General features: G+C 63.4%; 49 protein-coding genes and 1 pseudogene (2 of these 50 only partly in view). 31 read left to right on the top strand and 19 right to left on the bottom strand.

Going from position 1 to position 57,671, the window contains the following annotated elements; translation table 11 throughout:
• Positions 1 to 1,412 carry the 5' portion of a chloride channel protein gene (locus NKG99_RS01095; RefSeq protein ID WP_352863349.1) on the bottom strand. Its footprint begins 370 nt before the window's first position, so the window shows 1,412 of its 1,782 coding nt (coding positions 1–1,412); its start codon is at positions 1,410 to 1,412; the stop codon falls past the left edge of the window.
• 112 nt (positions 1,413 to 1,524) lie between these two features.
• Positions 1,525 to 1,824: a putative quinol monooxygenase gene (locus tag NKG99_RS01090; protein WP_352863480.1), complete on the bottom strand. Its 300-nt coding sequence runs from the start codon at positions 1,822 to 1,824 to the stop codon at positions 1,525 to 1,527.
• A 148-nt stretch (positions 1,825 to 1,972) separates the two neighbouring features.
• Between NKG99_RS01090 and flhA the strand changes: the two genes are divergently transcribed.
• The 3 genes from flhA to NKG99_RS01075 are packed head-to-tail and all read left to right on the top strand — an operon-like array spanning position 1,973 to position 5,189.
• The gene (flhA, locus tag NKG99_RS01085) at positions 1,973 to 4,060 is read left to right on the top strand and encodes a flagellar biosynthesis protein FlhA (RefSeq protein ID WP_352863347.1); all 2,088 of its coding nucleotides are present in this window, start codon (positions 1,973 to 1,975) and stop codon (positions 4,058 to 4,060) included.
• Complete coding sequence (fliR, locus tag NKG99_RS01080) at positions 4,057 to 4,809, top strand: flagellar biosynthetic protein FliR (protein ID WP_352863345.1); 753 nt, start codon at positions 4,057 to 4,059, stop codon at positions 4,807 to 4,809. The genes flhA and fliR overlap by 4 nt, the downstream gene beginning before the upstream one ends.
• Before the next feature lie 2 nt (positions 4,810 to 4,811).
• Positions 4,812 to 5,189 carry a hypothetical protein gene (locus tag NKG99_RS01075; RefSeq protein WP_352863343.1) on the top strand — a complete coding sequence of 126 codons (378 nt, stop codon included), beginning with the start codon at positions 4,812 to 4,814 and terminating at the stop codon, positions 5,187 to 5,189.
• 61 nt (positions 5,190 to 5,250) lie between these two features.
• Here the strand turns inward: NKG99_RS01075 and NKG99_RS01070 are convergent, their stop codons facing one another.
• Together NKG99_RS01070 and NKG99_RS01065 are read right to left on the bottom strand one after the other, a co-directional pair.
• Positions 5,251 to 6,114 carry a DUF1194 domain-containing protein gene (locus NKG99_RS01070; RefSeq protein WP_352863341.1) on the bottom strand — a complete coding sequence of 288 codons (864 nt, stop codon included), beginning with the start codon at positions 6,112 to 6,114 and terminating at the stop codon, positions 5,251 to 5,253.
• Positions 6,098 to 7,096, bottom strand: a complete 999-nt coding sequence (locus tag NKG99_RS01065; protein WP_352863339.1) for a DMT family transporter — start codon at positions 7,094 to 7,096, stop codon at positions 6,098 to 6,100. The genes NKG99_RS01070 and NKG99_RS01065 overlap by 17 nt, the downstream gene beginning before the upstream one ends.
• Positions 7,097 to 7,249: 153 nt before the next feature.
• On the opposite strand from NKG99_RS01065, the gene NKG99_RS01060 reads away from it, so the two are divergent.
• The 5 genes from NKG99_RS01060 (at position 7,250) to NKG99_RS01040 (ending at position 11,539) form a co-directional block, all read left to right on the top strand.
• Positions 7,250 to 9,235: a BTAD domain-containing putative transcriptional regulator gene (locus tag NKG99_RS01060; protein WP_352863337.1), complete on the top strand. Its 1,986-nt coding sequence runs from the start codon at positions 7,250 to 7,252 to the stop codon at positions 9,233 to 9,235.
• Between the two features lie 122 nt (positions 9,236 to 9,357).
• On the top strand, positions 9,358 to 9,930 hold the full coding sequence (locus tag NKG99_RS01055) for a rod-binding protein (RefSeq protein ID WP_352863335.1): 573 nt from the start codon (positions 9,358 to 9,360) through the stop codon (positions 9,928 to 9,930).
• Between the two features lie 98 nt (positions 9,931 to 10,028).
• Positions 10,029 to 10,454, top strand: a complete 426-nt coding sequence (locus tag NKG99_RS01050) for a hypothetical protein (protein ID WP_352863333.1) — start codon at positions 10,029 to 10,031, stop codon at positions 10,452 to 10,454.
• Positions 10,455 to 10,539: 85 nt separating this feature from the next.
• Positions 10,540 to 11,055, top strand: a complete 516-nt coding sequence (locus tag NKG99_RS01045; RefSeq protein ID WP_352863331.1) for a hypothetical protein — start codon at positions 10,540 to 10,542, stop codon at positions 11,053 to 11,055.
• A gap of 199 nt (positions 11,056 to 11,254) precedes the next feature.
• Positions 11,255 to 11,539 carry an SCP2 sterol-binding domain-containing protein gene (locus tag NKG99_RS01040; RefSeq protein WP_056582750.1) on the top strand — a complete coding sequence of 95 codons (285 nt, stop codon included), beginning with the start codon at positions 11,255 to 11,257 and terminating at the stop codon, positions 11,537 to 11,539.
• An 82-nt stretch (positions 11,540 to 11,621) separates the two neighbouring features.
• On the opposite strand, the gene NKG99_RS01035 is transcribed toward NKG99_RS01040, so the two are convergent.
• Complete coding sequence (locus tag NKG99_RS01035; RefSeq protein WP_352863330.1) at positions 11,622 to 12,221, bottom strand: GNAT family N-acetyltransferase; 600 nt, start codon at positions 12,219 to 12,221, stop codon at positions 11,622 to 11,624.
• A 96-nt stretch (positions 12,222 to 12,317) separates the two neighbouring features.
• Entirely contained in the window at positions 12,318 to 13,451 is a 1,134-nt protein-coding gene (odc2, locus tag NKG99_RS01030) for an ornithine/lysine decarboxylase (RefSeq protein WP_352863328.1), read from the bottom strand.
• Between the two features lie 539 nt (positions 13,452 to 13,990).
• On the opposite strand from odc2, the gene NKG99_RS01025 reads away from it, so the two are divergent.
• The 4 genes from NKG99_RS01025 (at position 13,991) to NKG99_RS01010 (ending at position 18,004) form a co-directional block, all read left to right on the top strand.
• A complete protein-coding gene (locus NKG99_RS01025) occupies positions 13,991 to 15,187 on the top strand; it encodes an amidase (RefSeq protein ID WP_352863326.1) in 1,197 nt (398 codons plus the stop codon).
• A 2-nt stretch (positions 15,188 to 15,189) separates the two neighbouring features.
• Positions 15,190 to 16,086, top strand: coding sequence for a LysR family transcriptional regulator (locus NKG99_RS01020; protein WP_352863324.1), 897 nt, complete (start codon positions 15,190 to 15,192; stop codon positions 16,084 to 16,086).
• 89 nt (positions 16,087 to 16,175) lie between these two features.
• Entirely contained in the window at positions 16,176 to 16,844 is a 669-nt protein-coding gene (locus NKG99_RS01015) for a DUF1007 family protein (RefSeq protein WP_352863322.1), read from the top strand.
• Positions 16,841 to 18,004, top strand: coding sequence for a nickel/cobalt transporter (locus NKG99_RS01010; protein ID WP_352863320.1), 1,164 nt, complete (start codon positions 16,841 to 16,843; stop codon positions 18,002 to 18,004). The genes NKG99_RS01015 and NKG99_RS01010 overlap by 4 nt, the downstream gene beginning before the upstream one ends.
• Before the next feature lie 25 nt (positions 18,005 to 18,029).
• On the opposite strand, the gene denD is transcribed toward NKG99_RS01010, so the two are convergent.
• The 4 genes from denD to NKG99_RS00990 form a co-directional block, all read right to left on the bottom strand.
• Positions 18,030 to 19,007, bottom strand: a complete 978-nt coding sequence (denD, locus tag NKG99_RS01005; protein WP_352863318.1) for a D-erythronate dehydrogenase — start codon at positions 19,005 to 19,007, stop codon at positions 18,030 to 18,032.
• 16 nt (positions 19,008 to 19,023) lie between these two features.
• Positions 19,024 to 19,236 (bottom strand): hypothetical protein, encoded by a 213-nt coding sequence (locus NKG99_RS01000; protein ID WP_352632630.1) that lies wholly within the window; start codon positions 19,234 to 19,236, stop codon positions 19,024 to 19,026.
• A 78-nt stretch (positions 19,237 to 19,314) separates the two neighbouring features.
• Positions 19,315 to 20,298, bottom strand: a complete 984-nt coding sequence (locus tag NKG99_RS00995) for a cation diffusion facilitator family transporter (protein WP_352863316.1) — start codon at positions 20,296 to 20,298, stop codon at positions 19,315 to 19,317.
• 26 nt (positions 20,299 to 20,324) lie between these two features.
• The gene (locus NKG99_RS00990) at positions 20,325 to 21,011 is read right to left on the bottom strand and encodes a GNAT family N-acetyltransferase (RefSeq protein WP_352863314.1); all 687 of its coding nucleotides are present in this window, start codon (positions 21,009 to 21,011) and stop codon (positions 20,325 to 20,327) included.
• A gap of 83 nt (positions 21,012 to 21,094) precedes the next feature.
• Between NKG99_RS00990 and NKG99_RS00985 the strand changes: the two genes are divergently transcribed.
• Both NKG99_RS00985 and NKG99_RS00980 read left to right on the top strand, forming a co-directional pair.
• Positions 21,095 to 22,279, top strand: coding sequence for a pyridoxal phosphate-dependent aminotransferase (locus NKG99_RS00985; protein WP_352863312.1), 1,185 nt, complete (start codon positions 21,095 to 21,097; stop codon positions 22,277 to 22,279).
• A 58-nt stretch (positions 22,280 to 22,337) separates the two neighbouring features.
• Complete coding sequence (locus NKG99_RS00980; RefSeq protein ID WP_352863310.1) at positions 22,338 to 22,712, top strand: YciI family protein; 375 nt, start codon at positions 22,338 to 22,340, stop codon at positions 22,710 to 22,712.
• Here the strand turns inward: NKG99_RS00980 and NKG99_RS00975 are convergent, their stop codons facing one another.
• The 3 genes from NKG99_RS00975 to trhO form a co-directional block, all read right to left on the bottom strand.
• A complete protein-coding gene (locus NKG99_RS00975; RefSeq protein ID WP_352863308.1) occupies positions 22,713 to 23,468 on the bottom strand; it encodes an SDR family oxidoreductase in 756 nt (251 codons plus the stop codon).
• Positions 23,469 to 23,778: 310 nt separating this feature from the next.
• Positions 23,779 to 24,516 (bottom strand): tellurite resistance TerB family protein, encoded by a 738-nt coding sequence (locus NKG99_RS00970; protein WP_352863306.1) that lies wholly within the window; start codon positions 24,514 to 24,516, stop codon positions 23,779 to 23,781.
• A gap of 124 nt (positions 24,517 to 24,640) precedes the next feature.
• The gene (trhO, locus tag NKG99_RS00965) at positions 24,641 to 25,561 is read right to left on the bottom strand and encodes an oxygen-dependent tRNA uridine(34) hydroxylase TrhO (protein WP_352863304.1); all 921 of its coding nucleotides are present in this window, start codon (positions 25,559 to 25,561) and stop codon (positions 24,641 to 24,643) included.
• Positions 25,562 to 25,761: 200 nt separating this feature from the next.
• Here trhO and NKG99_RS00960 point away from each other — a divergent pair, with 200 nt between their 5' ends.
• Positions 25,762 to 26,400, top strand: coding sequence for a 2-dehydro-3-deoxy-phosphogluconate aldolase (locus NKG99_RS00960; RefSeq protein WP_352863303.1), 639 nt, complete (start codon positions 25,762 to 25,764; stop codon positions 26,398 to 26,400).
• Between the two features lie 181 nt (positions 26,401 to 26,581).
• Here the strand turns inward: NKG99_RS00960 and NKG99_RS00955 are convergent, their stop codons facing one another.
• Positions 26,582 to 28,411, bottom strand: a complete 1,830-nt coding sequence (locus NKG99_RS00955) for a peptidoglycan L,D-endopeptidase MepK (protein ID WP_352863301.1) — start codon at positions 28,409 to 28,411, stop codon at positions 26,582 to 26,584.
• A 360-nt stretch (positions 28,412 to 28,771) separates the two neighbouring features.
• Positions 28,772 to 30,307, bottom strand: a complete 1,536-nt coding sequence (locus tag NKG99_RS00950) for a sigma-54-dependent transcriptional regulator (RefSeq protein ID WP_352863299.1) — start codon at positions 30,305 to 30,307, stop codon at positions 28,772 to 28,774.
• 160 nt (positions 30,308 to 30,467) lie between these two features.
• On the opposite strand from NKG99_RS00950, the gene NKG99_RS00945 reads away from it, so the two are divergent.
• From NKG99_RS00945 to NKG99_RS00885, 13 genes and pseudogenes are all read left to right on the top strand, one after another.
• Positions 30,468 to 32,315, top strand: coding sequence for a M3 family oligoendopeptidase (locus NKG99_RS00945; RefSeq protein ID WP_352863298.1), 1,848 nt, complete (start codon positions 30,468 to 30,470; stop codon positions 32,313 to 32,315).
• Between the two features lie 363 nt (positions 32,316 to 32,678).
• Positions 32,679 to 33,458, top strand: coding sequence for a helix-hairpin-helix domain-containing protein (locus NKG99_RS00940; protein ID WP_352863297.1), 780 nt, complete (start codon positions 32,679 to 32,681; stop codon positions 33,456 to 33,458).
• Between the two features lie 202 nt (positions 33,459 to 33,660).
• Complete coding sequence (locus NKG99_RS00935; protein ID WP_352863295.1) at positions 33,661 to 34,806, top strand: aminodeoxychorismate synthase component I; 1,146 nt, start codon at positions 33,661 to 33,663, stop codon at positions 34,804 to 34,806.
• Positions 34,755 to 35,418: pseudogene (locus tag NKG99_RS00930) on the top strand (aminotransferase class IV family protein). The gene NKG99_RS00935 and the pseudogene NKG99_RS00930 overlap by 52 nt, the downstream one beginning before the upstream one ends.
• 14 nt (positions 35,419 to 35,432) lie before the next feature.
• Positions 35,433 to 35,720, top strand: a complete 288-nt coding sequence (locus NKG99_RS00925; protein ID WP_352863293.1) for a YciI family protein — start codon at positions 35,433 to 35,435, stop codon at positions 35,718 to 35,720.
• Entirely contained in the window at positions 35,717 to 36,649 is a 933-nt protein-coding gene (locus NKG99_RS00920; RefSeq protein WP_352863291.1) for a heme-dependent oxidative N-demethylase family protein, read from the top strand. Before NKG99_RS00925 ends, NKG99_RS00920 begins: the two co-directional genes overlap by 4 nt.
• A gap of 129 nt (positions 36,650 to 36,778) precedes the next feature.
• Complete coding sequence (locus NKG99_RS00915; RefSeq protein ID WP_352863289.1) at positions 36,779 to 38,224, top strand: homospermidine synthase; 1,446 nt, start codon at positions 36,779 to 36,781, stop codon at positions 38,222 to 38,224.
• Positions 38,225 to 38,411: 187 nt separating this feature from the next.
• Positions 38,412 to 38,789, top strand: coding sequence for an outer membrane lipoprotein Omp10 (gene omp10 / locus NKG99_RS00910; RefSeq protein ID WP_352863287.1), 378 nt, complete (start codon positions 38,412 to 38,414; stop codon positions 38,787 to 38,789).
• Between the two features lie 188 nt (positions 38,790 to 38,977).
• Positions 38,978 to 41,017, top strand: a complete 2,040-nt coding sequence (locus NKG99_RS00905) for a 5'-nucleotidase C-terminal domain-containing protein (protein WP_352863285.1) — start codon at positions 38,978 to 38,980, stop codon at positions 41,015 to 41,017.
• Positions 41,018 to 41,153: 136 nt separating this feature from the next.
• The gene (gene hemH, locus NKG99_RS00900; protein ID WP_352863283.1) at positions 41,154 to 42,218 is read left to right on the top strand and encodes a ferrochelatase; all 1,065 of its coding nucleotides are present in this window, start codon (positions 41,154 to 41,156) and stop codon (positions 42,216 to 42,218) included.
• Between the two features lie 152 nt (positions 42,219 to 42,370).
• Positions 42,371 to 43,615, top strand: a complete 1,245-nt coding sequence (locus tag NKG99_RS00895) for an NAD(P)/FAD-dependent oxidoreductase (protein ID WP_352863282.1) — start codon at positions 42,371 to 42,373, stop codon at positions 43,613 to 43,615.
• A gap of 88 nt (positions 43,616 to 43,703) precedes the next feature.
• The gene (locus NKG99_RS00890; RefSeq protein ID WP_352863281.1) at positions 43,704 to 44,654 is read left to right on the top strand and encodes an SPFH domain-containing protein; all 951 of its coding nucleotides are present in this window, start codon (positions 43,704 to 43,706) and stop codon (positions 44,652 to 44,654) included.
• An 11-nt stretch (positions 44,655 to 44,665) separates the two neighbouring features.
• Positions 44,666 to 45,130: an NfeD family protein gene (locus tag NKG99_RS00885; protein ID WP_352863280.1), complete on the top strand. Its 465-nt coding sequence runs from the start codon at positions 44,666 to 44,668 to the stop codon at positions 45,128 to 45,130.
• Positions 45,131 to 45,134: 4 nt separating this feature from the next.
• On the opposite strand, the gene NKG99_RS00880 is transcribed toward NKG99_RS00885, so the two are convergent.
• Positions 45,135 to 46,136 carry a KpsF/GutQ family sugar-phosphate isomerase gene (locus NKG99_RS00880; RefSeq protein WP_352863279.1) on the bottom strand — a complete coding sequence of 334 codons (1,002 nt, stop codon included), beginning with the start codon at positions 46,134 to 46,136 and terminating at the stop codon, positions 45,135 to 45,137.
• Positions 46,137 to 46,387: 251 nt separating this feature from the next.
• Here NKG99_RS00880 and NKG99_RS00875 point away from each other — a divergent pair, with 251 nt between their 5' ends.
• Positions 46,388 to 48,178 carry an outer membrane beta-barrel protein gene (locus NKG99_RS00875; RefSeq protein WP_352863278.1) on the top strand — a complete coding sequence of 597 codons (1,791 nt, stop codon included), beginning with the start codon at positions 46,388 to 46,390 and terminating at the stop codon, positions 48,176 to 48,178.
• Positions 48,179 to 48,231: 53 nt separating this feature from the next.
• Here the strand turns inward: NKG99_RS00875 and galU are convergent, their stop codons facing one another.
• Complete coding sequence (galU, locus tag NKG99_RS00870; RefSeq protein ID WP_352863277.1) at positions 48,232 to 49,134, bottom strand: UTP--glucose-1-phosphate uridylyltransferase GalU; 903 nt, start codon at positions 49,132 to 49,134, stop codon at positions 48,232 to 48,234.
• 209 nt (positions 49,135 to 49,343) lie between these two features.
• Here galU and NKG99_RS00865 point away from each other — a divergent pair, with 209 nt between their 5' ends.
• A complete protein-coding gene (locus NKG99_RS00865; RefSeq protein ID WP_352863276.1) occupies positions 49,344 to 50,564 on the top strand; it encodes a lytic murein transglycosylase in 1,221 nt (406 codons plus the stop codon).
• 76 nt (positions 50,565 to 50,640) lie between these two features.
• Positions 50,641 to 51,855 carry an SGNH/GDSL hydrolase family protein gene (locus NKG99_RS00860; RefSeq protein WP_352863275.1) on the top strand — a complete coding sequence of 405 codons (1,215 nt, stop codon included), beginning with the start codon at positions 50,641 to 50,643 and terminating at the stop codon, positions 51,853 to 51,855.
• Positions 51,856 to 51,911: 56 nt separating this feature from the next.
• On the opposite strand, the gene NKG99_RS00855 is transcribed toward NKG99_RS00860, so the two are convergent.
• Both NKG99_RS00855 and gltB read right to left on the bottom strand, forming a co-directional pair.
• Positions 51,912 to 53,366, bottom strand: a complete 1,455-nt coding sequence (locus tag NKG99_RS00855) for a glutamate synthase subunit beta (RefSeq protein WP_352863273.1) — start codon at positions 53,364 to 53,366, stop codon at positions 51,912 to 51,914.
• 139 nt (positions 53,367 to 53,505) lie between these two features.
• Positions 53,506 to 57,671 carry the 3' portion of a glutamate synthase large subunit gene (gene gltB, locus NKG99_RS00850; protein ID WP_352863272.1) on the bottom strand. 586 nt of this gene lie beyond the right edge of the window, so the window shows 4,166 of its 4,752 coding nt (coding positions 587–4,752); the start codon falls outside the window, past its right edge; it ends in the stop codon at positions 53,506 to 53,508.

Here is a 57,671-nt window from a genome sequence, read left to right as displayed (position 1 = left end):
GTCTTGATGTCCTTGCGCATCATCGAGCCTACGGTGAGGCTGCGCATCCAGCCGACATCGTGAGCGCTGCGGATGGTCTCGCCGCGCAGATGGAAGCGCCACGTCGAGAAGGAGTAGCCAAAGGTCTCGCGCACCAGGATCGCCGAAATGATCGAGGCCGCAAGCACGACACCGGTCAGCGTCAGGTCGCGGGTCGATTCCAGCGCCAGGAAGGTCATCGTCAGCGGTCCGCCGACGACGCCGACGGCGAGCGACGTCATACCGACGACGGCGGCGACGGCTGGGTCGATGCCGGTTGCCGGGGAGACGATGGCCATCACATCCGCAAACGCCTTGCCAAGCAGGGCGCCAAGGAACAGCGAGGCAAAGAACAATCCGCCGCGAAAGCCCGACCCCAGCGAGACCGCCGATGCCGCCAGCTTGAGCACGAAGACGCTGGCCACCGCGGCCAGCCCGTAGTTCATCGAGAATTCGCGATGCAGCGCGCCATGGCCGCTGGACAAGACCTGTGGCGTGATCAGCCCCAACAAGCCGACGACGACGCCGCCGATGACGGGGCGCAGCGACGCATCGATCGATAGCCTGGCAAAACCACGTTCGATCAGCGTCACCAGATGCATGATGGCGATCGAGGCGGCGCCGCCCAGCAAGCCAAGCAGCAGGAACGGCACGTACTGGCTGGCGGTGAGCGCCGGCAGGCCCGAAAGCTCGAGCGGAAACGGCACGCCGCCGAACATTTCGGCAGTCAGCGAGGCTGAGATCGCGGCGGTCATGACCGGCGCGACATTGGCGACCGAATAGATGCCGATGATCAGTTCGAAGCCGTAAAAGGCGCCGGTCAGCGGTGCATCGAAGGCGGCCGCTATGGCGCCGGCCGCACCACAGCCAACCAGGATGCGGACATCGTTGCGGCGCAGCCTGAAGAAGCGCGCCAGCCATGACGCCAGGCCGGACCCGACCTGCGTGTAGCCGGCTTCCAGCCCGACCGAGGCGCCAAAACCGCTGGAGATCATCGTCTGGCCGGCGATGATGAAGGTGTCGGTCAGCGACATGCGTCCGCCATAGAGCGCGTTGGCTTCGATCGGGTCGATCGGGGTGCGGAATTTCCGGATTCTGAGCCAGATCACCGTTAGCCCGAGCAGGATGCCGCCGATCGCCGGTACCAGCGCCTGCACCGGATTGGTGAGCGAGAACATGCCTGAAAGCCGACCACCGGGCTGGACGCCGAACAACAGCCGGTGCAGGTCCTGCACGATCTGGCTCATCGCCGAGACCAGTATGCCCGCCATCACGCCGACGGCGCCGGCCAGAATGACCACCGCGATGCCGCGCGCCTCGAGCAGCGGCACCGATCGGATCAGCACCGCGCGCAGCCGGCGGGCGTAGACTTCGCTGTGGTTTCTGGAAAGCACCGGGGCGGCTCGCCGACATCACAAAAGGCAGTGGAAGGCCCGCCTGATACGCCCGGCGACAGGGCATGGCAACCGCAATGGCGACGGACGAGGCGCCATTGTGGCAAACCGATCAGGTCGGCATGGGCTCGCCGGCTTCATAGAGCATGAGGTTGCGCTCGCCGATGCCAAGTGCCGGCCAACACGCACGCCAGTCCGTAAGGTGCGGCGAGGCGAAATGCGCGTCCAGTGCTGCCCGGTCGCTCCAGACTTCGGTGACCCGAATGAGCCCGGCATCGAGCACATCCTGCGCGTAGGAATATTGGACACAACCGGGCTCCGCGCGGCTGCCGGAAACCATGCGTTCCATGGCGGGCTTGGCTTCCTCCAATTTGTTTGGCGGCAAGCGAATGGTGCCGATGATCAGAAGTATGGGATTTTCCTTCTTTCGCAAAGTCGGCCGGCGCGAATGATCCTCGCATGATCGTTCGAACTAGCCAGTCTCCCACCCTCGCGCAAGCTTGGCGGGCTACCCTCACAGGGCTGTCGCGCGCTCGGCAGTCTAAGGTTTTGAGGACGACATGGCGATCAGCGAAAGCATCCAGCCCGGCGCGGTGGCCAAGAACGGCCGCGACGTTTTCTTCGCCATCGGCATCGTCATCATCCTGGCCGTGCTGTTCCTGCCGATCCCGGCCTTTCTCATCGACATCGGCCTCGCCTTCTCGATCGCGCTTTCGGTACTGATCCTGATGGTGGCGCTATGGATCCAACGGCCGCTCGATTTCTCGTCATTCCCGACCGTGCTGCTCATCGCCACCATGCTCAGGCTATCGCTCAACATCGCCACCACGCGCATGATCCTGTCGCATGGAAACGAGGGTACGCACGCCGCTGGCTATGTCATCGCCGGCTTCTCCAAGCTGGTGATGGCCAGCGACTTCGTCATCGGCCTCATCGTCTTCATGATCCTGATCGTGGTGAACTTCATCGTCATCACCAAGGGCGCCACCCGTATCGCCGAAGTCGGCGCCCGCTTCACCCTGGACGCCATCCCCGGCAAGCAGATGTCGATCGACGCCGACCTCTCCGCCGGTATGATCGACGACAAGACCGCGCAGTTGCGCCGCCGCGAGCTGGAAGAGGAATCCTCCTTCTTCGGCTCGATGGACGGCGCCTCGAAATTCGTCCGCGGCGACGCCATCGCCGGCCTCATCATCACCGCCATCAACATCGTCGGCGGCATCGCCATCGGCTACATCAGGCATGGCATGGGCATGGGCGAAGCCGCCGACGTGTTCATCAAGCTGTCGGTCGGCGACGGCCTCGTCACCCAGATTCCGGCGCTCATCGTCTCATTGGCCGCCGGCCTGCTCGTCTCCAAGGGCGGCACCCGCGGCTCGACCAACCAGGCGGTGTTCGGCCAGCTCGGCGCCCACCCGCGCGCCCTCTACGTGGCGGCATCGCTGCTCGTGCTGCTCGGCCTGATGCCCGGCCTGCCGCTGTTCCCGTTCTTTGCGCTCGCCGCTGGCATGGCCGGCCTCGGCTACGTCATCCCGATGCGCCACAACCGCGCCGTCGCCGAAGCCGAGGCGATCAAGGACCAGGAGAAGGCGACCAAGGTCGAGGAGGAGAAGAACTCGGTCAAGGCCTCGCTCGCCACCGCCGAGATCGAACTCTTGATCGGCAAGCAGCTGTCGACAAGGCTGCTGACGTCGCATCAGGAACTGGTTTTCCGCATGGGGAAGATGCGCAAGAAATTCGCCACCCAGTACGGCTTCGTCGTGCCGGAGGTGCGTGTCGCCGACGATTTCGCCATCCCGCCGAAGAGCTATCAGATCAAGGTGCACGGCACCGTGGTGGCCGAATACCAGATGCGCGTCGGCGAGATCATGGTGCTGCTCGGCAACCGCGACATACCCGAAATACCGGGCGAGGAAATCCGCGAGCCGGCCTTCGGCATGCGGGCCTATTCGGTGGTCGAAACCTTCGCCGAGGATCTGAAGCGCGAGAACTACACCTTCGCCGACAACATGTCGGTGCTGCTCACCCATCTCTCCGAGGTCATCCGCAACAACCTGCCGCAGCTTCTGTCCTACAAGGACATGAAGGCGCTGCTCGAACGGCAGGACCAGGAATATCGCAAGCTCGCCGACGAGATCTGCACCACGCACATCTCCTATCCCGGCCTGCAGGCGGTGTTGAAGCTGCTGCTCGCCGAGCGGGTCTCGATCCGCAACCTGCATCTGATCATCGAGGCGATCGCCGAGATCGCGCCGCATGTGCGCCGCACCGAGCAGATCGTCGAACATGTCCGCATCCGCATGGCCCAGCAGATCTGCGGCGACCTCTCCGAGAGCGGCGTTTTGAAGGTGCTGCGCCTCGGCAACCGCTGGGACCTCGCCTTCCACCAGAGCCTCAAGCGCGACGCCAAGGGCGAGGTGCGCGAGTTCGACATAGACCCACGCCAGCTCGAGGAGTTCGGCCAGGACGCGACCAAGGCGATCAAGAAATTTCTGGAAGCCGGCGAGCGTTTCGTGCTGGTCACCGCGCCCGACGCCCGCCCCTATGTGCGCATGATCATCGAGCGGCTGTTCACCACGCTGCCGGTGCTCAGCCACGTCGAAATCGCCAAGGGCGTCGAGATCAGGGTGCTCGGAACCATATCGTGAGCGTGCTCTCGCAAGGCGTCGTCATCGCGGCGTTCCTCGCCTTCTGCCGCATCGGCGCCTGCTTCATGCTGATGCCGGGCCTGTCCAGCGCCCGCGTTCCGGTCCAGGTCAGGCTGTTCGTGGCGGTCGCCGCCACCGGCGGCCTGCTCGCCTTCCTGTGGGACAAGATCTTTCCCTTCGTCGACCCGCGCCCGCAGATCCTGGTGCCGATGATCATCTCGGAACTGCTGGTCGGCGGCCTGATCGGCGCCATGACCAGGCTCTACATGGAAGCCCTGCGGTTCATGGGCTCGGCCATCGCCATGCTGATCGGCTATGGCGGCAGCGGCGGACCGGCGATCGAGGAGCCCGAACCCCAGGCGGCCCTTGCCGCCATCATCTCGTTTTCGGCGCTGCTGATGCTGTTTGTCTTCGATTTCGACCACGAGATAGTACGCGCGCTGGTTTCTTCCTACACGGTCGCGCCGGTCAATATCTTCTTCAACCCGCAGGCGGCACTCGTCGATGTCACCGACACGGTGTCGGACACGTTTTTCCTGGTCATCCGCCTCGGCAGCCCGTTTGTCGCCTATGCCATTCTCGTCAATCTGACGATCGGCTTCGTCAACAAGCTGACCCCGCAGATCCCGATCTATTTCATCTCCCAGCCCTTCATCATCGCCGGCGGCATGATCATCTTCTACTTCGCCATCGGCACCATGCTGTCCTTGTTCGTCGACGGCTTTGTCGACCTGACGTTGGCGAGATAGAAATGAGCACGCGCAAAGACCGCCTCAGGAAATTGGTGAAGGTGCAGGAGCAGCTGAAGGCGCTGCACGAAACCCATCACGCCACCTTCCTTGCGGCAGCCAGCGCCGCCGAGGCCGAAGCCCGTGATCTGGTCGGACATTTCGACCAGGCCGATTCGCTTTCCGGCCTGTTCCCCGATCTCTACCATCGCCGCATCGCCCAGGCCGTCGTGCGCCAGGAGGCGAACCTGGCAAACGCGAAGCAGGAAGCCAGCCTCATCGCCGCCGCGACCGCGCGCACCAACATGGTCGAGCGCGCCTACAAGGACGTGCGCAACCGCGACGAGCGCGAACGCTCCGACCGCGAGCGGCTGGATATTATCGCGCAGAAGCGGCCATGAGGAGTGCCGAGTCCTGATCGTTGGCCAAACCCATCAAGCTGATCCTCTCAAACGTACGGAATTACGGTTGCGAAGAACGCCCATCCGCCTGTTGCGGGAATTGTCGGCCGACGTCCATGCTTACTTCAGTGACCAGCTTGCGGCGAAGGGCCATGGCGTAGTCGTTTGGCCCCTTCGGCGTTATGACGAAGGCTTGCGAACCGCCAATGACCGATTTGGCAAAGTAGGATGCCAACGGTTGATCGGGATTCTCATCTTGCGTTGGAATGGCGATCGCGTTGATCGTATACCCCTTGGCAATGGCGTTCAGCCTGCTCGGCTGAACAGGAAGTCCGTCGTTGTTCTCACCATTGGAAGAGATGTCGATTACTTTCTTGGCCGCCTTTCCGGGAAACTGGTCGAGCAGAAGACTTCCAACGTCAATAGCGGAGGAAACGGATGTTCCTCTTCGCCCTCTACGGGTGAAGCCGGTATCCCCTTTCTTGCTGATCACCGACGCGGCCGCTCTGGCATCCTCCAGCCCGCAGATGTTTGTCCACGGCAGCACAATGCGTGTGTGCCCGGGACTCGACCATTCAAAGTAGGCCACGCTGATGCAGCCAACGTAGTTCCGCGTGATGGCCGCGATGATCTCTGGCGAAGTGAGCGCCGCGGCATGACCCTCACGCTGTAGATCGGCAATCTCTGGATCGATCGAGGACGAGAAGTCGACAGCGAATACAACGGCAACGTCAACGTCGGCTGCGTGTGCCTGCAGTCCCCAAAACACCGAAGCTGCAAGTATCCCCGCCACTCTCAAATACGAATTGATCCGTCTTGCCGGTTCTCTGGTCGATCGCCGAACCTGCCGGCGAAAGCCGGCCGCTGCAGACGTGCTGGGCGGCCGTCGGGTTGGGAATACGTTCGCATCAACCGCAAGGGTCATCACATTCCTCCATTGGACCTGAATTGGCGGCGGCACGATCGCCCGGCCAGGCTGCTGGAGTAGCGGCAATGGCAAAGGCCGCGTCGAAGGGTTGAACCGGGCGGGCCAACAAGGGCGCGCATGCCTGCGGCGTTCGGTTCGACATTGCGACGGACAGGATCGCACCGAGAATGATCGCTGCACCCAGTGCGCCCGCGGGTGAGTACCGTTCGCCGAGGAAGATCGCCGCGCCCAACGCCCCGAAGACGCTTTCGGCACTGACGATCACGGCGGCATGACTGGCCGGGGTGAAGCGCTGGGCGGCAATCTGTATGCCGAAGGCGATTGCGGTGGAGAACACGCCAAGGACCGCGAGTTCCGGGCCGGCCGCAAGTGCAGCGGCCAGCGACAGGTTGCCTTGCAGTGCCCCGAGCGGCAGGGCAAAGGCGGCGGCGCCGAGGAACTGTGTCGCCGCAGCAGTGAACGGCCGCGCATGGGCCTGCATGTGCCGGCCAAGCTCGACCATCCAGAGCGCATAGCAGGCAGCCGACAGCATGGCGGTGAGATCGCCGCTGCCGAGGCCGGCGATCCCGCCGGACAAGAGCATGGCACCGACCATTGTCAGCCCGGCGGCGGCGGTGAGGCTCGCTGTCGGACGTTCGCCGATGAGCAGCCAGGCGGCCAGCGGTGTCATCACCGTTGCCGTGCTCACCAGGAAGCTTGCATTCGTGACCGTGGCGCCGAGATAGCAAAGCTGCTGAAGCGTGATGGAGATGGCAAACAGAACGCCCATCCTGGCCAGGCTGGAAAGATAGCCCGGCCCGGCGGGCAGTCGCCTTTCGGTCAAGACGAAAGGCAGCACAAGCAGCCCACCGATCAGGCAGCGCAGGCCGACGGCATTCAGCGGGTCGAGATGAGCAAGCACCGTCTTTTGCGCGACATTGCCGAGGCCCCACAAAGCGGCTGCAAGAAGCAGCAGCAAATTGGCTCTAGTCTTGGACACCCGCCCCCCTCGAGCCAAAGCCAGTTGTTGGCTCGGTGACCCTAATTTAGCACAGCCTAAATGACCTGCCGTCACGACAGCGCTTGAGTGCGGGGCGCTACAGTTTGCGAAGCGTTAGTTTTGAGTTAGAATTTCGTCAGGCTGGGAGAGCAAATGCAAAATGAGGGCGGCGGCGCCACAAATAGAATCTCACTCTTCGGTGGTTTCCGGATCGAAAATGGAACGGCTGATCCGCTTCGGCTGACCGGAAAACGGGGTCCTGCGATCGTTGCTTATCTGGCCCGTAGTCCCGGCATGGTGGCGACAAGGGAGAGACTGGCTGATCTGTTTTGGGGTGACAGCGATAGCGAACACTCGCGCAACAGCCTGCGGCAAACCCTCAGCGTCCTGCGTCGGGATCTGTCACGCGCCGGTGTGGATATTATCCATTCCCGCGGGGAATTGATCGGCCTCGCGCCAGACGCGGTTCGAGTTGACGTGGAGGAATTCGAAGCAGGCCTCTCGGCCCGTTCCGTGCAGGAACTCGAAAGGGTTCTGGCGAACTACACCGGGCCATTCCTCGACGGACTTTATCTGGGGAGCAGTGGATTCGATGACTGGGTCGCATCCGAACGCGACAGGCTGCTCAGCCGCGCTCTTGAGGCCTTCGAAAAACTGGCTCGTCTCGTCGACGCGGAAACCGGGGTCATCCTGGTCGATCGTGTTCTGGCCATGGAGCCGACGCGGGAAGAATCCTATCGGCTCAAGATGGAATTGCTCCTCGCATGTGGCCAACGCGACAGGGCGCTCAGGACATACGAGGCTTGCAGAAGCATGCTGAAGAAGGAGTTCGGCGTCGACGTCGGACCGCAGACGCGAGCGCTTTGGCAATCCGTGCTCTCTGCCGCCGACACGGCGCCAAATGTGCAGTCGGCAAATACTGTTCCAGCCAGCCAGCGCTTCGGGCGCCCATCGATCAGCGTTGCCGACTTCATCAATCTGACCGGAAAGCAAGGCGACGACTTTTTCGCCAAGGGACTCGTCCAGGACATCACCACGGCCCTCTCCGAGGTAGCCGATTATGTCGTGCTCTCCGCGCTGCCACCCTCGGAGAAGAACGGCCCTGCCGAAGAAGCCAAAGCCCCGGGAACGCTCCGGGCGCAATATGTGCTCAGCGGCAGCGTCCAGAGATCCGGCAATGGGCTGAGGGTGAACATCCAGCTTGTCGATGCCGCCGGCGGCCACAACGTCTGGGCCCAGAAGTTCGACGGCCACTCCGAGAACGCGCTCGAATTCCAGGACAGGATCGCGCAGTCTGTTGTTCTGGCCGTGATCCTCGACCTTCAACTGACCAACTGGAAAGTCCGCGACAAGAGCTCGCCCGGTCCCCCGGAAGTGCGCAGGTTGGTGAACGAAGCTCTCATGAAATATTTTGAAATGACCCGGGATTCGCTGTTGGTCGGGATAGAGCTTGCCGAGAAGGCTGTCTCGATAGGTCCCGACAACGCTCGTGCGAAGCGAACGCTCTCGATCGTAATTTCCATGGGCGTGGCGTTTGGCTCGCTGCCCCGGGAGCCAGGGCAGATCGAGCGTGCGGTCGAGCTTGCGGAAGCAGCGGTACGGGCAGTGCCTGACGACGAAATTGCCCGCTGCATCCTGTCATTCGCTCTCGAAAGTTCCGGTCGCATCGACGAGGCGATCGCCGAGTGCCAACATGCGATCAGCCTCAACCCGAGCTATCCGACCGGCCACGGCGACATTTCGATGCTCTTTGCGTTGCGCGGACAGGTTAGCGAAGCAGTACGTGAGGCCAACGAGGCAATCCGGCTCGGAACGCATGACGTCATCGACTTCTGGCGTCACCATGGCCTGGTTGTCGCACTGTTCGCCGGCGGAGACGATCAGCGGGCGCTCGAAGTCGCCCGCAAGGTGGTCAGGACAAAGCCGGGATTCGTTCGCGGCGCCCTTTATTGGGCTGCGGCCGCGTCGGCAACCGGGAACAACGAAGAGGCCTCGCGGGCCATCCATCATTGCCTGTCACAACTTCCCCATCTCAACCTGGGTAATGTCTGCCCCGGCTTTGTGCCGCGCTATGTGAAGGATCATTATCACGCGAGATTCCTTGAAATGCTGTCGAGGGCCGGCCTTCCTGCTTCCTAGTGGAACCTGGCTACGCGACCGGGATCCGGAGAAACCAGATCAAGCCTGCCGCTTGGCAAGCCTGCCACAAGCTTGTTGAGGCATTGTCTGGCTAAGGAAAACCGACAAAAAGGCGGACTTTCTTGGCGATTTCTCCACCCAGCGACATCGTTATGGATGTGGCCCGAGCCGTCGATCCGACGGATATCGAGGCCGCCCGCGCCGCGCTGACGAAGCGGGCCGGTGGTGCTGCGGGTGCGTTTTCGGTCGACAGCGCCGCTTCGGTCGATGCCGGCTCGGTCCTGTCGCGCGCTACTGCCGACAAGGCCGCCGCCGCAACCGATCCCGCCAAGAAATTCAAGAAGTTCGAGGCGATGGTGCTGCAGACCTTCATCCAGAACATGCTGCCCAAGGACACCGAAGGCGTCTACGGCAAGGGCCTGGCCGGCGACATGTGGAAATCGCAGCTTGCCGAGCGTGTGGCCGACGTCATGGCCGAACGTGGTGGTATCGGCATCGCCAAGTCGATGCTCGCCGACCACTATGTCGAAGGCAAGCGCATCGTGCCGGTCGGTCCGGTTTCGGGCGGGCCGGAAAGGACCGAGATCGATCAACAGAACAGTCTGTCGACCTCGCTGGTCCACGAATTGCAGCGCAGGGCGGCGCGGTCGATCACTGGTGACGAGACCATCGTCAAGACAGACATCAAGATCTAGGACATGCCCCGGAACCGGGAACCGGTTTTGGGAGGGATCATGCTCAACCATTGAGATAGTGCGTATCCGAGTTTCAATCTAACCAGACCGGGATTTTCATGGCCGACTTTTCGGAATTCACCGCCAACCTGCCAGCACGCACGACCGCGTCGGAAGCGCCGATCCCGTTCGCGCGGCCTGGCAACCTCGCCGCCATCATCGGACGTATCGAGGAAGTGGTCGAGGAAGAGACGGCCGGCATCCGCAACGCCACCAACTATGATCTCAAGGCATCGAACGCCCGCAAGAGCCGCTATCTCTACGAGCTGACCCGCGCCATGAAGGGCGGCAGCGAAGCCGAATTCCTCGAACAGCACCGCGACGGCCTGACCCGGCTGCGCCAGAAGCTGGCGAAGAACGAGGCGGCGATCCTGGCGCACCTCAGCGCGGTCAACGAAGTCGCCAGCCTGCTGCGGCACGCCATCCAGCGCGCCGAAACCGACGGCACCTATTCGGCCGGCGAATTCGGCTGGGCAAAGGCATGATCCCGAACACAGGGAACGCATTTGCGATCCTGCTCAGGCAGGAGGGCAACGCCGCGTTGGCATCTCAAGGCCGTGACGAGGCCCGATGATCAAGGTCATCGCCATCGCCGTCTGGATCTGCGCCGCCACGCTCGGCGCGGTGTTCTATTCGTTCCAGGCCGCGGGCGAAAAGGGCGTCGGCGAAACGCCGAAGCCGATGCTGGGCGGCCTCGACTACGTCAAGACCGATATCATTTCGGTGCCGTTGATCCGCGATTCGCAGATCGGCGGCTATTTCCTGACAAAGCTCGTCTACACGGTCGAACCCGAGCAGATAAAGAAGCTGTCCATTCCGGCGGAAGCGCTGATCACCGACCAGGTCTATTCCTACCTCTATTCCAATCCGCAGATCGACTTCACCAAGAAGGCGACGATCGATCTCGATGCCTTCCGCGCCGCCATCCGCGATACCGTCAACGCGCGTGTCGGCGCCCCTTTGGTGCATGAGGTTCTGATCGATCAGGTCAATTTCCTGTCGAAGGACGAAATCCGCGACAACTGGCTGCGCCGCAAGAAAAGCGAGACGGCTGCGGAAATGACCAAGGCGTTCAAGGAACACTGAATTGCCCTGCTCATGGGTTCCGACCAAATCGGGCCCCACCTGCCGCGAGGGCAGGAACCAGCCACCGGAATCCGCGTTGACGTAAACGTCAACGCAAAGCTATATGCGGGCAGCGACCGTGATCGCGAAACCGCGGCACGGGCTTCGGCCGGATCGAAGCGCCGTTGCGAGACAGATGCAACCAGACAAGGAGAACAGCGTGAGCGTTCAGGAGATTGCCGAGAAGATCAAGTCGCGCGTGGCAAGCAGCGGGTTCGATCGTTCCGTGAAATTCGACACTGGCAGCGACGGCGTCATAGTCATCGACGGCGCGACCGTTTCGACATCAGACGCACCCGCCGACTGCACCATCAAGCTCTCGCTCGACGACCTGGATTCGCTGATCGCTGGCGATCTGAATCCGACGATGGCCTTCATGACCGGCAAGATAAAGGTCGAAGGCGACATGACCGTCGCCATGGCCCTCAGCCAGCTGATCGGCTGACCACTATCAGACAAACCAACGCTGCCCAATGGGCGGCGTATTGTTTTGAATGAAGACGCGCCGCTTCAGGCGGCCTGAAGCATCAGGCCGCCGAATTCAGTTCCTGCGTCTTCAGCTTGCGCCCCGCCGCCTTCAACGTGCCGTGCACGCCATCGAGCGCGCCGTCCACCAGTTCAAGCGCCAGCAAACGGTGCCGCTCGTAAGGTCCCGGCATGGCGAGCGAACCGGTCCTGGCGGCGGAGAAGCCGAAGCGTCCGTAATAAGGCGCATCACCGACCAGCAGGATCGCGGCGTGGCCAAGCCGCGCCGCCTCGGCGATGGCATGGCGCATCAGCGCCGAGCCGATGCCGGCACTCTTGAGCGATGGATCGACGGCGAGCGGTCCAAGCAGCAGCGCGGCCGGACCACCCTCGCCCAGCGTGACATCCCACAGCCGCACGGTGCCTGCCACGTCGCCCGAAGCATCGTGGGTGACAAAGGCCAGGCCTTCAGAGGGCCGACGACCACGCCGCAGCTTCTCCGACGATTTTTTCCGCCGCTTCGGCCCCATGGCCCGATCGAGCAACGCCTCGCGCGCCGCGACATCGGCGGCGGTTTCGGCAATGACGGCAATGGCACTCTCCCCCCTTGAGGGGGAGATTCCGCGCGCAGCGCCTTCAACAATGAAATTTGCAATGTCCATTTCCGCGATCCTTCACGAGCGGAGGTTGTTCCACAGGCGAACCCGGATGGGCGCCGGACGCCCACCTGGGATGATCTGACCGGTTCTTTCGAACCGTCAGATCACGTAGGATCGGAGAGGCTCGAAGCCGTTGAAGGCGACCGCCGAGTAGGTGGTCGTGTAGGCGCCGGTGCCTTCGATCAGCACCTCGTCACCGATGGTCAGCGACAGCGGCAGCGGGTACGGCGTCTTCTCGTACATCACGTCGGCCGAATCGCAGGTCGGGCCGGCGAGCACGCAAGGTGCGGTCTCCGTGCCGTCATGGCGGGTGACGAGTGGATAGCGGATAGCCTCATCCATCGTCTCGGCCAGGCCGCCGAACTTGCCGATGTCGAGGAATACCCAGCGCACATTGTCGTTGGCGGCCTTCTTCGAGATCAGCACGACTTCCGACTTGATGACGCCGGCGTTGCCGACCATGCCGCGCCCCGGCTCGATGATGGTTTCCGGGATGGCATTGCCGAAATGCTTGCGCAGCGCCGAGAATATCGACTGGCCATAGGCCTGGGCCGCCGGCACGTCACGCAGATAGCGCGTCGGGAAACCACCGCCCATGTTGACCATCTTCAAGACGATACCTTCCTCGGCGAGCGTCGCGAACACCACCTTGGCGTCGGCCAGCGCGCGGTCCCAAGCGGTCAGGTCGGTCTGCTGCGAGCCGACATGGAACGACACGCCATAGGCGTCGAGGCCGAGTTCCTTGGCATGGCGCAGCACGTCGACAGCCATCGCAGGCACGCAGCCGAATTTGCGTGACAGCGGCCACTCGGCACCCTCGCCATCGGTCAGCACGCGGCAGAACACGCGCGCGCCGGGAGCGACACGGGCGATCTTCTCGACCTCTTCGACGCAGTCGACCGCGAACAGGCGGATGCCGAGCTGGTAGGCGCGTGCGATGTCACGCTCCTTCTTGATGGTGTTGCCGAAGGAAATGCGGTCCGCCGGCGCACCGGCGTCCATCGCCATCTCGACTTCGGCAACGGAAGCGGTGTCGAAGGACGAGCCCATCGCGGCAAGCAGGCGCAGGATTTCCGGCGCCGGGTTTGCTTTCACCGCATAGTAGATTTTCGAATCGGGCAGCGCCTTCTCGAAGGCGCGAAAATTGTCGCGCACGACGTCGAGGTCGACGACCAGGCAAGGGCCGGTCGGACGTCGGGTGGCGAGGAAGTCAAGGATGCGCTGGGTGGCCATCGGGGTCTCTCCATCAGCGCCTTTCGGGCGCCATAAGGCTGCGGGACGCAGGCTGTCAGCCTCGCGAACACGCGGTGGACAAAGGCGGGACGGAAATCCATGGAACCAGCCGGTGGAGACCCCGGAACCATGAAGCGCCGTCTCGCGGCGGTGAACCTTGGCCTTGCCCGGCCTCGGTTCGCTTTGTCTGCCTTGGCTTGGATGGGAGACCCGTCCGCACTGCCGGCAATGAAGGTGTGCCTCTTCAGTAACCCCGGTTTTTGGACAACCGGCAGAACACCAGAAAGGCCCGCACCGTCGTTGCTTCAAGGTGTCCTCGGGCTGGCGGTTGGCCGCTAGACCGACTGGAGGGGTTGGCTCCAGTTACCTTACCGATTTCCCTCACCATTCGAGGACCGGCGGACACCCACAGGCACGTGCGACTTTGGGCAAGCGCGATATAAGGGCGATGGGTTTCACAATCAATAAAAATCGCATCCGAGGTTGTAAAATTTCTGGCATCGAACGATGTTGCGGCAACCGTATCCGGATAGCGAACGATGACAGGCACCCACGGCCCTCTCAACGCCTTTCTCGATCTTCGCCAGATGCCGGTGGCGCATGCCGAGCTCGGCCCGCTGGCCGGCCTGCGGCTGGCCGTCAAGGACATCTACGACGTCGCCGGCTATCGCACAGGTTGCGGCAACTTGCAGAAATTCACTGACAGCCACGCCGCCTCGCGCACGGCCCCGGCCGTGCAGATGATTCTCGATGCCGGCGCGCGCTTCGTCGGCAAGACCCAGACCGACGAGCTTGCCTTCGCGCTGTTCGGCCAGAATGCGCATTTTTCGTTTCCGGTGAACCCGGCAGCGCCAGACCGCGTCACCGGCGGCTCGTCATCGGGGTCGGCGGCGGCGGTGGCGGGCAGGCTGGCCGACATCGCCACCGGCTCCGACACCGGCGGCTCGATCCGCGCGCCAGCGAGCTTTTGCGGTCTGATCGGGCTGCGCACCACGCATGGGCGCATTTCGCTCGATGGCACGATGAAGCTGGCGCCGAGCTTCGACACGTTCGGTTGGTTCGCCGACGATATCGAGACCTACGAGACCGTCGGCAAGCTGCTGCTCGGCCGCGACCCCCACCAGCACGCACTGGACCGGCCGCTGACGCTGGAATGGCTGGACGCGCTGGTCGCCGGCCCGGCGGTTGCCGAATATGCTCGAATGAAGGCACTGGCGAGTACGGTCTTCGGCGCGCCGGCGACGGCAGCGACGCGCTTCACCTCGTCTCCGGATGAACTCTACTGGTGCTTTCGCCGGCTGCAGGCCAAGGAGGCCTGGGCGGTGCATGGCGAATGGATCACCAGTGGCGAGCGCCACCTCGGTCCCGGTGTCGAGGAGCGTTTCGGCTTTGGCCGTGCCGTCGACGACAAAACAGCCCAGGCCGAGAAGGTGCGCCGGCTGACCTTTCGCGGCGAACTGAGCGCCCTGCTGGGCAAGGACGGCTTCCTTGTCCTGCCGACGGTGCCGGGCCCAGCTCCCTACGTGGACAGCACGCCGGAGCAGTTCCAGGCCTATCGCGAACGAGCGCTTCAACTTCTGTGCCTGGCCGGCCTGTCCGGTTTTCCACAGGTCACCTTGCCCATCGGGTCGGTCACCGGCGCCCCGTTCGGCCTGTCGCTGCTTGGCCCTTCCGGCAGCGACATTGCCCTGATACGGCTCGGCCGGAAACTTCTCGACGCGGCACGAAAGGCCTGACCATGGACACACTGACCCGCATGCGCGCCTTCATCGACGTGGTCGAGGCCGAGGGCTTTTCGGCGGCGGCACGCAAGATCGGCCGCTCCAAGGCCCTTTTGTCGAAATATGTGCGCGAGCTGGAGGACGAACTCGGCGCCCTGCTGCTCAACCGCACCACGCGCCAGTTCTCGATGACCGAGGCCGGCCACACCTACTACCGGCGCGCCTCGGAGATCGTGCGCGAGGTCGACAGCCTGGCCGACGCCGTGCGCGAATCCTCCGGCGACGTGCGCGGCCGGATCAAGCTGTCGGCGCCGCGCACCTTCGCCGATGCACCTATCGGACAGTCACTGATCGATTTCGCCAAGCAGCATCCCGACATCGTGCTCGACATCCAGCTCGACGACCGCTTCGTCGATCTGGTCGAGGAAGGCTTCGACCTTGCGGTGCGCATCTCGCGGCTGGAGAACTCGTCGCTGATCGCCAGGCGCCTGGCGCCGTTTTCGATAAAACTCTGCGCCTCTCCCGAACTGATCGCCAGGCATGGCATGCCGACACGGCCGCAGGATCTCAGCCGCATGCCCTGCATCGTCGACACCAATGGCCGCGGACTGAACAACTGGCCGTTCAAGGGCGACAATGGCGATCCGGTGAGCGTTTCGGTGTCGGGTCCCATCGAGGTCAACAGCCCGATGACGGCGAGAGCCGCGGCCGTAGCCGGGCTCGGATTTTCCGTCCTGCCGGATTTCATCGCCGCGCCCGACCTCGCGAGCGGCCGGCTGGTGTCGGTGATGGATGACCGCATCCTGTCGGGCGGCGGCATCTTCGCCGTCTACCCGCACCGCCGCTACCTGCCGGCCAAAGTCCGCGTTTTCGTCGACTTCCTGGTGCAGTGGTTCAGAACGCGTGAAGCCTGATCTATTCAGTCGAGTCCCGGTCCCAATTTCGCCCCCTTTCTGATAACTCTCGACATCTCATCCGAGGCCCAATGGAATCGCGACCGAGAATGCACCTGAAACGGCACGCAATCATGCTGGCTTCGGCCTTGGCGGCGACATTTGCCGCCACCGGACCGGCTGAGGTGCATCCCCACGTCTTCGCCGAGGCCCGCCTCGACGTGATCCTCTCCCCGGATCACCAAAGTGTGAAAGCGCTGCGTCATCTCTGGCGCTTCGACGATCTCTTCTCCAGCACGGTGATGATGGAGTTCGACAAGAACTCCGACCTGAAGCTCGACGACAACGAGCTCAAGGAAGTCGCCGACACCGTCCACGCCTCGCTGGCCGAGTTCAATTACTTCCAGCTCGTCACCGTGGACGGCAAGGACGTGGCGATGACGCCGCCGCCGCATCTGATGGCCAATTTCGACAACGACCAGTTGATCATCCTGTTCGAGTCCGAACCGAAGGAGCCGATCAAGCTCAACGGCAAGATCGACATCGGCGTCTACGATCCGACGTTCTACACGGCGATCGACTTCACCGAGGACTCCAACATCACGGTTGAAGGCCTGCCGTCGAACTGCACCAGCAAGGTGATCCGTCCGGACCCGGACGAGGCGATCAAGGAAAACCAGAAGACCCTTACCGATGCCTTCTTCAACGATCCGACCGGCACCGACATGAGCAAGATCTTTGCCACCAAGCTCGAACTGACCTGTCAGCCAGAAGGATGAAACCGGTGACGAAACCGTCCCTGCGTTTGGCATTCGGCCTGTTAGCCCTCACTGTTGCCATGATGCATTTTGCCAACTCCGCCCATGCTCAGAGTTCGCTCGGCATCGGCGTCAATGACGGCATCGCGCCCAGCACCGGCCCCTTCGCCCACATCCTGATGTGGATCAATCTGCGGCAGCAGGAATTCTATCGCGCGCTGGCAACCGCGATGAAGGCGATGCGCCAGGACGGCAGCAAGATTTGGATACTCGTCGGCCTGTCCTTCGCCTACGGCATCTTCCATGCCGCCGGCCCCGGTCACGGCAAGGCGGTGATCTCGTCCTACATGGTCGCCAACGAAGTGGCACTACGCCGCGGCATCCTGCTGTCCTTCATCTCGGCGCTGCTGCAAGGCCTCACAGCGGTCGCGGTGATGGGAGTCGCCTATTTCGTCCTGCGCGGCACCTCCGTGTCGATGACGGACGCGGCCTGGTTCATGGAGGTCATGAGCTTTGTCTTCGTCACCCTGTTCGGCGCCTGGCTGCTGTGGCGCAAGCTCGGCCCTGCCGTCCTGCGCCTGTTCGGCAAAGGTCCAGCCTACAGCCTGTCGGCGGCGCACGCCGGCCATTCTCATGGTGGCCATTCGCATGCAGGTCATTCGCATGCGGCCCATGGCCATTCGCACGCCCTGCACGCGCATGACGATCACGACCATGCGCACAGCCATTCGCACGATCATCACGACCATGGTGCGCACGGCCACGATCATGCCCATCACGATCACGCGGCGGGCGAGGTCTGCGACACCTGCGGCCATTCGCATGCGCCCGACCCGGCGCTGCTGTCGGGCGATCGCTTCGACTGGCGCACGGCCTGGTCGGCGGTGGCGGCGGTCGGCATCCGCCCCTGCTCCGGTGCGCTGATCGTGCTCAGCTTCGCGCTTCTCAACGGGCTCTGGCTCGGCGGCCTGCTGTCGGTGCTGGCGATGTCGCTGGGGACCGCGATCACCGTCTCGGCGCTGGCCACACTTGCGGTGACCGCCAAGAACTGGGCCGTGTATTTCGCCGGCGATGGCCGCATGGGCAACCGCATCCACTCGATCGTCGAGATCGGCGGCGCCGCCTTCGTCTTCCTGTTCGGACTGTTGCTTTTGTCGGCAAGCCTGGCGTCAGGCGGGTGATTTTCCCCACCGTGGTGCTGCGGATTTAACCTGCGATCTTGCCGCCGAGCTCATCCTCGATATGCGCGCGGATGATCTCGTCAAAACTCTTTTCGGCGGCAAAGCCGAGCTCCCTTGAGCGCCGCGCCTCGAACCTTGTCGGCCAACCCTTGACGATCGCCCAGATCGTCTCGTCCGGCTCCTCACGGATCAGGCTCGCCGCCTTCGGCCCGGCGATACGCTCCAGCGCCTCGATCTGCTCGCCGACGGTAACGGCGACGCCGGGCATCGTCAGGTTGCGGCGCGGCCCGACGGCGGCGCCATCGATCTGCGCCGCATGGATCAGGAAGTTGACCGCCGAACGCGGGCTCGCGTGGGTGTGCACGACGGAGCGCGGCACCGGCAGGATCGCCTCATGTCCGCTCAAGGGCTCGCGGATGATGCCCGAGAAGAAGCCCGACGCTGCCTTGTTCGGCTTGCCGGGCCGCACGCAGATGGTCGGCAGCCGGATGCCGATGCCGTCGAAGAAACCGCGCCTGGAATAGTCGGCCAGCAGCGCTTCGCTCATCTGCTTCTGCGTGCCGTAGGAGGTCAGCGGCGTCGGATGGAAGTCATCGGGTATGACATCCGGGAACGGTGCACCGAACACCGCGATCGACGAGGTGAAGACGACACGCGGTGCAAAGCCCGCCAGGCGGATGGCATCGAACAGCGCCCGCGTGCCGTCGAGATTGACGCGGTAGCCGAGTTCGAAATTCGCCTCCGCCTCGCCGGACACGATGCCGGCGAGATGGAAGACGACATCGGGGCGCGATGCGACCAGGCGTTCGGTGGCACCCGCCTCGGCAAGATCGCTGGTGTGGAGGGTGATGCTGACCCCGTCCATGACCGGCGCCTGCGGCGGCACGATATCGTGCAGGTCGAGCGCGGTGATCTTGCCGCCGCGCAGCATGCCGTCCTTGGCCAGCCGGGCGATGAGCTTGCGGCCGACCATGCCCGCGGCGCCGGTGATCAGAATGCGCATGTCGAAAATCCCTTGCCTATTTACCCTGGTTTTTGCGTTGGTTGCGCGCGCGCAGCCAGAACACCGAGAAAAACGCTAGCACGAAGACGATGCCGAAGGCGCCGGCCAGCACGGTCGAAAGGCTGCCGAGGGCCAGCATCACGGTCGGCAGATAGTAGGCGCCGATGCCGAACAGAAGCATGATCCACACCGCTGCGATGGCCGCATTCCTGGTGTCACGATCCATCATGACGCGTCCGGGCAGTGGGCGTTCATCAAGCTGGTTTTCAAGGTTTGGAACTCCTGAGGCAGGACCAATCGATCGGTCCTAGTGATGGTGGTCGTGGTGCGCGGCCGCTTCATGCCCGTGCCCGTGGCCGTGCTCGTGGCTATCGTCGGCGCACTGTCCGAATTCCGGTTCCACGGTGGCATGGCTGATGCCGTGCTCGCTGGCAAGCCGCTTCTTGACGGCGCTGACCGCCTGGTGCGCGTCGACGCCCTCGTCGAGACAGGCATGCAGCGTCGCCATGTTGCTGGTTCCGTCGAGCGACCAGACATGCATGTGATGCACTTCGCGGACGCCCCGGACCGTCGCTTCGATGTCCCTGGCGATCAGATCGCGGTCGAGGCTGGGTGGCACACCCTCGAGCAGGACATGGGCGGCGGCGCGCATCAGCGACCACGCCGTATACAGGATCAGCAGCGAGACCAGGACCGACAGGATCGGGTCGATCGGCGTCCAGCCGGTCGTCAGAATGACCAACGCCGCCGCGATGGCGGCGGCTGAGCCGAGCAGATCGCCCAGCACATGCAGGATGGCGCCGCGCATGTTCAGGTTCTCGCGGTCGCCGCCATGCAGCACCAGGAAGGAGCCGATATTGACCAGCAGGCCGAGGATCGCCACCACCAGCATCGGCCCACCAAGCACCGGCGCCGGCGCCCGCAGGCGCCCCCAGGCTTCGTAGACGATCCACAGCGCGATGACGAAGATGGCAATGCCGTTTGTATAGGCCACCAGCGTCTTGACCCTGCCGAAGCCATAGGTGAGGCGAACGGTCGCCGGACGTCCCGCGAGATGAAACGCGTACCAGGCAAGGCCGAGCGCGATCGAATCGGCGAGCATGTGGCCTGCATCGGCCAGCAGCGCCAGCGACCCGGTGAGGATACCGCCAAGCGCTTCGGCGACCATGAAGCCGCCGGTCAGGCAGGCCGCGATAAGCACGCGTTTCTTGTCGGTCGAGCCATGCACATGACCCGGCCCATGATCGTGCCCAGTGTGATCATGCCCGCTGTGATCGTGGGTGTGGGCCAATGGCAACTCCCGTTACGCGCCTGATCTCACGCACCTAACTGCGCGCGAAAATCCTCAAGCCGTCGCTTCTGCTGGCCGTCGCTATCGAAATTGGCCGGATCGAGCCACGCTTCATAGGCTTTGCTTAAGGCTGGCCACTCCTTGTCGATGATCGAATACCATGCCGTATCGCGGTTTTCACCCTTGACGATCAGATGCTGGCGGAAAATGCCCTCGAACTTGAAGCCGAACCGTTCGGCTGCCCGCTTCGACGGCTCGTTGCGGTTGTTGCACTTCCATTCGTAGCGGCGATAGCCGAGTTCGTCGAAGATGTATTTCATGAACAGGAACTGCGCTTCGGTCGCTCCCGGCTTGCGCGAGATGAGCGGGCCCCAATAGATGTTGCCGATCTCGATGACGCCGTAGGCCGGATCGATGCGCATCAGGGTCTGGCGCCCGGCGACCTTGCCGCTGGCCTTGTCGATGACTGCAAAGAACAGCGGATCCTCGCTGGCCTCGACCTTGTCCAGCCAGGGTTGGAAGGCAACGCGGGTTTCAGGCGGATAGTCGGGCAGCCAGGCGAAGCGGCCATCGACATCGGACACGGAAGACGCCTCATAGAGCTCATCGCCGTGTTTTGCGGCGCTCAGCGGTTCAAGCCGGACATAACGGCCGTCGATCGCCTTGCGCTCGGGTCGCGGGCGCGGTTGCCAATCTTTCAGATTTTCCGTCACCGAAAGCTCCAATCCGTTTGACTTTTGCCAGCCGAAGCTCACAAAAACGCGACCCAACAGCAAGAACCACACGGACGGGAAAAATGCTCCACACGATTTCGGCTTTCGACCGTCTCGGCGAGGAAAATGCCTTCGCGGTGCTGGCACGGGCAACAGCACTGGCCCAACAGGGCCGCGACATCGTCAATCTCGGCATCGGCCAGCCCGACTTCAAGACGCCGCAGCACATCGTCGAGGCGGCGATCAAGGCGCTGCGCGACGGCCATCACGGCTACACGCCGGCCAATGGCCTGCTGGCAACGCGCGAGGCGGTGGTGCGGCGCACGCTGACCACCACCGGCGTCGAGATATCGCCTGAAACGGTGATGATCCTGCCCGGCGGCAAGCCGACCATGTTCGCCGCGATCCTGATGTTCGGCGAGCCTGGCGCCGAGATCCTTTATCCCGATCCGGGCTTCCCCATCTACCGCTCGATGATCGAGTTCACCGGTGCGGCACCTATTCCAGTACCCATGCGCGAGGAAAACGGCTTTGCCTTCTCCGCCGAGGAGACGCTGGCGCTGATCACCTCGAAGACCAGGCTGTTGATCCTCAACTCACCTGCCAACCCGACCGGCGGCGTCACGCCGCGGGCCGAGATCGAGAAGCTGGTCAAGGGGCTGGAGGCGCATCCCCAGGTCGCCATCCTCTCCGACGAAATCTACGACGTGATGACCTATGACGGCGAGACGCATTGCTCGCTGCTTGGCTTTCCCGAGATCCGCGACCGGCTGATCGTGCTCAATGGCTGGTCGAAGACCTGGGCGATGACCGGCTGGCGCATGGGCTGGTCGATCTGGCCGAATGGCGACAAGGGCGCTCACCTCTACGACAAGGTGCGCAAGCTGGCGGTCAATTGCTGGTCTTGCGTCAACGCGCCGAGCCAGTTTGCCGGCATCGCGGCCATCGACGGCCCGCAGGACGATGTCGACAAGATGATGCGCGCTTTCGACCGCCGCAGGAAGATCGTGGTCGAGGGATTGAACGCCCTGCCCAACATTACCTGCATCACGCCCAAGGGCGCGTTCTATGCCTTCCCCAACGTCTCGAAGACCGGCTGGAAAGCAAAGAAGCTCGCTTCGACGCTGCTCGACGAGGCCGGCGTGGCATTGATCGGCGGCCCCGATTTCGGCATTCTCGGCGAAGGCTATATCAGGCTCTCCTACGCCAACTCCGAGGAGAACATCTTGCGGGCACTGGAGCGGATCGGAGCGTTCCTGGGCAAGTGAGGCTGTCGGGCCTAGCGACCGGCGCTGGATGTTTGCAATCACGACAGAAGGTGACTCGATGTTTTACGCCATCCTCGCCTACCATGTGGAAGGAGCCATCACCGCGCTGACGCCGGAGCAGGACGCGGCATTGATGGTCGACCTGCTCGAAATTAACGATCGGCTTTACCGTGAAGGCAATCTTGGCCCATCGGCGCGGCTTGGGGCGACCCGGTCGGCCTGCACCTTGCGCGGACCAGGCGACGGAACCGTTTTCGACGGGCCGTTCGCCGAGACGAAGGAACAGCTTCTCGGTCTCTATGTCGTCGACTGCGCGACACGTGACGATGCGATCGTTATCGCCCGCGACCTGCGCCGCGTTAATCCGACCGCCGTCTACGAAATCCGTCCAATCGCGCTCTACCTGCCGGGCGTGCCCTTGGCTGGGAAATAACTATCCACGGCCGACGAACGGCATCTTGGTCGCCATCACCGTCATGAACAGCACGTTGGCGTCGAGCGGCAGGCTGGCCATGTGGACAACGGCGTCGGCAACGTGCTGAACGTCCATCACCGCTTCGGCGGCGATCAAGCCGTTGGCCTGCGGTACGCCGACCGTCATCGGCTGCGCCATGTCGGTCAGCGCATTGCCGATGTCGATTTGCCCGCAGGCAATGTCATAGGGTCTTCCGTCCAGCGCCAGCGTCTTGGTCAGCCCGGTGATGGCATGCTTGGTCGCCGTGTAGGGCACGGAGCCCGGGCGCGGCGCGTAGGCCGACACCGAGCCGTTGTTGATGATGCGGCCGCCCATCGGCCGCTGCTTGCGCATGGCGCCAAAGGCGGCGCGAGCGCACAGGAACGAACCGGTGAGATTGACGCCGACGATATCGTTCCACACCTCGACCGGGATCTCGTCGATGGGCGTCGATTTGTAACCCATGCCGGCGTTGTTGAAGAGCAGGTCGACGCGGCCGAAGGCCGCCGCCACCGTCTCGAACAGATCATCGACCTCGCCGGCCTTGCTGATATCGCAGGCAACCGCCAATGCCTTGGCGTCGGTGCGGCCGGCCTCGGCGACCGCGGCATCCAGCACCGCCTTGCGGCGCCCGCAGAACACTGTGTTCCAGCCGGCCTTGAGCAGCGCCGTGGCGACGCTCTTGCCGATGCCGGTGCCGGCGCCGGTGACGATGGCGGTTCGTTTTACGGTCATGGCTGTTGTCCTCCGGCAGCAACGCGCGCACGCACTATTTTCCGGGTTTGCGCAAGAAGCAAAGGCATCGCAAATGATAGCGGCGATGGCAAGCCGAAGCACAAAGCATGATCCGAAAATTGGAATCCGATTTCTGCTGGAGATCGTGCTCAGGTGAGCAGATCGTGCCGACAAAAAGGGCGGTCATTGGCGACCGCCCTGATCTGAACCGGGCTTGGGAGGAGGAAAAGCCGATCCGACTGCATAAAATCATGCGCTTCCTGAGTTAACGAAAGGTTAACGCCCGAAAGGCCGCCTGTGCCGTTTTGACCTACCAGCGCGGATTGGGTGAAGTCCCGGCCTGGGCCGGCACCTTGGTCGCCGAAACCGTCGCCTCGACATGATCGACCAGCGCATCCGGCAGACCGAGCCGGCCGGCGAGCAGGTCGAGATAGCCGCGCTCGGCGCGTGTGTCGGGATCGATGGTCAGGCGCGACGCGGTGTAGAGTTCGAGCTTCTGCGCATCGGTCTGGGCGCCAGCCACCAGCGCGTCGAGGTCAAGCGGGCTCGCCAGCTCCGCCATCAGGAATTTTTCGGCGTCGGAGCCGATCCCCGAAAGGCTGAGCTTGCCGGCGACCTTCTGGCGCTCGTCATCGTCGATATGGCCGTCGGCCTTCGCCGCCGAGATCATCGCCCGCACCAGGGTCAGCGTGAATTCGTCCTCGCCTTGCGGCGCCTGCGACGGGTGGAAGGCGGTGTCCTTGGGCGGCGGCAGCAATTCAGGCTCGCCGGCTGCCGGCGTCTCGGCCGGAGCATTGCCGGCCTTGTAGTTCTGGTAGGCCTTGTAGGCGAGGCCGCCGATCGCGGCCAATCCACCGAGCTTCACCGCGGTACCCGTCATCTGGCGGCCGGCACCGGTTCCGAGCAGCACCGCAGCGAGCGCTCCAGCGGCCAGCGGATTGTCCTTGGCCATCTGCACCGCCTGGCCCGCCTTGTCGCGAACGGTGCCACTGGTGCCGGGGATTTGCGAGCCGAGCAGATCGTCGAGAAGCTTCTTGGGATCGAACATTCAGTGCCTCCAGGATTTGCCCGGCCGGACGGGCAGGTTTCGAACGTCGAAGACGTAGGTCCCGAACCCTTGCATTACAATGACAAACCGTCGCTTTGCCGTAGCTGTCGATAACAGAGCGGACCTACGATCCGATGTGCGGACCCCTGCCCCGCGCCTGCGCAAGCTCGACCTGCCGCTGACGCTCGGCATAACGCTGGCGGTCCATGTCCGAACGCGCATCGAAGCAATGCGGGCACGAAACACCGGCGGCAAATTTAGGCGATGTCAGGTCGCTCGGCGTCAGCGGATGGCGGCAGGCTCGGCAGAGTTCCGCCTCGCCCTCGGCAAGTCCGTGCGACACCGAAACCCGCTCGTCGAAGACGAAGCACTCGCCTTGCCAGAGGCTCTGTTCGGCCGGAACCTCCTCGAGGTATTTGAGGATGCCGCCCTTGAGATGAAAGACATCCTCGAAGCCGAGCGATTTGACATAGGCGGTCGCCTTTTCGCAGCGTATGCCGCCGGTGCAGAACATCGCGACCTTGCGGCCTTCGAACTCCGCCCGGTGCGCTTCCACCCAGGCCGGGAACTCGCGAAAGCTTGCGGTGACGGGGTCGATCGCGCCCTTGAAGGTGCCGATCGACACCTCGTAGGCGTTGCGCGTGTCGATGATAACAGTGTCGGGCTCGGAAATCAGCGCATTCCAGTCGGCTGGCGCGACATAGGTTCCGGCGCTCGTCGCCGGATCAATATCGGCGACGCCCATGGTGACGATCTCGCGCTTCAGCCGCACCTTCATACGATGGAACGGCATTTCCGCGGCGACGCTGTATTTGACCTCGAGGCCGGCGAGCCCTTCGACGGCTTCGAGATACTCGATCAGTTCGCCGATCGCCGTTTCGCTGCCGGCGACGGTGCCGTTGATGCCTTCATGCGCCAGAAGCAGCGTGCCCTTGATGCCGCGCCCGCAACAGAAGGCAGTGAGCGGCGCGCGCAGCTCCTCGAAGGCGTCGAGCCGGGCAAACCGGTAGAGCGCGGCGACGCGAAAGGGCAGAAGTGATATCATTGCCGAAGCCACTAAACGCTCACGCAAGCCGATTCAAGGCAGAGCCGGAATCCAGGCAAGTACCGGCCGCGCGTGACATCGCGACACGCTTCGTTTCATGGACAGAAAAACACCCGTCTGCTAATCGGTTGGATTGCCGTCAAGCGCGTCGCGCCGAAACCAATTCATGCGACACGCCTTAGTTAGGATACGGAGAGCAGATGCCCAGCAAGACCGAAAAACTCCTGTCGCTTCTCAACGGCCAGCCGGTCATCCCGGTGTTGAAGATCGCCAATGTCGCCGACGCCGTGCCGCTGGCCCGCGCCCTGGCACGCGGCGGCCTGCCGGCGATCGAGATCACGCTGCGGACCGCCGACGCGCTTGAGGCGATCCGGCGTGTGGCTGGTGAGGTCGAGGAAGCCATCGTTGGCGCCGGCACCATTCTCGATATCAGGCAGTTCGAAGAGGCAGCGAGCGCAGGCTCGCGATTCATCGTCAGCCCCGGCATTACCCGCGAGCTTCTGGCGGCAGCCGCCGACAGCGATGTTCCGCTGCTGCCCGGCGCCATCACGCCCGGCGAGATCATGGCCGCACGGGAAGCCGGCTTGCGCTTTCTCAAATTCTTCCCGGCCGAGCAGTCGGGCGGCATCGCTTCACTGAAGGCCTTCGCCTCGCCGCTCGCCGATGTGAAATTCTGCCCAACCGGCGGCATCACCGGCAAGAACGCAGCCGACTATCTCAGCCTGCCCAATGTCATCTGCGTCGGCGGCTCCTGGGTGGCGCCCGACGAAATGGTCAAGGCCGGCAGGTGGGACGAGATCGAAGCCCTGGCTCGCGCGGCGAGCAAGCTCGCGAAATAAGGCCTTCGTCACGGCATGAAAAACCGGCCGACTTGCGTCGAGCGAGTCGCGGTTTTCCTGTTGCAAGCAGGATCCGTCGCAGGTTTCGAGCCGTCCACGATCACTGCAATGTCAGACCGGGTGGTCTCGCAGCAAAAAGCCGCGCCGGTTGCCCGGCGCGGCTTTGTCGATTGCTGATCGCTTACTTGGTCTGGAAGCGGGCGACCGAGAGGAACTTGACGGCATTGCCGGTGAAGCGGTTGGCGTCGGCCAGTTGGTAGCCCTGCTGGAAGCCGGCCGTGTAGACCTCGCTCGGCGCCGTGTGCACGATGCTGTAGGCGTAGCCCGGCGCCGTCGTCGCGCTGGAAACGGTGGCGACATTCTCACCGCTGGTCAGTGCCCAGCGGGCGGCCTGCGGTGCGGCGGCAACCACCATCGCCTTGGGGCCTGGCTTCAGGTCGCGCGCGGTGGCTCTCGATTCCTTGCGGGTGGTCTTCACGCCGGCGCCGATCGCGGCGGCCGGATCGGAGCCGGCCGGGCGGGCAACGACAGCCTCGCGCGGCGATGCGGCATCGTTACCCGACGGATCGTTGAAGGCCGAACGCGGCTCGGACGCGGACAAGGAAGCAACCTGGTATTCGTCGGCCGCGCCGACCTGGGCATTGGCCTCGTCGAGAACGGCCTTGACGGCGTCCGGCTGGGCCATCTCGGGGCGCGCCGTCGGCAGCACCGAGAACGCATCGGTCCCGGTCTTGCCGTGCTCAGCCGTATCGGCCAGCGCCATCAGCACAGTCTTGCTGGGCGACGCAGCCAGAGCGGCTGGCAGCGAAGTGTCGGGGCGCCATGTCGGCAACGGTATGTTGTTGACGGCAATTTGGGCCGGATCAGCCGAAGCCGTTGCATCGGCCATGCCGAAAGGAACGGTCGCCGGCGCCTGTGCGGTCGCCACGGCCTGCTCGGTTGTGGCTGTCGCGTCCGCCATCCCAAAAGGAACGTTTTCAGGCGGCTGAGCGCCGACATCGGCCTTCGGTCGTGGTGCGAAATCAGGCAACGGAACGCTGCGTGCAGGCAATGCCGCTATGATCGTCTCCGGCGTGTCCTGTTCCGGCTCGGGGGCCTGCTCCTCGGTCACCTGCGGAACCGCGGCGCGCTGCGCGTTCTCCGGCGCCACGATGGCGATGCCCGGGAGGTTGCTGGTCTTGGCTGCCGCGGCCGGCTTCAAGTTTCTCGCCTTGGGCGGAGGTGCGGCCGAAGCGGTCTCGACATCGGCGCTGTCGTCGGCCTCGTCGTCGCCGCCGCCAAAAAAGGCCGATAGGAACCCGCCTGATTTCTTGCCGCTACCACCGGCGCTGGCCAACTCGATGGCCGGCGAGCCCGAACCCTTGCGCGCCTTGTAGGAGGCGAGCGCCTGCTCAAAGCCGGGCAGCGGCCTGCCGTCGCTCGGCACATGCAGCGTCTTGCCATTGGGGAACAGGCTGACCAGTTCCTGGCGGCTGATGCCGGGCCAATGGCGCACATTGCCGACATCCATATGGACGAACGGCGAACCGGAGGACGGATAGTAGCCGATGCCGCCGCCCTGCATCTTGAGACCGATATTGCGCAGCTTCTTCAGCGGCACGCCGGGAATGTAGAAGTCCATCGCCTTGCCGAGCATGTGCTGGCTCTTCTCGGCGACGCCCCGGCTGCGGCTGCGCAGCATCGAGTTCGTCGACGGCGAGCGATAGCCGCAGACGACCTGGATGTAGTCCGTGGCGCCAGCTTCCCGGTACGCTTCCCAGACCAGATCGAGCAGACGCGGATCCATCTTGGTCGGCTCGTTGCGACGCCAATCGCGCAGAATGATGTTGATCTTCCTGAGACCCTCCGGGACGTAGCGGCCGTTGCGCTTGTAGACGATCTCGGCCTTTTCGTGTGTGTGGAGGTGATAAAGCTTCAGCGAACGTGTTTCGGCGTTGGCTCCAGTCCCAGCCGCGGCGACAAAACCAAATGCGACAATCAACGCCGCCAGCCACTTCGGCCAGACGCTCACTTGATGGTGCCGCCCGTTCGTGTGTCGTTCGATTCTGTTCAAATCAAAAGGCCTTGCAGGCTGCCGTTTGTCCCCGGATTTGTCCAAACGGATGTGTCGTGGTCACATCCGAATATCGATCCTAATGGTTAATCATCGCTTATTGAAGTCGAAATGCGGTAACACCGTGGCGATATCCCGTCAAAAATTGTACACAGGGTTACTTGGTAAACCACTGGTTTAGATCATGTTTCCGCCTTTGCGCGGAACACGATCTGTTACCGTTAGCCTTAATGCGTGAACAGCGTTGTGCCGCCACAATCCGCCAACGGCCGGTATACGGCCTATTGTGGCATTGCGGACTGGCGCCGGCCTTGTGCCTCAGGAAGCGAGCCGGTCGACGCGGCCGGTCTCGGGATCGATGCCGTATTCCTTGAGCTTGCGATAGAGCGTCGAGCGGCCGATGCCGAGTCGGCGGGCGACTTCGCTCATCTGGCCGTTGTAGTGATCGATGGCGAGCTTGATCATCTCAAGTTCGACATCGGCCAGCGCGCGTACATTGCCGCGATCGTCGAGCGCCCGCAACGTGCCGAAGCGGGGCGGCAACCTGGCCGGCGCATCGGACCCGGTTGCCGGGCTAACCTCGCCGGGCAAGGCTTCTTCTTCGTACCCCTCCGGAGGCAGGGACGGCGACGGCGCATCGTCGTCCGTGTCGAGGTTGACGGTGCCTTCCACCTGCGCCCGGATCTGCGGGAAGTCCTCCGTGGTCAGCACATCGCCTTCGCAAAGCACCGAGGCCCGGAAGACGGCATTTTCGAGCTGCCGGATGTTTCCGGGCCAGTCATAGGCCTGCAGCACGGCGAGCGCCGCGGCCGAAATGCCTTGCAGGCGGCGACGCGGGTCGGCCGGCGCGACCTTGTCCATGAAATGGCTGACCAGATAGGGGATGTCGTCGCGGCGGTCGCGCAGCGGCGGTACGAAGATCGGGTAGACGTTCAACCGATAGAACAGATCCTCGCGGAACTTGCCGTCCTTGACCTGCTGCAGGAGGTTGCGGTGCGTCGCCGAAATCAGCCTGATGTCGACCCTGACGGTCGAGCGCCCGCCGACCGGGTCGACCTCCCCGTCCTGCACGGCGCGCAACAGCTTGACCTGCACGTCGAGCGGCAGGTCGCCGATCTCGTCGAGAAACAGCGTGCCGGAATGCGCTTCGACGAATTTTCCGGTGTGCTTGTCGGTCGCGCCGGTGAATGAGCCCTTCTCGTGGCCGAACAGGATCGATTCGACCAGATTGTCGGGAATGGCGCCGCAATTGACGGTGACGAAGGGTTTCGAGCGGCGGTCGCCGCTGCCCTGGATGGCGCGCGCCACCAGCTCCTTGCCGACGCCGGACTCGCCCTCGATCAGGATCGGAATGTTGGATGCCGCCGCTTTCTGGCCGAGGCGGATCACCCTGTCCATGGCCGGGCTGTGCGTGATCATGTCCTTGAAGGTCAGAAGGCCGCTGCGCCGGCGCGACGTGCGCTTGACCTCGCCCTCGACGGCCTCGACCTTGAGCGCATTGCCGATCGACGCCTGCAGTCTGTCCGGAGACGCCGGCTTGACGACGAAATCGAAGGCGCCGTGACGCATCGCCGAGACCACGGTCTCGATGCCGCCCTGGGCGGTCTGCACGATGGCCGGGACATTTATGTCGCGCTCGCGCATCGCCTTAAGCACGCCGATGCCGTCGAGACCGGGCATGACCAGATCGAGGATGACCACCGAAACCTCGCGGGCGCTGGGCCCGTCGAGGACATCGAGAGCAGCCGCGCCGCCATCGACGACGATGGCCGTGTAACCGAACCGAGTCACCGCCGCTTCGAGCAGCCGGCGCTGCACGGGATCGTCATCGACTATGAGTATGGAACCTGTCATGACTGGTATGACTGCCCGCCCGAGGAATTCTGCCCTGTGGACCATCTTGGCACAGGGTTCTAAATAAGGTTTCAAAAAACCCGGTGAATGAATTCCTTAGGATTTGACCGGCTTCTCGTTTCCCCTTGAACCTTGGCCACGGAAGGTGTCGGCGATGCACATGGTTTCTGGGCACACGGTTTCCGCTCGGCGGCTTGCGGCGCCAGCGTCCGGCCAGGGCGCGGCCGAGCTTGGCGACCTGCCGGAATGGAACCTTGCCGACCTCTATGCCGGCATGGACGCGCCGGAGCTGAAGCGCGATATCGCCAAGGCGGCCACCGATGCGATCAGCTTCGAGAGCCGCTGGAAGGGCACGCTGGCCGCCGAGGCCGAGCGCGGCAGCGGAGGCAGGCTGGGCGAGGCGCTTGTCGCCTACGAGGCACTGGAGGAACTGATCGGCCGCATCGTCTCCTATGCGGGACTGGTCTATGCCGGCAACACCGCCGACCCGCAGCGCGCCAAGCTCTATGGCGACATCCAGGAGAAGATGACCGACGCCAGCGCGCACCTTCTGTTCTTCGCGCTCGAACTCAACCTGATCGATGATGCCGCCATCGAAGGCGCGCTCGCCGGCGATCCCGCATTCGGCCACTATCGGCCGTGGGTGCTCGATCTGCGCAAGGACAAGCCCTACCAGCTCGAGGACCGTGTCGAGCAGCTCTTCCACGAAAAATCGATCACCGGGCGCGGTGCCTGGAACCGACTGTTCGACGAGACGATGACAGATCTTCGCTTCGCCATCGACGGCGAGGAACTGACGCTGGAGCCGGCGCTGAACCGCCTGCAGGACGCCGATAGCGAGGTGCGCCGCCGGGCGTCCGAGGCGCTGGCCACGACCTTCCGCAAGAATTTGCGCACTTTCACGCTGATCACCAACACGCTGACCAAGGACAAGGAAATTTCAGACCGTTGGCGCGGCTTCGAGGACATCGCCGATTCACGCCATCTCGCCAACCGCGTCGAGCGCGGCGTGGTGGATGCCCTGGCGTCCGCCGTGCGCGATGCCTATCCGCGCCTGTCGCACCGCTACTACGCGATGAAGGCGCGGTGGCTCGGCATGGAGGTTATGAACCACTGGGACCGCAACGCGCCGTTGCCGGATACGCCTCAGGCGATCATCGGCTGGGACGAGGCCAGGAACACCGTGCTGTCCGCCTATCAGCGCTTTTCGCCCGACATGGCGGAGATCGCGCGAACCTTCTTCGACCACAACTGGATCGACGCGCCGGTGCGTCCGGGCAAGTCGCCCGGCGCCTTCGCGCATCCGACCGTGCCGTCGGCGCATCCCTATGTGCTGCTCAACTACATGGGCAAGCCGCGCGATGTGATGACGCTGGCGCACGAACTTGGCCATGGCGTGCATCAGGTGCTGGCCAGCGGCCAGGGCGCGCTGATGGCCTCGACGCCACTGACACTGGCCGAGACGGCGTCCGTCTTCGGCGAGATGCTGACCTTCCGCTCGCTGCTCGACCAGACCACCGACAGGCGCGAGCGCAAGGCCATGCTCGCCCAGAAGGTCGAGGACATGATCAACACGGTCGTGCGCCAGATCGCCTTCTATGAATTCGAGCGCAAGGTGCATGCCGAGCGCAAGAACGGCGAACTGACCTCCGACAGGCTCGGCCAGTTCTGGCTCGAAGTGCAGGCCGAAAGCCTGGGTCCGGCGATCAAGCTGCGCGAAGGCTACGAGGTGTTCTGGACCTACATCCCGCACTTCATCCATTCGCCCTTCTATGTCTATGCCTATGCTTTCGGCGACTGCCTGGTGAACTCGCTCTATGCGGTCTACCAGAACGCCGAGCGCGGCTTTCAGGACAAGTATTTCGAAATGCTCCGCGCCGGCGGCACCAAGCATCATTCAGAGCTTCTGGCGCCCTTCGGCCTTGACGCCACCGACCCCGCCTTCTGGCAGATCGGGCTTGGCGTCATCAGCGGCCTGATCGACGAGTTGGAAGTGCTCGACACGTGAAATGCGTCCCGCGGGCGTCACCAAACAGTTTAGCCGGAATGCACATTGGTATGGCTGTATTCTTGCTCTAAATATCTGTTCTTGAAGTACTCTCCACCGAAGTTTTTCCGATAGCTTTCCACGAGCTCTATGATAGCCTTCGCTACAAGCTCAGCCGGAGCGCATGCGGATCTGCGAGGAAATATCTCAGCCGGCCGTAGCACTCAGGCGAACGCGACGATGGCCGTTGGCCATGGCAAGCAAGGCCGATTGCCGACAGCTCGAACCGAAGCCGGCTGTTCCGCGAACCGCGGAACCACCATCGAGTAGTCCTTCGCCGAAGGTCATGACCCCACGGCAGACGGATCTGACTGGAGAGACACAATGGGCACTTTTTTCTACATGCTCCTGGCGTTCCTGGTAGGCGTGCTGGTGGGCTGGTTCCTGTGGGGCCGCCTGCGCGGTGAGTTGGACAGCTTGCGTGGCGACATCGACCGCACACGCGGCGAGCGCGACAGACTGCGCGCCGACAGCGACCGGCTGACCGGTGAACTCAATGCATGCGGCAAGACTCGCGCCGACCTTGAGCGCCGGCTGCGCGATGCGCAGGCAGCACCCGCTGCCAGTGCCAAGACAAACGCTGCCCCCTCGGCCGTGATGTCGACACCTTCGACGGCCAAATCCGCGCCCGTAAAGCCGGCGCCTGCCAAACGGGCGGCCGCGAAGGCCGCCCCTGCAAAGGCGGTGGCTGCGAAATCGGCGGCGCCAAAGCCGGCAGCGTCGAAACCTGCGGTCAAGTCCGCGGCGAGCAAGCCGGCAGCCGCGGCCTCGGCAGCCAAGAATTCGACCGCACCAAAGGAAGCCCCAGCCAGGAAAGCCGCACCGGCACCGGCCAAGCCAGCATCCGGCAAGCCTGACAATCTGCGTCGGCTGATCGGCATTGGGCCGGTCAACGAGAAGCTGCTCAAGGCGCAAGGCGTCACCAGCTTCGCCCAGATCGCCAGCTGGACAGCCGCCGATGTCAAGCGGATCGAGGACGTGATGAATTTCGACGGCCGCATCGCACGCGAGCGCTGGATCGAGCAGGCCAAGCTGCTCGCCGCCGGCAACGAAAAGGAATTCGCCAAGCAGTTTCCAACTGCGGGAACCGCCAGCAACACTTGAGCGGCAGAGGCAATATTGTTGCAAACGGCGGTGCCCAGGGCGCCGCCGTTTTGTTTTTGGCCCGCAATATTGACCCGGAAATGGCCTTGAGATCGGCCCCAAGGTCGGCTTTGAGTGGCAGCGTGCCGTTCCCTCGATTGCGCGCGAGCGGCCCCCCATATAGAGCGGTCGACGGCTTCATCGACCGCAGCATCCGAGTCCCATGTCCGTGCCCGCCGCCATTTTCCGCAACGACGAAAGCGCGCGCCAGCTCGTTTTCGACCGGCCGGCCGATGTCATCTTGGCGCATGAGGCAAGGGATTTCCTGCCGGCACTGGAAGCAGCGCAAGCCGCGCACGACGCCGGCAAATGGCTTGCCGGCTATTTCTCCTATGAGGCGGGGTATCTGCTGGAACCCAAGCTCGTTCCCTTGCTGCCGGACGGGCGCCGCGCTCCGCTCGTGTGCCTTGGCGTTTTCGATGCGCCGGTCGAAGAGGCGGTGCCGCCCCGCAACACCGCGGCGACCAATGGCCCGATCTTCGACGCCCGCGCGACGTGGTCGCCCAAGGACTACGAGAAGCGCTTCTCGCGGCTGCACCAGCACATCAGGCAGGGCGATTGCTACCAGGGCAATTTGACCTTTCCGGTGCATGCGCAATGGTCAGGCGACCCGCTGGCCGCCTTCGATGCGCTGACCGAACGCCAGCCGGTAAAGTATGGCGCGCTCGTCGCGCTCGGTGAACCCATCGTGCTGTCGCGCTCGCCGGAACTCTTTTTCGAGATCGACGCCGGGGGCATGATCGAGACGCATCCGATGAAGGGCACGGCGTCCCGCGGCGCGACCAAGGCCGAGGACGAGCGGCAGAAGATCTTCCTACGCAACGACGAGAAGAACCAGGCCGAAAACCGCATGATCGTCGATCTCCTGCGCAACGATATCTCGCTGATCAGCGAGGTCGGCACGCTGGACGTGCCGGCGCTGTTCCGCATCGAAACCTATCCGACCGTCCATCAGATGGTGAGCGATGTCAGGGCCAAACTGCTTCCGGGTCTCTCCATCCGCCAGATCTTTGCGGCGCTGTTTCCTTGCGGCTCGATCACCGGCGCGCCAAAGATTCGCGCCATGGAAATCCTGCACGATCTGGAAGGCACGCCGCGCGATGTCTATTGTGGCGCCATCGGCTGGATCGCGCCCGGCGGCACGATGCGCTTTTCCGTGGCGATCCGCACGATCTCGCTCTTTTCCGGCGGCGAGGCCGTCTACAATGTCGGTGGCGGCGTCGTCTTCGATTCGACGGCGCGGGAGGAGTATCAGGAGTGTCTGCTGAAAGCGCGCTTCGCGACGGGAACACCGCCGATTTCCAGCTGATCGAGACCATGCGCTGGGAACCCGGCTCGGGCTTCCTGCGCTTCGATCGTCATCTCGCCCGCCTCTACGGCTCGGCGGCTGAGCTCGGCTTCCGCTATGATCCGGGCAAGGTCGGCGAGGCGCTGAGCAGCGCGGTCAGCGGGTCCGGCATTGCCATGCGCACCCGCCTCGTCCTGTCGCATGACGGCAAGGTGACCGCCTCGGCACACCCCTACGAACCGCTCGCCGCCGACAAGGTCTGGTTGCTGCGGCTGGCGCGAACGAGGCTCGATTCGCACGATCCGCTGCTGCGCCACAAGACCAGCCGGCGGCAGCTCTACACGCACGCCCGCGCCGAATATCTCATCACCCAGGCCGACGAGGTGATCCTGGCCAACGAGCGCGGCGAAATCTGTGAAGGCACCATCACCAATGTCTTCGCCGATTTTCGGCGACGGCGCGCTGGCGACGCCCCGGCTCGACTGCGGCCTGCTGCCTGGCGTATTGCGCGCCGAGCTTCTGGATGAAGGCCGCGCCCGTGAAGCGATCTACAGCTTGGACGATCTGAAATCCGCAAGGACGCTGTTCGTCGGCAATTCGCTGCGCGGACTGATTCCGGCCAAACTTACCTGAGAGAAGCCCAGACAATGTTTGTCGTCTCGCTGAACTACAAAGTGCCGCTGACCGAGATCGACCGCTTGCAGGCCGCGCATGTCGAGTGGCTGAAGGCCTGCTATGCGGACGGCATCTTCGTCGCCTCCGGGCCGAAGAAGCCTAGGACCGGCGGCGTCATCATCGCACGATGTCCGCGCGAGGTGCTCGACGTCAGGCTGGCCGCCGACCCTTTCGCCAAGGCAGGCGCGGCCGACTATGATGTCACCGAATTCCTGGCGAGGATGACCGCCACCAGCCTCGATCATTTCAAGGAAGCATGAGCGTGGCCGAGGTGCTCCCCGCCCACACGCCCTACGACGGTTCGTCGAAACTCTTCAGCATCGGGCTGAAGCCGCTCGATCCGGCGGACTGGATCGAGGTCGACGATCATCTGCTGCCTTATCTCGCCGAGAAGCGCCGGCTCTATGCCGAAATCCCCGAGCGTGTTTTCGTCGAGGAGGATGGCACGCGGGACGCCCAGCAGGAAGTGCTCGATTTGCTCGATGCGCATCTGCTGGAGAGGTTCCCCGAAACCTATCGGCGCACCGGGTCGGGGGTCGAGGCCGTGGGCGCGGCGGGCCGCCTGCCTGCTTCCCTCGCCGATGCTCCGCTGGCTAGGGCCTCACAGCTCGTCCAGGAAGACCTGATCCTGATGCGCCGTAGCGACGCCGGCTGGCGGCTCGTTGCCGGCTCGCTGTGCTTTCCCTCATCCTGGTCGCTCCTGGAAAAGTTCGGTAAGCCGCTGCAGGACATCCACGCGCCGGTGCCGGGTTTCGGCCCGGGCACGCGTCCGGCCGAGCTGATCCACCGGATGTTCGATGGCCTCCAGGGACAAGCCGTCGAGCGCTACAACTGGTCGATCCAGTCGGGCGACGCGCTCTATCATCCGCTCTCCGACCTGCAGCGCATGGACCGCGCCACCAACCGGCCGTCGCGCTTTCCCGATGGCGATATCGACGCCCATGCCTTCATCCGCGTCGAGCGGCAAACCCTGCGGAAACTACCGGTTACACGTGACATCCTGTTCACCATCCGCATCCATCTCGACCCCCTCACCGTGCTCGCCCGGCATCCGGATCGGGCAACGCTGGCTGTATCTTTCGCCGGCCAGCTCGAAGCGCTCGATCTCGCCCAGCTCGACTACAAGGGCCTGACATCAGACCGCGACCGGCTGATCGTGGTCCTTAACCACATGGCCAATGACGGCTAGCCGCTGGTTGGCGCTTTTCGCTGGTTTGTGACAATGATCTGTGATGTAGCGCATGGCCGCCGGGCAAGGATGCCCGGTTTTGTGTGCGTTTTTCCCAGCTTCCTGGGCTTTGAAGGAGTGTTCGATAAAATGGCGACTGAAAACTGGCCCGTTTACGGTGAGATCACCGGCCCTGTCGTGATGATCGGCTTTGGTTCGATCGGCCGGGGAACGCTGCCGATGATCGAGCGCCATTTCCAGTTCGACAAGTCGCGCATGACGGTCATCGACCCGCGCGACACCGACCGCAAGCTGCTCGACGAGCGCGGCATCGCCTTCGTCCAGGAAGCGGTGACCGAGAAGAACTACAAGAAGCTCTTGACGCCGCTTCTGACCAATGGCGGTGGTCAGGGCTTTTGCATCAACCTGTCGGTCGATACCGGCTCGGTGGATCTGATGCGCCTCTGCCGCAAGCTCGGCGTGCTCTACATCGACACCGTCGTCGAGCCATGGCTCGGTTTCTATTTCGATGCCGAGGCCGACAATGCCAGCCGCACCAACTACGCGCTACGCGAGGCGATGATCCAGGAAAAGCACGACAAGCCCGGCGGTGCGACGGCCATCTCCACCTGCGGCGCCAATCCAGGCATGGTCTCTTGGTTCGTCAAACAGGCGCTGGTCAATCTCGCCACCGATCTTGGCCTCGAGTTTTCGGAGCCTGCGCAGGACGACCGCGAGGGCTGGGCCAAGCTGATGAAGAAGGCCGGCGTCAAGGGCATCCACATCGCCGAGCGCGACACCCAGCGCGCCAAGAAGCCGAAGCCGATGAATGTGTTCTGGAACACCTGGTCGGTCGAGGGCTTCATCTCCGAAGGCCTGCAGCCCGCCGAGCTCGGCTGGGGCACGCATGAGAAGTGGATGCCGAAGAACGCCAAGAAGCACAAGCATGGCTCCAAGGCCGCGATCTACCTGGAGCAGCCCGGCGCCAACACGCGCGTGCGCTCATGGTGCCCGACGCCCGGCGCGCAATACGGTTTCCTGGTCACCCACAACGAGGCGATCTCGATCGCCGATTTCTTCACCGTACGCGGCAAGAAGGGCAAGGTGCACTACCGCCCGACCTGCCACTATGCCTACCATCCCTGCAACGACGCGGTGCTGTCGCTACACGAGATGTTCGGCGCCGCCGGCAAGGCTCAGCCTGTGCACCACGTGCTCGACGAGAACGAGCTGGTCGACGGCCTCGACGAGCTTGGCGTGCTGCTCTACGGCCACGACAAGAATGCCTACTGGTACGGCTCGCACCTCTCGCTCGCCGAGGCGCGCAAGCTGGCACCCTATCAGAACGCCACCGGCATGCAGGTCACCTCGGCGGTTCTCGCCGGCATGGTATGGGCATTGGAAAACCCGGAGGCCGGCATCGTCGAGGCCGACGAGATGGACTACAGGCGCTGCCTGGAAGTGCAGTCCCAGTATCTCGGGCCGGTCGAGGGCCACTACACCGACTGGACGCCGCTCGATAACCGTCCCGGCCTGTTCCCGGAAGACCTCGACCGGGACGATCCGTGGCAATTCCGCAACATCCTCGTTCGATAGCGGTGCGTTCCATAGGCCCCATTGCCTTGCAATCGCCCGGAAATCGGGCGATTGAAGGATGCGGACGAGAGCGACCGCGTGCCCGTTTGACAGCACGGCGTGCGCTCTGGAAACTTGGATGCCCGCATCGTGCTTTCCGAAAGTCGATTCCGATTTTTCGGCCGATGCGAGAGGAGAGGATTTTCACATGACTATTGCGCGCAAGGTTCTTTCTATGAGTTTGGCGGGGGCCATTGCGGCGTTGCTTGCTGCTTGTGCCACCAGCGGCCCCGATGAACCGCCGATGGCGGCGTCGCCGAAAGGCGTTGAAGGCTCCTGGATCGACGCCAAGGGCACCGGCCTGTCGACCTTCGCCGGCGGCACCTTCACGACCGTCGCCACCGACACAGGCCAGAAGCTTGCCGATGGCAGCTACACGATGACCGGCGCCACTTCGGTGCAGATCAACGGCACCTCTCTGATCCGCCAGACGCCAGTCAGCTTCAACTGCCTGATGGTTTCGACAAGCCAGCTCAACTGCACCAGCGCCAGCGGCCAGAATTTCGTGCTGACACGACGCGTCTGAACCAGCGAGCATTCGCTCTCCTAAGGACGGCGGCCGATTGGCCGCCGTCCTTTTTTATGCCGGCAAAGGTTCCCGGATTTCCGCTTGCGTCATCTGGAACGCGATGGGAACATGGCCAAAGCGCCGACTGTAATGTTCCAGTCAAGCAAGAGCGTTAAAGGCCTCGATCAGCTTTCCGGGAGACGAAGATGAAGAAGCTTGCTGCCATTGCCGCCCTGTCCGCCTCAGCCCTCGGCCTGTCGGCCGGCGCATCCTTTGCCGACTACACACTGAACATCCTGCACATCAACGACTGGCACAGCCGCATCGAGGGCAACAACAAATATGAATCGACCTGCTCGGCCGACGAGGAGACCAAGGGCGAGTGCATCGGCGGCGCAGGTCGGCTGATCACCGCTATCGCCCAGGAGCGCAAGAAGCTGGAAGGCCAGAATGTGCTGCTGCTCAGCGCCGGCGACAATTTCCAGGGCTCGCTGTTCTACACGACATACAAGGGCAAGGTCGAAGGCGAATTCCTCAACCAGATGAAGTTCGACGCCATGGCGCTCGGCAACCATGAATTCGACGACGGCGAAGTCGCCTTGGCGCCGTTCCTCGACATGATCCAGTTCCCGGTGCTGGGTGCCAATGTGAAGGCCAACGCGCAATCCAAGCTCGGCGACCGCGTCAAGCCGTCTGTTGTCGTCGAGGTCGGCGGTCAGAAGATCGGCGTCATCGGCGCGATCACCAACGACACCCCGGACCTCGCCTCCCCCGGCCCCAATGTCGCCATCGAGGATGACGTCAAGTCGATCACCGCCGAGGTCGAGAAGCTGAAGGGCGAGGGCATCAACAAGATCATCGCCGTGACCCATATTGGCTACAGACGCGAGCGCGACGTCATTGCCAAGATTCCGGGCATCGACGTCGTCGTCGGCGGCCACAGCCATTCGCTGCTGTCGAACACCGACCCCAAGGCTGAAGGCCCCTACCCGACGATGGTCGACAACCCGGACGGCTACAAGGTGCCGGTCGTGCAGGCGGCGTCTTACTCGAAATATCTCGGCGAGTTCAAGGTGGTGTTCGATGACAATGGCGTCGTCAAATCGGCCAGCGGCGACCCGATCTATCTCGACAAGTCGATCACGCCCGACCCGGCCGTGCTCGCCCGCATCAAGGAGCTTGGCGCGCCGATCGAGGCGCTGAAGAACAAGGAAGTGGCCGAGACCACCGACGTGATCGACGGCAGCCGCGAGAGCTGCCGTACCCGAGAATGCGCGATGGGCAACCTCGTCTCCGACGCCATCCTCGACCGCGTCAAGGGACAGGGCGTCGAGATCGTCATCTCCAATGGCGGTGGGCTGCGCGCATCGATCGACAAGGGCACCGTGACCATGGGCGAGGTGCTGACCGTGCTGCCGTTCCAGAACACGCTGGCAACCTTCCAGATTTCCGGCAAGGACCTGGTGGCCGGTCTTGAGAACGGCCTCAGCCAGGTCGAGGACGGCGCCGGGCGCTTCCCGCAGGTCGCCGGCCTGAAATATTCCTTCGACAAGTCCGCCGCACCCAATGCCGGCCGCGTCAAGTCGGTGGAGGTCATGGAAGGCGGCGCCTGGACGCCGCTCAATCCGGACAAGGACTATCTGGTCGCCACCAACAATTATGTCCGCCAGGGCGGCGACGGCTACAAGGTCTTCGCCGACAAGGCGAGGAACGCCTATGACTACGGTCCGGGTCTTGAACAGGTGGTTGCCGACTATCTTGGCGCCCACCGGCCCTACACGCCGAAGCTCGACGGCCGCATCACCGAGATCGCGGCGACCGTCGCGGCGGCACCCGCGGCCGAACCAGCCAAGCCGGCCGAAGCAGTTCCGGCTACCCCGGCACCCGCACCGGTTGAAGCCGCCAAGCCCGCGGACGCGGCGCCTTCAATGCCTGAATTGCCGGCCAACTCGGGCGATATCGCCAACACACCGCCGGCCATATCGACTGAGACAGCGCCAGCCCCGCCTGCAGCACCGGCCGAACCGGCAAAACCGGCTGAAGTGGCACCGGCTCCTGCCCCTGCGGCACCGGCACCGGCACCGGCCGAAAGCAGCCATGTCATCGTTGCCGGCGATACCTACTGGGATCTGGCGGTGAAGGCCTATGGCGACGGCACCAAGTGGAAAGTCATTTCGGACGCCAACAAGGGCTACGAGCCGCGTCGGCTTCCGGTCGGCGCGACCCTGACCATCCCGCCGAAATGACCTCGCTTCGATGCCTGAAAGACACCGCCCGCCCGAGAAACCGGGCGGGCGTCCTGTTTTCGGGATAAGGTGCGGCCAGACGCTGCATTGAAAGCGCACACAAGATGGTTAGGTTCGCGTCTCCCGGAGAACCCTTATGACGCTATCCACCCCTGTCGATCCCAAGGCCGCGAAGGCACTTGGCCCGTTGCCCGCCGGACACCCGCCGGTCAAGGCGGGCAAGATCGGCATCATGCTGGTCAATCTGGGCACGCCTGACGGCACCGATTTCAAGTCGATGTGGCGCTACCTCCGAGAATTCCTGTCCGACCCACGCGTCATCGAACTCAACGGGGCGATCTGGTATCCGATCCTCTATGGCCTGGTGCTCACCAGGCGACCGAAGACGTCGGGCGCCAACTATGCCCGGATCTGGAACCGGGAGAAGAACGAGTCGCCGCTGCGCACCTACACTCGCGGCCAGGGCGAGAAGCTGGCCGAAGCGCTGCGCGACCTGCCCGAAATCGTCGTCGATTGGGCGATGCGCTATGGCAATCCTTCGACCGAAAGCGTTGCCCAGCGTCTGGTCGACCAAGGCTGCGACCGCATTCTTTCGTTCCCGCTCTACCCGCAATATTCGGCGACGACCACGGCAACCGCCAACGATCAGCTGTTTCGCGCGCTGATGAAAATGCGCCGTGCACCGGCCATCCGCAGCGTGCCGCCTTACTACGACGAGCCGGTCTACATCGAAGCGCTGGCGCGCTCGATCGAACAGCATCTGGCGACGCTTGATTTCGAGCCGGAGGTGGTCATCACCTCCTATCATGGCATCCCGAAACCCTATTTCGAGAAGGGTGATCCCTATTATTGCCATTGCCAGAAGACGACGCGATTGTTGCGTGAACGGCTCGGCTGGGATGACAAGAAACTGATCATCACCTTCCAGTCGCGCTTCGGCGCGCAGGAATGGCTGCAGCCCTATACCGACAAGACGGTCGAGAGACTCGCGCAGGACGGCGTGAAGTCGATCGCCATCGTCAATCCCGGCTTTTCCGTCGACTGCATCGAGACGCTGGACGAGATCGGCCGCGAGGCGGCCGAGACCTTCCATCATGCCGGCGGCAAGAACTTCGCCCATATCCCTTGCCTCAACGACAGCGCCGAGGGCATGGCGGTGATCGAGGCGATGGTGCGGCGCGAACTGTCCGGCTGGGTCTAAAGCAATTCCAGGAAAAGTGTGAAACGGTTTTCCGTCCGGAATTGCTTCAAACAAGAGTTGGAGCGGCTCGCCGCTTCCGTGAAGCGGTGAGCCGCTCTGAAGCGGAACAACACAAGCTCCGGGGCGTTAAGGCGCGCCCTCCGGAGAATTCGATGCCCCGCAAGCTCGACCTGAGAACTGGACGGCCAGTCTGGTCCGCCTATCGCGCGCCTGCGGTGCCGACGGACAGCCTGACCCGGGACGTCAAGACAGATGTGCTGATCGTCGGCATGGGCATCAGCGGCGCCATGATGGCGGAAGCTCTGACGGCGCAGGGCCATGCGGTGATCTGCATCGACCGGCGCGGCCCGCTGAAAGGCTCGACGGCCGCGACCACCGCGCTGGTGGAATTCGAGCTTGATCAGCCGCTTTCGACGCTGTCAAAGATGATCGGCAGAGACTCGGCGAACCAGGCCTGGCGACGCTCGCGGCTCGCCATTTCCAATCTTGCCGCCCGCATCGCCGAACTCGGCATCAATTGTGGTCTGAGCCGCACGCCTTCGCTCTATCTGGCCGGCACCTTGCTCAGCCCATCGCAACTGCGTGACGAGGCCGACGCGCGGCGGCAAGCCGGCATCGGCGCGACCTACCTCACACCGGCGGCGCTGGCGGAAAATTTCGGCATCGATCGTGATGGCGCCATCCTCAGCCATGGCAATATCGCACTCGACCCGCGCAAGCTGACGGCCGGCTTGTTGCTCAAGGCCGTGGAGCGCACGGCACGTTTCTATGCCCCCGTCGAAGCGACGGTGATCGTGGACAGCGCCGACGCGGTTGTCGTCGCGACCAGGGATGGCCCGACCATCATCGCGCGACATGTTGTTCTGGCCACCGGCTACGAACTCGTCGATATCGTGCCGGCAGCAGTCCACCAGATCGTCTCGACCTGGGCGATCGCGACACGACCGCAATCGCGAAAGATCTGGCCTCGGGCAGCCTTCATCTGGGAAGCGTCGGACCCTTACCTCTATCTGCGCGCGACAGCCGACGGCAGGGTCGTCTGCGGCGGCGAGGACGAGGACTTTGTCGATGAGACCCAGCGCGACGAGCTGATCGCTGACAAGAGCGCACGCATTGCCGAAAAACTTGGCCTGATATTTCCGCATCTCGACACCAGGCCTGAATTCGCCTGGACCGGTTCTTTTGGCACCACGACCACCGGCCTGCCCTATATCGGCGCCATTCCCAGGCATCCTCGCATCCATGCGGTGATGGGCTACGGTGGCAACGGCATCACCTTTTCGCGGATCGCTTCCGAGATTGTCTCGGCTTCGATCAACGGGCTGGACGATACGGATGCAAGGCTGTTTTCTTTCAACCGTAGGATGCAATTCGACAAACAATCCATCATCACCTGATTGTAACGCGTCTGAAATACACTTAAGCCTTTGGTGAAGTCGGTTGCGCGAGAATGGCTTGTGCGGCCTACGTCCGAGGGAGAGCCAAATGGATTTCAGTGGTTTCGATATTGCGGTTGGTGCACTTGCCCTTCTGGTCTTGGTGCTTCTGATCAAAGGCATTAGGACGATCCCGCAAGGCTACAATTATACGGTGGAGCGCTTTGGCCGTTACACCAAGACACTGAGCCCGGGCCTCAATTTCATTTTCCCGTTCGTCGACCGCGTCGGCGCCAAGATGAACATGATGGAGCAGGTGCTTGACGTTCCAAGCCAGGAAATCATCACCCGCGACAACGCCATCGTCGGTGTCGACGGCATTGCCTTTTTCCAGATCCTCAATGCGGCGCAGGCCGCCTACCAGGTTGCGGGCCTGCAGAACGCCATCCTCAATCTGACGATGACCAACATCCGCACCGTCATGGGTTCGATGGATCTGGACGAGCTGTTGTCGAACCGCGACGCCATCAACGAGCGGCTGCTGCGCGTCGTCGACGAAGCAGCGCATCCGTGGGGCATCAAGATCACCCGCGTCGAGATCAAGGATATCAACCCGCCGGCCAACCTCATCGAATCGATGGGTCGGCAGATGACGGCGGAACGCAACAAGCGCGCGCAGATCCTCGCCGCCGAAGGCCTCAAACAGTCGCAGATCCTCGAAGCCGAAGGCCGCAAGGAAGCCGCCTTCCGCGACGCCGAGGCACGCGAACGTTCGGCCGAGGCGGAAGCCCGCGCCACGCAGGTGGTGTCGGAAGCCATTTCCAAGGGCGACGTGCAGGCGCTGAATTACTTCGTCGCCCAGAAATACACCGAAGCGCTGGGCAAGATCGGCACGGCCACCAACAGCAAGATCGTGCTGATGCCCTTCGAGGCGTCGTCGCTGATCGGTTCGCTCGGCGGCATTGGCGAAATAGCCAAGGAGGTTTTCCGCAGCGAAGGCACGACCGGCGCGCAAAGGCAGGCCGCGCGCCCGCCAGTCGTTCGCCCGACCGATAACTGAGCTCGAAACCCATGATCGACCGCATCATTTCCGAACTTGGCCCGTGGAACTGGATGGTTCTCGGCTTCGCCCTGCTGGTGATGGAAATCATCGCGCCCGGTATCTTCATGCTGTGGATCGGCATCGCCGCCCTGATCATCGGCGCCGTGTCGCTGCTGATCTGGGACACCGCTTTCTGGACCTGGCAGGTCCAGGTCCTCGCCTTCCTGGCGCTGTCGCTGGTCTCGGCCTATATCGGCAAGAGACTGGTCGGCAGTCGCAATGACCCGACCGACCAGCCGCTGCTCAACCGGCGTGGCGCGCAAATGGTCGGCAGGATGGCGACACTTGCCGAACCGATCCGGGATGGACGTGGCCGCATCAAGCTGGGCGACACGCTGTGGCGTGTCTCCGGTCCGGATCTGCCGGCCGGCACGCAAGTGCGCGTGACGGGTGCGGCCGACACCGATCTGGAGCTGACGGTGGAGCCCGTCTGAACGTTCAGGCCGCGCCGATCCGCAAGAGATCGTGCAGGTGGATGAGGCCGACTGGTTTGCGGCCCTCCACCACCATCAGGCTGGTGATGGCTGAATTGTTGATCGTCTGCAGCGCCGTCGCCACCAATGTGTCAGGCGCCGCCGTCTTCGGTCTTTTTGTCATCACCTGATCCACCGTCATCGCCAGCAGATTGCTGCCGATATGACGGCGGATGTCGCCATCGGTGATGATGCCGACCAGCGCACCGTCGGCGTCGGTGATCGCCACGCAGCCAAATCCCTTGCGCGACAGTTCCAGGATCGCGTCCTGCATGCCGGTGCCGGTGACCACCAGCGGCAGCCTGTCGCCGACATGCATGATCTCGCGGATCTGCGTCAGATTGGCGCCGAGCTGGCCGCCCGGGTGGAAGGTGCGAAAATGGTCCGGCGTGAAGCCGCGCGCTTCGAGCAGGGCGATCGCCAGTGCATCGCCCATTACCAGTTGCAGCAGCGTCGATGTCGTCGGCGCCAGGCCGTGCGGGCATGCCTCCGGCGCGCGCGGCAAAAGCAGCACGACGTCCGCGGCCCGAGCCAGTGCCGATGTCTCTCCGGCGGTGATGGCGATAAGTGGGATGGAGAAGCGCCTGGAATAGGCGACGATGCCCATCAGTTCCTTGCTTTCGCCCGACCACGACATGGCGATGATGGCGTCGTCCCTGGCGATCATGCCGAGATCGCCGTGATTGGCTTCGGCGGGATGGACAAAGAAAGCCGGCGTGCCGGTCGAGGCCAGCGTCGCCGCGATCTTCGAACCGATATGGCCGCTTTTGCCGACACCGGTGACGATGAGCCGGCCTTCAATCCCGGAGATCGTCTCGACGGCCTGGGCGAAAGGCGCGGCCAATCCGTTCTCCAAGGCCTCGGCAAGGGCCGCTACTCCGGCCTGTTCGGTCGCCACCGTCCTCAGCGCCGAATCGATCGACGCTTGCCTGTCCAAAGGCTTGTTATCCAGGGATCCCGCATGCATGGCTGAAGCGATTAGCGCTTTGCCGGCGCGCTGTCCAACGGAAATGGCCCTGGGCATGTCGCCCGAATGTGTGCGGCGGTTTGCGACAACGACAGGCATGGAGACCAAAAAGCTTAACGCGCGCCGTATGAATCCCTTGGGAAGTCAGCGCTTCAGGCGGCCAACGGCCTGCCGCCTCAACCCTCCGTTAACCATCCCCATTTACGGTTCGGTAAGTATGGCGCGCGTGCGCCGCGCAAGCAGTGGTGGCGATGTCCGGGGCCCAGCCAGAAAAATCGAGAGGACGTGAGGGCAAGGCGGTCTGCGCCTTGCTGCTGGCGACCAGCATGTTTGCCCTGCTGCGCCCAACGGCGCTCCATGCGCAGGAAACGGAACTGCGCGGCGAGGTTTCGGAATCGGCGATCCTGTCCGACCAGCAGCGCAAGGCGAGACAGCTCGCTTTGGCGGCGCAGGGTCAGGCCCCGACCAATGCGGCGCAAGACAATGCGCTGGCCCGCACCTATCTGCCGGCCAGCGCCGGCGCTGTGCCCGACGATACGGACACCGGTGACGCAACCGCGACCGGCAGCGTTTTCGACCCGCCGGCAGCCACCGACGATACTTCCGCCGACACCGCGGCGCCGCCCAAGCCTCGCCGCCGCTCATCGACCGCCGGGCAGAATGCGGCCGACCAAGCCAGGGACAAGACCGCGGACAAGTCGAAAAAAAAGAAGAAGTCGACGGCGGCAGCCACCGACATCACCGCTTCCACGACCGCCTCCACGACGGATGCCAGCGATAGTGCAGGCACCGACGAGGAAACGGCCAACCGCCGCGCCCTCACCATCGACAGCGCCGACAAGCAGAAGCTCGACCCAGGAGCGGAGCGCACGAACGCCATCGAAGGCCAGAAAAAGAAGCCGGAGGATGACCCGTTCGCCGCCACCGGCGTCAAATGGGGCTCCTTCGTCATCCGACCGACGATCGAACAGGGCCTGACCGCCACGTCGAACGGCGATTCGAGCAATGCCGGCAAGTCGGCACTGCTGTCCGAGACAGCGCTGCGCTTTTCCGCCGCCTCCGACTGGCGCGAGAACTCCGCCACGATCGACGGCTATGGCCTGTTCCGCGAGACCGTCTCGGGTTACCCGGTTCACAATGAGCAAGGGCGCATCGAAGGCCAGCTCAATCTCGACCTCGACAATGAACTGCGCGCCATCGCCAAGCTCGGCTATGAGGCCGTGCCGGAATCGGCGTCGTCGCCGGACGCCATCGCGGGCGTCAGCAAGCAGCCGCTGCGGCAGACCATCAACGGCAGCCTCGCCGTCGAAAAACACGTCGGCAAGATGCAGTACACGCTCACCGGCGCGGTCTCGCACGACTTCTATGGCGACGCCAGGCTTTCGAACGGCACCTCGCTGTCGCAGAAGGATCAAGACTCCACGCTCTACACCGCGACCTTGCGCACCGGCTACGAGATCTCCCCCGCCCTCACCCCTTTCACCGAAATCGAGGTTGGCCGCCGGGCCTATGATCAACGCATCGACAATGAAGGCTTCGAGCGCTCGTCGACGCGGCTAGGCGCCCGCGCCGGCCTTGCGCTCGACATGGGTGAGAAACTGTCGGGTGAATTCTCGGCCGGCTGGCTCAGGGAAGCGATCGATGACAAAGATTTGGATGCGATTTCGGGTGCCACCATCAACGCCGACCTCAAATGGTCGCCCGAACGCGGCACCACGATCGGCTTGACCGGGCGGACCACCGTCGAGCCCACGACCACGGCCAATGAAAGCGGCGATATCCTCTATTCCGGGCGCCTGACCGCCGAACGTCGGATTCGCGCCAACCTCACCGGAAATGCGGCTTTGGGCCTGGACTGGCGTGATTATGTCGGCATCGACGGCCACGACAGGATCTTGAGCGCCGAGGCGGGCATGACCTTGTGGCTGAACCGCTATGCCGGCCTGACCACAAGGGTGAGGACCGAAAAGCTGACCAGCAATCTACCGGGCCGCGACTATACCGCCAACAGCATCTTCCTCGGCGTGAAAGTGCAGAGATAGGAAATCTAGCCAAGCACAGTCAGGCAAAGCCATATGTCGCGAGCTTGACTGCCTTAAGCGGCGCCGAGCCGCTCCGATGGTCTTATCTCATCGAGAAGGGTGCGGATCACGCCGGCCATGTTCTCGTTCATGTCGCTGCGCCACAGTGCGAAGGCGACATTGGCCTCGACAAAACCTTCCGGCGATCCGCAATCGAACGTGCGGCCCCGATAGTGGTAGCCATAAAAGGCCTGCTGCTTTTCCAGCTTCAGCATCGCGTCGGTGAGCTGGATCTCGTTGCCGGCGCCCTTTTCCTGGACTTCGAGGATCTTGAAGATCTCGGGCTGCAGGATGTAGCGGCCGTTGATGTAGAGATTGGACGGCGCGGTGCCGGTCTTCGGCTTTTCCACCATCTCGGTGATGCGGAAGCCGTGATGCGTATCCTCGCCACGGCCGACGATGCCGTATTTGTGGGCTTCGGCGGGATCGCATTCCTGCACGGCGATGATGTTGTTGCCGGTTTCCTCGTAGAGCTCGACCATTGCCTTCATGCAGCTCTTCTCCGACTGCATGATCATGTCGGGCAACAAAAGCGCGAACGGCTCGTCGCCGACGAGCTCGCGGGCGCACCAGACGGCGTGGCCGAGCCCCATCGGCACCTGCTGGCGGGTGAAGCTGGTCTGCCCCGGCGCCGGCTGCAGCCGTTGCAGGCGAGCGAGTTGGTCGTCCTTGCCGCGCTGGGCCAGCGTGTCATAGAGCTCGAACTGGATGTCGAAATGGTCCTCGATGACGGCCTTGTTGCGGCCGGTGACGAAGATGAAATGCTCGATGCCGGCCTCGCGCGCTTCATCCACCACATATTGGATGACTGGTCGGTCGACGACGGTCAGCATTTCCTTGGGGACAGCCTTGGTGGCCGGGAGAAACCGTGTGCCGAGACCGGCGACCGGGAACACTGCCTTGCGAACTCTCTTCATGCAGTCAATTATCCGTTTGATGGGCAGCTCCGCAATCCCCGTTGCAAGACATTTTCACGCCGGAATTGAGGATTACTGGCCGACAGGGCAGGAGCGTTCGCCGGAAACCTTCGAGACGTCTTTTCGTTCGCGGCGGCACCTATGGTAAACTAATTCCTAACCTGGTTCGGCGATGAATGGTCTTTCCTGAGACAGAGAAGGAGGAAAAGATGTCCGTTCGCAATGCCGCAAAACGTTTTGCCAGCGTCATAGCGGCAGCCAGCCTCTCGCTCGCTCTGCTGATGCCTGGCCCCGCTTTCGCCGATGCCGGCTTCCGGCAATGGGTTGCCGGCTTCCGCGCCACCGCCGTGCAGAGCGGCGTTTCCGGCGCCCTCTACGACGAGGCCTTCAGGGACATCAGGGATATTGACCCGGTGGTGCTGGAAAAGGCGCGCACGCAGCCTGAATTCACTGCCCCTGCCTGGGACTATTTCGACAACCGCGTCCATGACCAGTCGGTCTCGGTCGGCCAGCAGATGGCCAGGAAATGGAAGCCGTGGCTGGACAGGATCGAGTCACGGTTCGGCGTCGACCGCTACATCCTGCTGGCCATCTGGTCGATGGAATCGAACTATGGCGAAATCCTCAAGCGCGACGACATCATGCGCAACGTCGTGCGCTCGCTGGCGACCTTGGCCTATGCCGATCCGAAACGGGCGAAATTCGCCCGCACCCAGCTGATCGCCGCGCTGAAGATCCTCCAGACCGGCGATATCGACGAAAGCCATCTGAGCGGATCGTGGGCGGGCGCCATGGGCCACACCCAGTTCATCCCGACCAGCTACCTGCACTATGCCGTCGACATGGACGGCAACGGCAAGCGCGACATCTGGAATTCTATTCCCGATGCGCTGGCGACCGCCGCCAACCTGTTGAAGAAGAATGGCTGGCAGGCAGGCAAGACCTGGGGCTACGAGGTCGCCCTGCCTGCCGGCAAACTTCCCGGCGGTTCCAAGACGCTGTCGCAATGGCAGGCTCTCGGCGTGGTCAGGGCCAATGGCAAGCCGTTCAAGAACGGCTCCGACAAGGCGACGCTGAAGGTGCCGGACGGCCGCAGCGGGCCAGCCTTTCTGATGATCAAGAATTTCTCGGTCATCAAAGCCTACAACAATGCCGACAAATATGCGCTTGCCGTCGGTCTTCTTGCCGACGAGATCGCCGGCTCCAGCGGTCTCGTGCAGGACTGGAAGCGGCCTTTCACCAAGCTCACTTTCGAGGAAAGGCAGGAGCTGCAGAAGCGGCTTTCCCAGCACGGCCTCTACGAAGGCAAGTTCGACGGCAAGATCGGCGACGGTTCGAAGTCAGCCATCATGGCGTTCCAGGCCGGCGCCGGCTTGGCCCAGGATGGCTATCCGAGCATGGAAGTGCTGAAGTGGCTCCGGCGGAAATAGAGCCACCTGCGGTGCCGCGCGGCCTTTCGGGCGCGCAAAGGACACTGTAGCGATCTGCCAGGGATGGAGGAAACGATTGGCTTCGGCTGCGCGCATCGCAGGGCTTGTTCGTCGCATGCCGGTGCTCATTCTGGCCGTAATCGTGCTCGCCGTCGGTATGGCCGGCGCCTTTCATGCACCGGCCATGGCGCAGGAGCAGCAAGACCGCGGCTGGTCGTTGCGCGACCTTCTGTTCCCGCGCCGCAGCGAGCGGTTCGAGCCGCCGCTGGATATCCAGAAGGCAAGGCCCAGGCCCAAGGTGAAAAAACCCCGGACGCCGCGCCCGCCCGCGGAACCGGAAACCCCTGTGGTCGAAAAGGCGCCGGATGCCCGCACCGTCCTGGTGGTCGGTGACTTCATGGCGGCCGGTCTCGCCGAAGGCCTCGACACCGCCTTTGCCGAGAATGCCGGCGTCAGGATCGTCGTTCGCGGCAATGGTTCGTCCGGCTTCGTGCGTGACGACTTCTACAACTGGCCCGAACAGATCAAGTCGTTGATCGAGACCGAAAAACCCGCCGCCGTGATCGTCATGCTGGGCTCCAACGACCGCCAACAGATGAAAATCGGCGACGTCCGCGAACAGCCGCGGTCCGAAACCTGGACCAAGGAATATGAGCGTCGCACCGACGCGTTCGGCAAAGCCATTACGGAGGCCAAGGTGCCTTTCCTTTGGGTCGGCATGCCGGCCTTTCGGGTACAGAAGATGACCTCCGACATGCTTGCCTTCAACGACATCTACCGTCAGGCCGCCGAAAGCCATGGTGGCGAATTCGTCGATATCTGGGACGGCTTCGTCGATGAGAACGGTGCCTTCGTCACCAGCGGCCCCGATATCAATGGCCAGCCGGTGCGACTGCGCGCCGATGACGGCATCAACGTCTCGAAGGCAGGCAAGCGCAAGCTTGCCTTCTATGCCGAAAAGCCGCTGTTGAAGATCCTCGGACTGACCGCGCCGGGGAGTGTGGTCACGGCATCCGCCCCGGCCGGCGCTCCCGTGGAGGCGCCGGCGCCGGCCGCGGCCCCCATTGTCATCGACCGAACCGCACCGATGCTGCTCAGTGATCCGGCACTCGATGGCGGCACCGAGCTGCTTGGCGCGGCACCGCTGGCGAAGGCTAATCCGGACCTGCCGGGTGAAAAGCTAGTAATCGAGGGCAAGGCACCAAATGCCTCGCCCGGCCGCGCCGACGATTTCTCCTGGCCGCCGAAGGCTGCCATCGCGACCGACACCACGACCGCGATCAATCGGTGAATGGTGAATGGTGAATGGTGAATGGGAGGATATCTTCACTATTCACTATTCACTATTCACCACGGCAGAACGCTCGATCCCATCAGCGCCTCGTCGATCGAGCGTGCCGCCTGGCGGCCCTCACGGATCGCCCAGACGACCAGCGACTGGCCGCGACGCACGTCGCCCGCCGCATAGAGCCTGTCGACGCTGGTCCTGTAGTCACGGTCGTTGGCCTCGACATTCCTGGAGCGGCGGTTGTCGGTGACGATCTTCATCTCACCGTCCAGCTCAGTCGCCACACCAGCCTTCGCCGGACCAGCAAAGCCGATGGCGATGAAGGCGAGATCGGCGCGGATGACGAATTCGGTGCCGACGATCGGCTTGCGCTTGTCGTCGACCTCGCAGCACTTGACGCCGGTCAACTGGCCTTCCTCGCCGATGAATTCGAGCGTTGCCACCTGGAATTCGCGCTCCGCGCCTTCGGCCTGCGAGGACGAGGTGCGCATCTTGGTTGCCCAGTAGGGCCAGACCGAAAGCTTGTCTTCCTTCTCCGGCGGCTGCGGACGGATGTCGAGCTGGGTAACACGCACGGCACCCTGGCGGAAGGCGGTGCCGACGCAGTCGGACGCGGTATCGCCGCCGCCGACGACGACGACATGCTGGCCGCCGGCGATGATCGGATGCGACGGCCACGCCACAGACTGGATCGGTTCGCCGCCGATACGCCTGTTCTGCTGCACCAGGTACGGCATCGCGTCATGCACGCCGCCGAGATCATCGCCGGGAATGCCGGCCGCACGCGGCGTTTCCGACCCGCCGCAATAGAGCACGGCATCATGTTCGACCAGCAGCTCGGCAACCGGCTTGTCGACACCGACATTGACGCCGCAATGGAAGGTGACGCCCTCGCCCTGCATCTGCTCGATCCGGCGGTCGATATAGTGCTTCTCGATCTTGAAGTCGGGAATGCCGTAGCGCATCAGCCCGCCGGGCCGGCTTTCGCGCTCATAGACATGGACGTCGTGGCCGGCGCGGCCGAGCTGCTGGGCAGCCGCCATGCCGGCCGGGCCGGAGCCGATGACGGCGACACGCTTGCCGGTCTTCTTCTCTGGCGGATAAGGCCTGATATGGCCGGTTTCATAGGCCTTGTCGGCGATCGCCTGCTCCACCGTCTTGATGGCGACGGGAATGTCCTCGAGGTTCAGCGTGCAGGCTTCCTCGCAGGGCGCGGGGCAGATGCGGCCGGTGAACTCCGGGAAATTGTTGGTCGAGTGCAGGTTGCGGATCGCGTTGTCCCAGTCGCCATTGTAGACGAGGTCGTTCCAGTCGGGGATCTGGTTGTGGATCGGGCAGCCTGTCGGCCCGTGACAGTACGGAATGCCGCAATCCATGCAGCGCGCGGCCTGTTTCTCGACCTCCTTGTCCGACATCGGCAGCGTGAATTCACGGAAATGCCGGATGCGGTCGGAGGCCGGCTGGTACTTGTGCACCTGCCGGTCGATTTCGAGAAAGCCTGTTACCTTGCCCATAGTCCAGTTCCTGCTGTCCAGATGGTGCGGTTTTCGCCGCACCCGTTAACCTCTTGAGGCAGCCATGGCAACCTTTCGCACGAGGTCAAACTATCGATGAAGATGGGCCGGGAAACCTGGGCCTCCCGGCAATTCCAATCTATTCCGCCGCCACGCCCATGCGCATGCGTTCCATCTCGATCAGCGCGCGACGGTATTCGACCGGCATGATCTTGCGGAATTTCGGCCGGAATGTCGTCCAGTCGTCGAGGATCTCGCGACCGCGCACCGAACCGGTGTAGTGAACATGGTTCGAGATCAGCTGGTAGAGCCGCTCCTCGTCATGGCTGGTCATGTCGCCGGACACGTCGACGCGACCCTTGTGATCAAGGTCGCCGCCATGGTGCAGCAGCCTTTCCATCAAATCGTCTTCTTCCGGAACCGGTTCCAGCTCGACCATCGCCATGTTGCAACGCTCCGCGAAATCGCCGGCCTCGTCGAGCACATAGGCGACGCCACCCGACATGCCGGCGGCGAAGTTGCGGCCGGTCTGGCCGATGACGACGACGATGCCGCCGGTCATGTACTCGCAACCATGGTCGCCGACGCCTTCGACGACAGCCGCCACGCCCGAATTGCGCACGGCGAAACGCTCCCCGGCGACACCGGCGAAATAGGCCTCGCCCTCGGTCGCGCCATAGAGCACCGTGTTGCCGACGATGATGGAGTCCGCCGCGACGATCTTGGCCTCTTCCGGCGGCCGGATGACGATGCGGCCGCCCGACAGGCCCTTGCCGACATAGTCGTTGCCGGCGCCGACAAGCTCGAACGAAATGCCGCGCGCCAGGAAGGCGCCGAAGGACTGGCCGGCGGTACCGGTGAGCTTCACCGAGATCGTGTCCTCGCGCAGGCCCTTGTGCTTGAAGCGCTTGGCCACTTCGCCCGACAGCATGGCGCCGGTCGAGCGGTCGACATTGCGGATGTCGACCTCGATCTTGACCGGCTGCTTGCTTTCGAGCGCCGGCTTGGCCAGTTCGATCAGCTTGCGGTCGAGCACGTCGTCGATCGGATGCTTCTGCCGCTCGGTCCAATGCACCGCTTCATGCGGCGCATCCGGCTTGAAGAACATCTTCGAGAAATCGAGCCCGCGTGCCTTCCAGTGCACGATCAGGTCGCGCTTTTCCAGCAGGTCGGTGTCGCCGATGATCTGGTCGATATGGGTGTAGCCCATCTCGGCAAGCAGACCGCGAACCTCTTCCGCCACGTAGAAGAAGAAGTTGATGACGTGCTCGGGCGTACCCTTGAAGCGCTTGCGCAGCACCGGATCCTGCGTCGCGACGCCGACCGGGCAGGTGTTGAGATGGCACTTGCGCATCATGATGCAGCCGGCCGCGATCAGCGGCGCGGTCGAGAAGCCGAACTCGTCGGCGCCGAGCAGCGCGCCGATGATGACATCGCGGCCGGTGCGCAAGCCGCCGTCGACCTGCAGCGCAACGCGTGACCGCAAGCCGTTCAGAACCAACGTCTGGTGCGTCTCGGCGAGGCCCATTTCCCACGGGCTGCCGGCATGCTTGAGCGAGGTCAGCGGCGAGGCACCGGTACCGCCATCATAGCCGGAGATGGTGATGTGGTCGGCGCGCGCCTTGGCGACGCCCGCCGCAACCGTGCCGACGCCGACTTCCGACACCAGCTTGACCGACACGTCGGCCGCCGGGTTGACGTTCTTCAGATCGTAGATCAGCTGTGCCAGATCCTCGATCGAATAGATGTCGTGATGCGGCGGCGGCGAAATCAGGCCGACGCCCGGCGTCGAATGCCGGACCTTGGCGATGGTCGCGTCGACCTTGTGGCCGGGCAGCTGGCCGCCCTCGCCGGGCTTGGCACCCTGCGCCACCTTGATCTGCATCATGTCGGAATTGACGAGGTATTCGGCCGTGACGCCGAAACGCCCGGAGGCGATCTGCTTGATCGCCGAGCGTTCGGGGTTCTTGCCGCCGCCAGGCAGCGGCAGATAGCGGTCGGCCTCTTCGCCGCCCTCACCGGTGTTCGACTTGCCGCCGATCTGGTTCATGGCGCGCGCCAGCGTCGTGTGCGCCTCGCGTGAGATCGAGCCGAACGACATCGCCCCGGTCGAGAACCGCTTGACGATGTCGGCCGCCGACATGACGTCGTCGAGCGCGACCTTCTTTCGGCCAGTCTCCTCGGCCAGCTTGAGCCTGAACAGGCCGCGAATGGTCTGTGCGCGGGCCGTCTCGCTGTCGATCTGGGCGGAATAGTCCTTGAACGTCTCCCACGATCCCTGGCGCACGGCGTGCTGCAATGTGGCGACCGCGTCGGGCGACCATATATGCGCCTCGCCGCGCATGCGGAACATGTATTCGCCGCCGACCTCGAGGCTGTTGCGCAGCACCGGGTCGTTGCCGAAACCGTCATCGTGGCGGCTGAGCGTCTCGGTCGCGATCTCGTCCAGCCCGACGCCTTCGATCAGCGTCGCTGTGCCGGTGAAATATTGCTGCACGAAATCGGTCTTCAGCCCGATGGCGTCGAAGATCTGCGCGCCGCAATAGGACTGGTAGGTCGAGATGCCCATCTTGGACATCACCTTGAGGATGCCCTTGCCGATCGACTTGATGTAGCGCGAGACGACTTCGTAGGCGTCCACTTCCTTCGGCAGCTCGCCACGCTTGTGCATGTCGAGCAGCGTGTCGAAGGCAAGGTAAGGATTGATCGCCTCGGCGCCATAGCCGGCGAGGCAGCAGAAATGATGCACCTCGCGCGGCTCGCCGGATTCGACGACGAGGCCGACCGAGGTGCGCAGCCCCTTGCGGATCAGGTGATGATGGACCGCGGCTGTCGCCAGAAGCGCCGGTATGGCGATGCGGTCCGGCCCGACCTGGCGGTCGGACAGGATGATGATGTTGTAGCCGCCGGCGACCGCCGCCTCCGCCCGCTCGCACAAGCGGTCGATGGCGCCCTGCATGCCCGCGGCCCCTTCGGCGGAGCCATAGGTGATGTCGATCGTCTTGGTGTCGAAGCGGTCCTCGGTGTGGCCGATGGAGCGGATCTTTTCGAGATCGCCATTGGTCAGGATCGGCTGGCGCACCTCGAGCCGCTTGCGGCGCGAATTGCCGACCAGGTCGAAGATGTTCGGCCGCGGCCCGATGAAGGACACAAGGCTCATCACCAGTTCCTCGCGGATCGGATCGATCGGCGGGTTGGTGACCTGGGCGAAGTTCTGTTTGAAATAGGTGTAGAGCAGCTTCGACTTGTCCGACATGGCCGAGATCGGCGTGTCGGTACCCATCGAGCCCACGGCTTCCTGGCCTGTCGTCGCCATCGGCGACATCAACAGCTTGGTGTCTTCCTGGCTGTAGCCGAACGCCTGCTGGCGATCAAGCAGGCTGACGTCCCTGCGCAGTTCGCGCGGCTCGACCGGCTTCAGATCTTCCAGGATGAGCTGCGTATTGGCGAGCCAGGTCTTGTAGGGATGCTTGGCCGCGATCTCCGACTTGAGCTCCTCGTCGGAAACGATGCGTCCCTTCTCCAGGTCGATCAGCAGCATGCGGCCAGGCTGCAGCCGCCACTTCTTGACGATCTTCTCCTCCGGCACCGGCAGCACGCCGGCTTCCGAGGCCATGATGACGCGGTCGTCGTCGGTAACGATGTAACGCGCCGGGCGCAGTCCGTTGCGGTCGAGCGTGGCGCCGATCTGGCGGCCATCTGTGAAGACCACCGCCGCCGGTCCGTCCCACGGCTCCATCAGTGCCGCATGGTATTCGTAGAAGGCCTTGCGATCGGCATCCATCAGCTTGTTGCCGGCCCAGGCTTCCGGGATCAGCATCATCATGGCGTGGCTGAGGCTGTATCCGCCCTGGAACAGGAACTCGAGCGCATTGTCGAAGCAGGCGGTATCGGATTGGCCGTCATAGGAGATCGGCCAAAGCTTCGAGATGTTGTTGCCGAACAGTTCGGAATCGACGGACGCCTGCCGCGCCGCCATCCAGTTGTTGTTGCCGCGCACGGTGTTGATCTCGCCATTGTGGGCGACCATGCGATAGGGATGCGCCAGCTTCCACGATGGGAAGGTGTTGGTCGAGAAGCGCTGGTGGACGAGGATCAGTGCCGTCTCGAAGCGTGGATCGATCAGGTCCTTGTAATAGGCACCGACCTGATAGGCCAGGAACATGCCCTTGTAGACGATCGTGCGCGCCGACAGCGACACGCAATAGGCGCCGATGTCCTTGTTGTCGTTCTCGGCATAGATGCGGCCCGATATGACCTTGCGCAGCAGATAGAGCCTGGCCTCATACTCCTCGTCGTCGGTAA

This window comes from Mesorhizobium sp. M1409, assembly GCF_040317535.1.
GTDB lineage: Bacteria > Pseudomonadota > Alphaproteobacteria > Rhizobiales > Rhizobiaceae > Mesorhizobium.
This window is presented reverse-complemented; position numbering and strand designations above follow the sequence as displayed.

Bases quoted from the DNA above. Each gene is read 5' to 3' on its own strand.
- NKG99_RS01045 (WP_352863331.1), top strand. From the start codon at position 10,540: ATGATCAAGGTCATCGCCATCGCCGTCTGGATCTGCGCCGCCACGCTC.
- trhO (WP_352863304.1), bottom strand. From the start codon at position 25,561: ATGATATCACTTCTGCCCTTTCGCGTCGCCGCGCTCTACCGGTTTGCC.
- NKG99_RS00890 (WP_352863281.1), top strand. From the start codon at position 43,704: ATGGATTTCAGTGGTTTCGATATTGCGGTTGGTGCACTTGCCCTTCTG.
- NKG99_RS01070 (WP_352863341.1), bottom strand. From the start codon at position 6,114: ATGACCCTTGCGGTTGATGCGAACGTATTCCCAACCCGACGGCCGCCC.
- NKG99_RS00960 (WP_352863303.1), top strand. From the start codon at position 25,762: ATGCCCAGCAAGACCGAAAAACTCCTGTCGCTTCTCAACGGCCAGCCG.
- NKG99_RS00975 (WP_352863308.1), bottom strand. From the start codon at position 23,468: ATGACCGTAAAACGAACCGCCATCGTCACCGGCGCCGGCACCGGCATC.
- NKG99_RS01035 (WP_352863330.1), bottom strand. From the start codon at position 12,221: ATGGACATTGCAAATTTCATTGTTGAAGGCGCTGCGCGCGGAATCTCC.
- omp10 (WP_352863287.1), top strand. From the start codon at position 38,412: ATGACTATTGCGCGCAAGGTTCTTTCTATGAGTTTGGCGGGGGCCATT.
- NKG99_RS01000 (WP_352632630.1), bottom strand. From the start codon at position 19,236: ATGATGGATCGTGACACCAGGAATGCGGCCATCGCAGCGGTGTGGATC.
- NKG99_RS00945 (WP_352863298.1), top strand. From the start codon at position 30,468: ATGGTTTCTGGGCACACGGTTTCCGCTCGGCGGCTTGCGGCGCCAGCG.
- NKG99_RS00940 (WP_352863297.1), top strand. From the start codon at position 32,679: ATGGGCACTTTTTTCTACATGCTCCTGGCGTTCCTGGTAGGCGTGCTG.
- NKG99_RS00980 (WP_352863310.1), top strand. From the start codon at position 22,338: ATGTTTTACGCCATCCTCGCCTACCATGTGGAAGGAGCCATCACCGCG.
- NKG99_RS00950 (WP_352863299.1), bottom strand. From the start codon at position 30,307: ATGACAGGTTCCATACTCATAGTCGATGACGATCCCGTGCAGCGCCGG.
- NKG99_RS00885 (WP_352863280.1), top strand. From the start codon at position 44,666: ATGATCGACCGCATCATTTCCGAACTTGGCCCGTGGAACTGGATGGTT.
- NKG99_RS00875 (WP_352863278.1), top strand. From the start codon at position 46,388: ATGTCCGGGGCCCAGCCAGAAAAATCGAGAGGACGTGAGGGCAAGGCG.
- flhA (WP_352863347.1), top strand. From the start codon at position 1,973: ATGGCGATCAGCGAAAGCATCCAGCCCGGCGCGGTGGCCAAGAACGGC.
- NKG99_RS00905 (WP_352863285.1), top strand. From the start codon at position 38,978: ATGAAGAAGCTTGCTGCCATTGCCGCCCTGTCCGCCTCAGCCCTCGGC.
- NKG99_RS01015 (WP_352863322.1), top strand. From the start codon at position 16,176: ATGCACCTGAAACGGCACGCAATCATGCTGGCTTCGGCCTTGGCGGCG.
- hemH (WP_352863283.1), top strand. From the start codon at position 41,154: ATGACGCTATCCACCCCTGTCGATCCCAAGGCCGCGAAGGCACTTGGC.
- NKG99_RS00970 (WP_352863306.1), bottom strand. From the start codon at position 24,516: ATGTTCGATCCCAAGAAGCTTCTCGACGATCTGCTCGGCTCGCAAATC.
- NKG99_RS00865 (WP_352863276.1), top strand. From the start codon at position 49,344: ATGTCCGTTCGCAATGCCGCAAAACGTTTTGCCAGCGTCATAGCGGCA.
- NKG99_RS00985 (WP_352863312.1), top strand. From the start codon at position 21,095: ATGCTCCACACGATTTCGGCTTTCGACCGTCTCGGCGAGGAAAATGCC.
- NKG99_RS01010 (WP_352863320.1), top strand. From the start codon at position 16,841: ATGAAACCGGTGACGAAACCGTCCCTGCGTTTGGCATTCGGCCTGTTA.
- NKG99_RS00880 (WP_352863279.1), bottom strand. From the start codon at position 46,136: ATGCATGCGGGATCCCTGGATAACAAGCCTTTGGACAGGCAAGCGTCG.
- NKG99_RS01050 (WP_352863333.1), top strand. From the start codon at position 10,029: ATGGCCGACTTTTCGGAATTCACCGCCAACCTGCCAGCACGCACGACC.
- NKG99_RS01025 (WP_352863326.1), top strand. From the start codon at position 13,991: ATGACAGGCACCCACGGCCCTCTCAACGCCTTTCTCGATCTTCGCCAG.
- NKG99_RS00915 (WP_352863289.1), top strand. From the start codon at position 36,779: ATGGCGACTGAAAACTGGCCCGTTTACGGTGAGATCACCGGCCCTGTC.
- NKG99_RS00855 (WP_352863273.1), bottom strand. From the start codon at position 53,366: ATGGGCAAGGTAACAGGCTTTCTCGAAATCGACCGGCAGGTGCACAAG.
- odc2 (WP_352863328.1), bottom strand. From the start codon at position 13,451: ATGGCCACCCAGCGCATCCTTGACTTCCTCGCCACCCGACGTCCGACC.
- galU (WP_352863277.1), bottom strand. From the start codon at position 49,134: ATGAAGAGAGTTCGCAAGGCAGTGTTCCCGGTCGCCGGTCTCGGCACA.
- NKG99_RS01075 (WP_352863343.1), top strand. From the start codon at position 4,812: ATGAGCACGCGCAAAGACCGCCTCAGGAAATTGGTGAAGGTGCAGGAG.
- NKG99_RS00920 (WP_352863291.1), top strand. From the start codon at position 35,717: ATGAGCGTGGCCGAGGTGCTCCCCGCCCACACGCCCTACGACGGTTCG.
- NKG99_RS01020 (WP_352863324.1), top strand. From the start codon at position 15,190: ATGGACACACTGACCCGCATGCGCGCCTTCATCGACGTGGTCGAGGCC.
- NKG99_RS00925 (WP_352863293.1), top strand. From the start codon at position 35,433: ATGTTTGTCGTCTCGCTGAACTACAAAGTGCCGCTGACCGAGATCGAC.
- denD (WP_352863318.1), bottom strand. From the start codon at position 19,007: ATGCGCATTCTGATCACCGGCGCCGCGGGCATGGTCGGCCGCAAGCTC.
- NKG99_RS00895 (WP_352863282.1), top strand. From the start codon at position 42,371: ATGCCCCGCAAGCTCGACCTGAGAACTGGACGGCCAGTCTGGTCCGCC.
- NKG99_RS00935 (WP_352863295.1), top strand. From the start codon at position 33,661: ATGTCCGTGCCCGCCGCCATTTTCCGCAACGACGAAAGCGCGCGCCAG.
- NKG99_RS01060 (WP_352863337.1), top strand. From the start codon at position 7,250: ATGCAAAATGAGGGCGGCGGCGCCACAAATAGAATCTCACTCTTCGGT.